The 53,636-nt window shown below is 66.1% G+C and carries 61 protein-coding genes, 1 tRNA gene and 1 pseudogene (1 of these 63 running past the window's edge); 47 read left to right on the top strand and 16 right to left on the bottom strand.

Annotation, left to right across the window (positions count from 1 at the left end; all coding sequences use genetic code 11):
• On the bottom strand, positions 1–64 hold the beginning of the coding sequence (gene rpsF, locus ABWV23_RS11705) for a 30S ribosomal protein S6 (protein ID WP_353347887.1). It extends 290 nt beyond the left edge of the window; 64 of the gene's 354 nt are visible here — the first part of the coding sequence; its start codon is at positions 62–64; the stop codon falls past the left edge of the window.
• A gap of 250 nt (positions 65–314) precedes the next feature.
• On the opposite strand from rpsF, the gene ABWV23_RS11700 reads away from it, so the two are divergent.
• Both ABWV23_RS11700 and ABWV23_RS11695 read left to right on the top strand, forming a co-directional pair.
• On the top strand, positions 315–833 hold the full coding sequence (locus ABWV23_RS11700) for a hypothetical protein (RefSeq protein WP_353347885.1): 519 nt from the start codon (positions 315–317) through the stop codon (positions 831–833).
• A gap of 119 nt (positions 834–952) precedes the next feature.
• The gene (locus ABWV23_RS11695) at positions 953–1,540 is read left to right on the top strand and encodes a YceI family protein (protein ID WP_353347883.1); all 588 of its coding nucleotides are present in this window, start codon (positions 953–955) and stop codon (positions 1,538–1,540) included.
• 81 nt (positions 1,541–1,621) lie between these two features.
• Here ABWV23_RS11695 and ABWV23_RS11690 read toward each other — a convergent pair whose 3' ends face one another.
• On the bottom strand, positions 1,622–2,869 hold the full coding sequence (locus tag ABWV23_RS11690; RefSeq protein WP_353347881.1) for a cytochrome b/b6 domain-containing protein: 1,248 nt from the start codon (positions 2,867–2,869) through the stop codon (positions 1,622–1,624).
• Between the two features lie 142 nt (positions 2,870–3,011).
• Here ABWV23_RS11690 and fabD point away from each other — a divergent pair, with 142 nt between their 5' ends.
• From fabD to ABWV23_RS11575, 24 genes and pseudogenes are all read left to right on the top strand, one after another.
• Entirely contained in the window at positions 3,012–3,947 is a 936-nt protein-coding gene (gene fabD, locus ABWV23_RS11685; RefSeq protein ID WP_353347879.1) for an ACP S-malonyltransferase, read from the top strand.
• 53 nt (positions 3,948–4,000) lie between these two features.
• Positions 4,001–4,738, top strand: a complete 738-nt coding sequence (gene fabG, locus ABWV23_RS11680) for a 3-oxoacyl-ACP reductase FabG (RefSeq protein ID WP_353347877.1) — start codon at positions 4,001–4,003, stop codon at positions 4,736–4,738.
• A 210-nt stretch (positions 4,739–4,948) separates the two neighbouring features.
• A complete protein-coding gene (locus ABWV23_RS11675) occupies positions 4,949–5,182 on the top strand; it encodes an acyl carrier protein (protein ID WP_108788894.1) in 234 nt (77 codons plus the stop codon).
• Positions 5,183–5,417: 235 nt separating this feature from the next.
• Positions 5,418–6,161, top strand: coding sequence for a 1-(5-phosphoribosyl)-5-[(5-phosphoribosylamino)methylideneamino]imidazole-4-carboxamide isomerase (locus ABWV23_RS11670; protein WP_353347875.1), 744 nt, complete (start codon positions 5,418–5,420; stop codon positions 6,159–6,161).
• A gap of 148 nt (positions 6,162–6,309) precedes the next feature.
• Entirely contained in the window at positions 6,310–7,575 is a 1,266-nt protein-coding gene (fabF, locus tag ABWV23_RS11665; RefSeq protein ID WP_353347873.1) for a beta-ketoacyl-ACP synthase II, read from the top strand.
• Positions 7,575–8,735: an endolytic transglycosylase MltG gene (mltG, locus tag ABWV23_RS11660; RefSeq protein ID WP_353347871.1), complete on the top strand. Its 1,161-nt coding sequence runs from the start codon at positions 7,575–7,577 to the stop codon at positions 8,733–8,735. The genes fabF and mltG overlap by 1 nt, the downstream gene beginning before the upstream one ends.
• A gap of 217 nt (positions 8,736–8,952) precedes the next feature.
• The gene (locus ABWV23_RS11655) at positions 8,953–9,297 is read left to right on the top strand and encodes a hypothetical protein (protein WP_353347869.1); all 345 of its coding nucleotides are present in this window, start codon (positions 8,953–8,955) and stop codon (positions 9,295–9,297) included.
• Entirely contained in the window at positions 9,206–10,576 is a 1,371-nt protein-coding gene (locus ABWV23_RS11650; RefSeq protein WP_353347867.1) for a DNA-packaging protein, read from the top strand. The genes ABWV23_RS11655 and ABWV23_RS11650 overlap by 92 nt, the downstream gene beginning before the upstream one ends.
• Positions 10,577–10,970: 394 nt before the next feature.
• The gene (locus tag ABWV23_RS11645; RefSeq protein WP_353347865.1) at positions 10,971–12,164 is read left to right on the top strand and encodes a phage portal protein; all 1,194 of its coding nucleotides are present in this window, start codon (positions 10,971–10,973) and stop codon (positions 12,162–12,164) included.
• Positions 12,161–12,382, top strand: a complete 222-nt coding sequence (locus ABWV23_RS11640; RefSeq protein ID WP_353347863.1) for a GTA head formation protein, RCAP_rcc01685 family — start codon at positions 12,161–12,163, stop codon at positions 12,380–12,382. The genes ABWV23_RS11645 and ABWV23_RS11640 overlap by 4 nt, the downstream gene beginning before the upstream one ends.
• Positions 12,383–12,397: 15 nt before the next feature.
• Positions 12,398–12,982 (top strand): HK97 family phage prohead protease, encoded by a 585-nt coding sequence (locus ABWV23_RS11635; RefSeq protein ID WP_353347861.1) that lies wholly within the window; start codon positions 12,398–12,400, stop codon positions 12,980–12,982.
• Positions 12,979–14,148 (top strand): phage major capsid protein, encoded by a 1,170-nt coding sequence (locus ABWV23_RS11630; RefSeq protein ID WP_353347859.1) that lies wholly within the window; start codon positions 12,979–12,981, stop codon positions 14,146–14,148. The genes ABWV23_RS11635 and ABWV23_RS11630 overlap by 4 nt, the downstream gene beginning before the upstream one ends.
• A 173-nt stretch (positions 14,149–14,321) precedes the next feature.
• Positions 14,322–14,921 carry a head-tail connector protein gene (locus ABWV23_RS11625; RefSeq protein ID WP_353347857.1) on the top strand — a complete coding sequence of 200 codons (600 nt, stop codon included), beginning with the start codon at positions 14,322–14,324 and terminating at the stop codon, positions 14,919–14,921.
• On the top strand, positions 14,918–15,256 hold the full coding sequence (locus ABWV23_RS11620; RefSeq protein WP_353347855.1) for a phage head closure protein: 339 nt from the start codon (positions 14,918–14,920) through the stop codon (positions 15,254–15,256). The genes ABWV23_RS11625 and ABWV23_RS11620 overlap by 4 nt, the downstream gene beginning before the upstream one ends.
• Positions 15,253–15,666, top strand: a complete 414-nt coding sequence (locus tag ABWV23_RS11615; RefSeq protein ID WP_353347853.1) for a DUF3168 domain-containing protein — start codon at positions 15,253–15,255, stop codon at positions 15,664–15,666. Before ABWV23_RS11620 ends, ABWV23_RS11615 begins: the two co-directional genes overlap by 4 nt.
• Before the next feature lie 24 nt (positions 15,667–15,690).
• Positions 15,691–16,104 carry a phage major tail protein, TP901-1 family gene (locus ABWV23_RS11610; protein WP_133359242.1) on the top strand — a complete coding sequence of 138 codons (414 nt, stop codon included), beginning with the start codon at positions 15,691–15,693 and terminating at the stop codon, positions 16,102–16,104.
• A gap of 3 nt (positions 16,105–16,107) precedes the next feature.
• Positions 16,108–16,428, top strand: coding sequence for a gene transfer agent family protein (locus ABWV23_RS11605; RefSeq protein ID WP_353347850.1), 321 nt, complete (start codon positions 16,108–16,110; stop codon positions 16,426–16,428).
• Complete coding sequence (locus tag ABWV23_RS11600) at positions 16,425–16,643, top strand: rcc01693 family protein (RefSeq protein ID WP_353347848.1); 219 nt, start codon at positions 16,425–16,427, stop codon at positions 16,641–16,643. The genes ABWV23_RS11605 and ABWV23_RS11600 overlap by 4 nt, the downstream gene beginning before the upstream one ends.
• Positions 16,621–17,283, top strand: a complete 663-nt coding sequence (locus ABWV23_RS11595) for an RcGTA-type gene transfer agent tail tape measure protein (protein WP_353348103.1) — start codon at positions 16,621–16,623, stop codon at positions 17,281–17,283. Before ABWV23_RS11600 ends, ABWV23_RS11595 begins: the two co-directional genes overlap by 23 nt.
• Positions 17,284–17,298: 15 nt before the next feature.
• The gene (locus ABWV23_RS11590) at positions 17,299–17,931 is read left to right on the top strand and encodes a phage distal tail protein, Rcc01695 family (RefSeq protein WP_353347846.1); all 633 of its coding nucleotides are present in this window, start codon (positions 17,299–17,301) and stop codon (positions 17,929–17,931) included.
• 2 nt (positions 17,932–17,933) lie between these two features.
• Positions 17,934–18,179: pseudogene (locus ABWV23_RS11585) on the top strand (baseplate hub domain-containing protein); the annotation flags it as partial.
• An 18-nt stretch (positions 18,180–18,197) separates the two neighbouring features.
• On the top strand, positions 18,198–18,488 hold the full coding sequence (locus ABWV23_RS22400; RefSeq protein WP_502901652.1) for a DUF7742 family protein: 291 nt from the start codon (positions 18,198–18,200) through the stop codon (positions 18,486–18,488).
• A 279-nt stretch (positions 18,489–18,767) separates the two neighbouring features.
• Positions 18,768–19,946 carry an RsmB/NOP family class I SAM-dependent RNA methyltransferase gene (locus ABWV23_RS11580; RefSeq protein ID WP_353347844.1) on the top strand — a complete coding sequence of 393 codons (1,179 nt, stop codon included), beginning with the start codon at positions 18,768–18,770 and terminating at the stop codon, positions 19,944–19,946.
• A 94-nt stretch (positions 19,947–20,040) separates the two neighbouring features.
• Positions 20,041–22,347, top strand: a complete 2,307-nt coding sequence (locus tag ABWV23_RS11575; RefSeq protein WP_353347842.1) for a hybrid sensor histidine kinase/response regulator — start codon at positions 20,041–20,043, stop codon at positions 22,345–22,347.
• A gap of 28 nt (positions 22,348–22,375) precedes the next feature.
• On the opposite strand, the gene ABWV23_RS11570 is transcribed toward ABWV23_RS11575, so the two are convergent.
• Positions 22,376–22,969: a gamma-glutamyl kinase gene (locus tag ABWV23_RS11570; RefSeq protein ID WP_353347840.1), complete on the bottom strand. Its 594-nt coding sequence runs from the start codon at positions 22,967–22,969 to the stop codon at positions 22,376–22,378.
• Positions 22,970–23,163: 194 nt separating this feature from the next.
• On the opposite strand from ABWV23_RS11570, the gene recA reads away from it, so the two are divergent.
• The 3 genes from recA (at position 23,164) to ABWV23_RS11555 (ending at position 27,399) form a co-directional block, all read left to right on the top strand.
• On the top strand, positions 23,164–24,234 hold the full coding sequence (gene recA, locus ABWV23_RS11565; protein ID WP_353347838.1) for a recombinase RecA: 1,071 nt from the start codon (positions 23,164–23,166) through the stop codon (positions 24,232–24,234).
• Positions 24,235–24,449: 215 nt separating this feature from the next.
• Positions 24,450–27,110 (top strand): alanine--tRNA ligase, encoded by a 2,661-nt coding sequence (gene alaS, locus ABWV23_RS11560; protein WP_353347836.1) that lies wholly within the window; start codon positions 24,450–24,452, stop codon positions 27,108–27,110.
• A gap of 1 nt (position 27,111) precedes the next feature.
• On the top strand, positions 27,112–27,399 hold the full coding sequence (locus ABWV23_RS11555) for a DUF1330 domain-containing protein (RefSeq protein WP_133358483.1): 288 nt from the start codon (positions 27,112–27,114) through the stop codon (positions 27,397–27,399).
• 88 nt (positions 27,400–27,487) lie between these two features.
• Here ABWV23_RS11555 and typA read toward each other — a convergent pair whose 3' ends face one another.
• Positions 27,488–29,305, bottom strand: a complete 1,818-nt coding sequence (gene typA / locus ABWV23_RS11550) for a translational GTPase TypA (RefSeq protein WP_353347834.1) — start codon at positions 29,303–29,305, stop codon at positions 27,488–27,490.
• Between the two features lie 73 nt (positions 29,306–29,378).
• A complete protein-coding gene (locus ABWV23_RS11545; RefSeq protein ID WP_353347832.1) occupies positions 29,379–29,714 on the bottom strand; it encodes a DMT family transporter in 336 nt (111 codons plus the stop codon).
• Positions 29,715–29,936: 222 nt separating this feature from the next.
• On the opposite strand from ABWV23_RS11545, the gene ABWV23_RS11540 reads away from it, so the two are divergent.
• On the top strand, positions 29,937–30,656 hold the full coding sequence (locus tag ABWV23_RS11540) for a sulfotransferase family protein (RefSeq protein WP_353347830.1): 720 nt from the start codon (positions 29,937–29,939) through the stop codon (positions 30,654–30,656).
• A 51-nt stretch (positions 30,657–30,707) separates the two neighbouring features.
• Here the strand turns inward: ABWV23_RS11540 and ABWV23_RS11535 are convergent, their stop codons facing one another.
• The 4 genes from ABWV23_RS11535 to ABWV23_RS11520 form a co-directional block, all read right to left on the bottom strand.
• Positions 30,708–31,922, bottom strand: coding sequence for an NADP-dependent isocitrate dehydrogenase (locus ABWV23_RS11535; protein WP_353347828.1), 1,215 nt, complete (start codon positions 31,920–31,922; stop codon positions 30,708–30,710).
• Between the two features lie 152 nt (positions 31,923–32,074).
• A complete protein-coding gene (locus ABWV23_RS11530) occupies positions 32,075–32,665 on the bottom strand; it encodes an HD domain-containing protein (RefSeq protein ID WP_353347826.1) in 591 nt (196 codons plus the stop codon).
• Positions 32,662–32,916, bottom strand: a complete 255-nt coding sequence (locus ABWV23_RS11525) for a hypothetical protein (RefSeq protein ID WP_353347824.1) — start codon at positions 32,914–32,916, stop codon at positions 32,662–32,664. The genes ABWV23_RS11530 and ABWV23_RS11525 overlap by 4 nt, the downstream gene beginning before the upstream one ends.
• Complete coding sequence (locus ABWV23_RS11520; RefSeq protein WP_353347822.1) at positions 32,916–33,569, bottom strand: alpha/beta hydrolase; 654 nt, start codon at positions 33,567–33,569, stop codon at positions 32,916–32,918. Before ABWV23_RS11520 ends, ABWV23_RS11525 begins: the two co-directional genes overlap by 1 nt.
• A gap of 180 nt (positions 33,570–33,749) precedes the next feature.
• Between ABWV23_RS11520 and iscR the strand changes: the two genes are divergently transcribed.
• The 13 genes from iscR (at position 33,750) to ABWV23_RS11455 (ending at position 44,389) form a co-directional block, all read left to right on the top strand.
• Positions 33,750–34,211, top strand: a complete 462-nt coding sequence (gene iscR, locus ABWV23_RS11515) for a Fe-S cluster assembly transcriptional regulator IscR (protein WP_353347820.1) — start codon at positions 33,750–33,752, stop codon at positions 34,209–34,211.
• Positions 34,208–35,275, top strand: a complete 1,068-nt coding sequence (locus ABWV23_RS11510; RefSeq protein ID WP_353347818.1) for a cysteine desulfurase family protein — start codon at positions 34,208–34,210, stop codon at positions 35,273–35,275. Before iscR ends, ABWV23_RS11510 begins: the two co-directional genes overlap by 4 nt.
• Positions 35,276–35,292: 17 nt before the next feature.
• Entirely contained in the window at positions 35,293–36,816 is a 1,524-nt protein-coding gene (gene sufB, locus ABWV23_RS11505; protein WP_353347816.1) for a Fe-S cluster assembly protein SufB, read from the top strand.
• On the top strand, positions 36,813–37,727 hold the full coding sequence (locus ABWV23_RS11500; protein ID WP_353347814.1) for an FkbM family methyltransferase: 915 nt from the start codon (positions 36,813–36,815) through the stop codon (positions 37,725–37,727). Before sufB ends, ABWV23_RS11500 begins: the two co-directional genes overlap by 4 nt.
• A gap of 39 nt (positions 37,728–37,766) precedes the next feature.
• Positions 37,767–38,078: a heavy metal-binding domain-containing protein gene (locus tag ABWV23_RS11495; protein WP_353347812.1), complete on the top strand. Its 312-nt coding sequence runs from the start codon at positions 37,767–37,769 to the stop codon at positions 38,076–38,078.
• A gap of 2 nt (positions 38,079–38,080) precedes the next feature.
• Entirely contained in the window at positions 38,081–38,683 is a 603-nt protein-coding gene (locus ABWV23_RS11490; RefSeq protein ID WP_353347810.1) for a hypothetical protein, read from the top strand.
• Between the two features lie 66 nt (positions 38,684–38,749).
• Positions 38,750–39,505, top strand: a complete 756-nt coding sequence (sufC, locus tag ABWV23_RS11485) for a Fe-S cluster assembly ATPase SufC (RefSeq protein WP_353347808.1) — start codon at positions 38,750–38,752, stop codon at positions 39,503–39,505.
• Positions 39,505–40,785 carry a Fe-S cluster assembly protein SufD gene (gene sufD, locus ABWV23_RS11480; RefSeq protein ID WP_353347806.1) on the top strand — a complete coding sequence of 427 codons (1,281 nt, stop codon included), beginning with the start codon at positions 39,505–39,507 and terminating at the stop codon, positions 40,783–40,785. Before sufC ends, sufD begins: the two co-directional genes overlap by 1 nt.
• Complete coding sequence (locus ABWV23_RS11475; protein WP_353348101.1) at positions 40,785–41,270, top strand: YIP1 family protein; 486 nt, start codon at positions 40,785–40,787, stop codon at positions 41,268–41,270. Before sufD ends, ABWV23_RS11475 begins: the two co-directional genes overlap by 1 nt.
• The gene (locus tag ABWV23_RS11470; RefSeq protein WP_353347804.1) at positions 41,267–41,857 is read left to right on the top strand and encodes a YIP1 family protein; all 591 of its coding nucleotides are present in this window, start codon (positions 41,267–41,269) and stop codon (positions 41,855–41,857) included. Before ABWV23_RS11475 ends, ABWV23_RS11470 begins: the two co-directional genes overlap by 4 nt.
• Positions 41,850–43,070: a cysteine desulfurase gene (locus ABWV23_RS11465; protein ID WP_353347802.1), complete on the top strand. Its 1,221-nt coding sequence runs from the start codon at positions 41,850–41,852 to the stop codon at positions 43,068–43,070. The genes ABWV23_RS11470 and ABWV23_RS11465 overlap by 8 nt, the downstream gene beginning before the upstream one ends.
• A 109-nt stretch (positions 43,071–43,179) precedes the next feature.
• Positions 43,180–44,193: a methyltransferase gene (locus ABWV23_RS11460; protein WP_353347800.1), complete on the top strand. Its 1,014-nt coding sequence runs from the start codon at positions 43,180–43,182 to the stop codon at positions 44,191–44,193.
• A gap of 119 nt (positions 44,194–44,312) precedes the next feature.
• Positions 44,313–44,389: transfer RNA gene (locus tag ABWV23_RS11455), tRNA-Arg, on the top strand.
• Positions 44,390–44,874: 485 nt separating this feature from the next.
• Here the strand turns inward: ABWV23_RS11455 and ABWV23_RS11450 are convergent.
• Genes ABWV23_RS11450 through ABWV23_RS11440 form a run of 3 tightly spaced genes read right to left on the bottom strand, consistent with a single transcriptional unit; the run spans position 44,875 to position 47,999 of the window.
• A complete protein-coding gene (locus ABWV23_RS11450) occupies positions 44,875–45,927 on the bottom strand; it encodes an HlyD family secretion protein (protein WP_353347798.1) in 1,053 nt (350 codons plus the stop codon).
• 9 nt (positions 45,928–45,936) lie between these two features.
• Positions 45,937–47,562, bottom strand: coding sequence for an MFS transporter (locus ABWV23_RS11445; RefSeq protein WP_353347796.1), 1,626 nt, complete (start codon positions 47,560–47,562; stop codon positions 45,937–45,939).
• Positions 47,562–47,999, bottom strand: a complete 438-nt coding sequence (locus ABWV23_RS11440; RefSeq protein ID WP_353347794.1) for a MarR family winged helix-turn-helix transcriptional regulator — start codon at positions 47,997–47,999, stop codon at positions 47,562–47,564. Before ABWV23_RS11440 ends, ABWV23_RS11445 begins: the two co-directional genes overlap by 1 nt.
• Positions 48,000–48,023: 24 nt before the next feature.
• Here ABWV23_RS11440 and ABWV23_RS11435 point away from each other — a divergent pair, with 24 nt between their 5' ends.
• Entirely contained in the window at positions 48,024–48,455 is a 432-nt protein-coding gene (locus ABWV23_RS11435) for a hypothetical protein (protein WP_353347792.1), read from the top strand.
• A gap of 145 nt (positions 48,456–48,600) precedes the next feature.
• Here the strand turns inward: ABWV23_RS11435 and ABWV23_RS11430 are convergent, their stop codons facing one another.
• The 4 genes from ABWV23_RS11430 to ABWV23_RS11415 are packed head-to-tail and all read right to left on the bottom strand — an operon-like array spanning position 48,601 to position 51,656.
• Entirely contained in the window at positions 48,601–48,837 is a 237-nt protein-coding gene (locus ABWV23_RS11430) for a FeoC-like transcriptional regulator (RefSeq protein WP_353347790.1), read from the bottom strand.
• 11 nt (positions 48,838–48,848) lie between these two features.
• Positions 48,849–51,164, bottom strand: coding sequence for a Fe(2+) transporter permease subunit FeoB (gene feoB / locus ABWV23_RS11425; protein WP_353347788.1), 2,316 nt, complete (start codon positions 51,162–51,164; stop codon positions 48,849–48,851).
• Positions 51,164–51,400: a FeoA family protein gene (locus ABWV23_RS11420; RefSeq protein WP_353347786.1), complete on the bottom strand. Its 237-nt coding sequence runs from the start codon at positions 51,398–51,400 to the stop codon at positions 51,164–51,166. The genes feoB and ABWV23_RS11420 overlap by 1 nt, the downstream gene beginning before the upstream one ends.
• Positions 51,339–51,656 (bottom strand): FeoA family protein, encoded by a 318-nt coding sequence (locus ABWV23_RS11415; protein ID WP_353347784.1) that lies wholly within the window; start codon positions 51,654–51,656, stop codon positions 51,339–51,341. The genes ABWV23_RS11420 and ABWV23_RS11415 overlap by 62 nt, the downstream gene beginning before the upstream one ends.
• A gap of 399 nt (positions 51,657–52,055) precedes the next feature.
• Between ABWV23_RS11415 and ABWV23_RS11410 the strand changes: the two genes are divergently transcribed.
• From ABWV23_RS11410 to ABWV23_RS11400, 3 genes are read left to right on the top strand one after another with little or no spacing between them, the layout of a single operon-like run.
• Positions 52,056–52,340, top strand: coding sequence for a hypothetical protein (locus ABWV23_RS11410; protein ID WP_353347783.1), 285 nt, complete (start codon positions 52,056–52,058; stop codon positions 52,338–52,340).
• The gene (locus tag ABWV23_RS11405) at positions 52,333–53,133 is read left to right on the top strand and encodes a hypothetical protein (RefSeq protein WP_353347781.1); all 801 of its coding nucleotides are present in this window, start codon (positions 52,333–52,335) and stop codon (positions 53,131–53,133) included. The genes ABWV23_RS11410 and ABWV23_RS11405 overlap by 8 nt, the downstream gene beginning before the upstream one ends.
• The gene (locus ABWV23_RS11400; RefSeq protein WP_353347779.1) at positions 53,130–53,522 is read left to right on the top strand and encodes a hypothetical protein; all 393 of its coding nucleotides are present in this window, start codon (positions 53,130–53,132) and stop codon (positions 53,520–53,522) included. The genes ABWV23_RS11405 and ABWV23_RS11400 overlap by 4 nt, the downstream gene beginning before the upstream one ends.
• Positions 53,523–53,636 lie beyond the last annotated feature (114 nt).

The following is a 53,636-nucleotide window of genomic DNA, read 5'->3' as shown; positions in this document are numbered from 1 at the left end:
GGCTTTCGGCTTGCGTGTTGGACAAGTCCTGACGCGCGATCATGACATGCTCGTAAAAAGGCATGTGCTCTCCTGTTTCTGTCAAGGCGCATTTCATAGGTGGGGCCATATCCCTTCGCGGCCCCGCCACGAGAGACTGCGCGGTTAGCTTCGTGGTGCGAAGGATGGCCCCGTATACACGTTTCAGCCCGGCGGGCAAGTGCGCTTGCTCCCGCGCCGGGCTGCCCGGCGAATTTCATCGCCTCGCCGTAATCCTGACGCATTTCGGGCAGGAAATGGGCAATGGGGGCGATACGCCAGGACGAGCTGCTGAGATGGCAAATTTGGATCATGCGGGTTTGGGGTCGCCGGGACCGGCGGCCTATGCGGGTAGCGGTACCCCGGTACATGTGGCGTTCGGGCCACGGTTCGCGGTGGTGCCGGTGTTCTTTCGTTTCATCGGGACCTTTCTGATCCTGGTGGCGGCGGCGATGTGGGGTCTGCCCGGCAGCACCGTGGAGGCGGACCTGGTCCTGATAAAGCTGGGCGCATCGCTTTTCTTTCTGTTCTGCGGCGTCGCGCTGGTGATGTTCCATCACGCCGAAAACGTGCCCGAGGTCTGCTTTGATCCGATCCGGCGAGAGTTGCGGGTGCTGGTCAAATCCGGTGATGGCCAGCCGCATGTGGTGCTGCGCCGTGGCTATGACAGCCTTGGTCGGGCGCAGTTCCGGGGCAACCGGGTGGAGTTGTATGATTTCGACGGGCGATTGCTGATCGGGCTGCGGGTGACGGACCCGGCGCGGCGCACGGCGTTGGAAAGCCAGCTGCGCCAGTTGGTGAATATCTGCAACTGAGGCGGGCGCGGCTGTTCGCCTGATCACAGGGGCTGTTGGATTTTGCGGCCTTGTTCGCGGTCGGCGCAACGGCAATCTGAAGCCCATCTGAAACCGAAAAACAAATCGGAGAGAATGGGATGAAAACCGCCTTGCTTGCCGCCGCCATGGCGACTGCCGTGACCGCAGCAACCACCACCGCGGCCTTTGCCGCGCCCGAGAAATACGTGCTGGACGCCAGCCACAGCCAGATCGTCTTCAGTTACAACCACCTCGGCTTTTCCACCGGCTATGGCATGTTCTCAGGCTTCGAAGGCGAGATCATGTTCGACCAGGAGGATCCGGCCAAGTCCAGCGTTTCGGTCTCGATGCCCGAATCCTCGATGCTGACCGGCTGGCAGGCGCGGTTCGATCACTTCATGTCGCCGGATTTCTTTGGCGCCAACGACGAGGATGTCGTCAGCTTTTCTTCGACCGGGATCGAGGTGACCGGCGACACCACCGCCAGGATCACCGGCGATCTGACCCTGAACGGGGTGACCAAGCCGGTGGTGCTGGACGCGGTGCTGAACCAGGTCGGCGATCACCCGATGGCGGGCAAACCCTGGGCCGGGTTCAGCGCCACCACGACGCTGATGCGCAGCGATTTCAACCTGGGCAAGTTCGCCCCCTACATCAGTGACGAGGTCGCCGTCGAGCTGTCGGTCGAGGCGATGAAGGCCGAGTAACCGCCATCCGATCAGGTGAAAGCGAGCCGCCGGTGCATCGGGCGCCGGCGGCTTTTTCGTGTCGTGAGGTTGCCTGTTGCGTCACGATGACGGCCGGGCCGCGCGCTTTGCCGTCAGGTCAACCGATACCACCACCGCGTGCCCGAGCGACTTGTCGTCGGCCATCCCCTCACCGATGGCAAAAGCCAGCCGATCGAGCGTGAGCGCGCCGCTCATCCGCGCGGTTTCGCCTTCGATCTCCAGCGTGAAGGGCAGCACGATCTCCGTCTCGATCCCTTTCAGGTTCAGCGGGCCGCGTGCCTCATAGCCATCCTTGGTGCGCAGGATCTCGCCACGGAACACGGCGCGGGGAAAGCGTTCGGCGTCGAAGAAATCGGGGCCCATCGCCTGCGCCGTGACCGAGCCGAGCGTGAGCGAGGGGATGGACATCTGCACCTCGACCGATCCGGCGGGGCCAGGGGTGTCGCGCTCGTCAAAGGAAATCGCGGCGGTCCAGTCGGCGAATTGCCCGGTGACCGCGCTGCCCATCTGTTGAACGGTGATCTCCAGCGCGCCCGCTTGCACCTGCCAGTCGGAGGCGACCTGTTCGAGCGCCGCGGTTTGCGGGCCCCTGTCGCGCAAGGCGGCCAAACCGCTCCAGCCGCCAAGGCCAAGCGCGGCGATCCAGATCAGGCCGGCCAGAACCGGCGGCAGGGCGGCATGGCGCGCGACGGGGGGCTGCGGCCCGGCGCCGAACCCAGGCAGCATGCGTTGCAGGGTGTAATCCCGGTCGATCAGGACATGCTTGAGCGCGCCCGCCACATGGGCCAGCAGCGCGGCGCTCAGCACCAGCATGGCGAAGTAATGGAGGGTGCCCGCGACCTCGGCTACCGCCCCGCTTTTCGGCACGAAGGGCAGCGACTGGCCAAAAGGCCAGAGAATCGGTGCGAACCCGGTGGTGGCGGCGTGATGGACCCAGCCCGAGAGCGGTACCAGCACCAGCGCGCCGTATAGAAGCCAGTGCACCAGTTCGGCTGCCGTCGCCTCCAGCCGGTTGTCCCCGTTGAGCAACCCGGGACGCTCTTGCGACACTGTCCAGAGGATACGCGCCAACGCAGTGAAGAACATTGCGACGCCCACCGTCTTGTGCAGCGAGAACAGCAGCGCCGCACGCGCCACCGCGCCGTCGCTGGCGGTGCTGGCCGGGTCGCTGACCTGATGCGCCAGGGTGCTGGCGATCCAGCCCAGCGGCAGCGCGGTGAGGATCAGCAACGCGGTCAGCCAGTGAAACGTCTTGGTGACGGCGCCATAGCTTTTGGCGGTATTGGACAGGTGGTTGATCGGGGGCATCGGGGGCGCTCCAAATTGCAATCGCCCCAGATTATGCGGGGACGCGGTACGGACAACGGGCAGGAGGGCACAGCCCCGGCGCGCCATTGCACAGAGCCGCGCGGCGGTCTATTCCGGACCCGAATGCAAGCAGGAGGACGGCATGAGCAGGGCGTTCGTATTCCCCGGGCAGGGGGCGCAGACCATCGGAATGGGCCAGGCGCTGGCCGAGGCCTATCCGGCCGCGAAAGCGGTCTTTGACGAGGTTGACGCGGCACTGGGCGAGGCGCTCAGCGCGCTGATCTGGGAGGGGGACATCGAAACGCTGACCCTGACCCAGAACGCGCAGCCGGCGTTGATGGCTACCTCGCTGGCCGCGATGCGGGCGCTCGAGGCCCAGGGCGTCTCGATGGATGCCGCCGCCTTTGTCGCCGGCCATTCGCTGGGCGAATACTCTGCGCTTTGCGCCGCCGGCGCGATCAGCCTGACCGACACTGCGCGGCTGCTGCGCACCCGGGGACAGGCGATGCAATCGGCGGTGCCGGTGGGCGAGGGGGCGATGGCCGCCATCCTCGGGCTCGACCTGGACGCGGTGCGTGCCGTGGCCGAGGAGGCCGCCCAGGGCGAGGTTTGCCAGGCCGCCAATGACAACGATCCCACCCAGGTGGTGGTCTCGGGTAGCAAGGCCGCGGTCGAGCGTGCCGCCGTGATCGCCAAGGACAAGGGCGCCAAGCGCGCCATCATGCTGCCGGTGAGCGCACCGTTCCACTGTGCCCTGATGCAGCCCGCCGCCGACGTGATGGCCGAGGCGCTGGCCGGCGTCGAGATCAAGGCCCCCACCGTGCCGCTGGTGGCCAACGTGCGCGCCGAGGCGGTGAGCGATCCCGACATGATCCGCGCGCTGCTGGTCGAACAGGTCACCGGATCGGTGCGCTGGCGCGAAAGCGTGCAGTACATGGCCGCCCAGGGCGTCACCGAAACTTGGGAGATCGGTGCCGGCAAGGCGCTGTCGGGCATGATCCGTAAGATCGACCGTTCGATCGCCGGCAAGGCCGTGGGCACGCCGGATGACGTGAAGGCCGCTGTCGAAAGCATGTGAATCGAGGCGGGGCCTGCGACGGCAGGCTCGCGCAAGCAGAAAGGAACCGAACGATGTTCGATTTGACGGGAAAGACGGCGCTGATCACCGGCGCATCGGGGGGCATCGGCGGTGCCATTGCCAAGGCGCTGCACGCCCGGGGCGCGACCGTGGGGCTTTCGGGCACGCGGGTCGAACCGCTGGAGTCGCTGGCCGCGGAACTGGGCGGGCGTGCCCATGTTCTGCCCTGCAATCTGGGCGACGCGGCGGCGGTCGAGGCGCTGCCGAAACAGGCGATCGAGGCGATGGGCGGGGTTGATATCCTGGTCAACAACGCCGGAATCACCCGTGACAACCTGTTCATGCGGATGTCGGACGACGAATGGCAGAGCGTGCTCGACGTCAACCTCACCGCCACCTTCAAGCTGTGCAAGGGTGTGCTGCGCGGCATGATGAAGGCGCGCTGGGGCCGGATCGTGAACATCAGCTCGGTCGTGGGGGCCACCGGCAACCCGGGCCAGGGCAATTACGCTGCCTCCAAGGCAGGCGTGATCGGGATGTCGAAATCGCTCGCCTACGAGGTGGCCAGCCGGGGAATCACCGTCAATGCGGTGGCGCCCGGGTTCATCGCCACGGCGATGACCGAAAAGCTGACCGACGACCAGAAATCCAAGATCAACGCCCAGATCCCCGCCGGCCGGATGGGCGCGCCCGACGAGATTGCTGCAGCTGTCCTCTATCTTGCCAGCCCGGAGGCCGCATATGTCACCGGTGCGACCTTGCATGTGAACGGCGGGATGGCCATGCTGTAGGCAGGCTTTCGTGACACGGCGAAAGCGTTTGCCATCGCGCCGGACTATGCTATAGGCGGCGCACAATTGAGGCAGCGGCCACGCATGGCCGGCCCCTGCCATTCCCGGGTTTCCGGGATCAAGCCGCCCTGATCGGGCACAACCAAGCCACCCCGAGCGGGCAAGGGCAAAATCTGGGGCCACCGGCCTCGAACGGAATGAGGAAGAGACATGAGCGACGTCGCAGATCGCGTTAAGAAGATCGTTGTGGAGCACCTGGGTGTTGAAGAGGACAAGGTCACCGAGAGCGCCTCGTTCATCGACGATCTCGGGGCCGACAGCCTGGACACCGTCGAGCTGGTCATGGCCTTCGAAGAAGAGTTCGGCATCGAGATCCCGGACGACGCTGCCGAGACCATCCAGACCTTCGGCGACGCGGTGAAGTTCATCACGGAAGCGTCCTGATCCCGGGGCAGGTTTCCCCGACCGATTTTGAAACGGCGTCCCCAAGGGGGCGCCGTTTCGCGTTTCCGGCATGATGTTGTATGATCGGCCCGCCCCGGGGCGAGGCGCGGGAGGGGTCAATGCGGTGCATGGTGCCGCAAACGACCTGCGCGATGCCGAAAGCGTGCGATCGCGGTCGTACGCACCGGCTAAGGTGCGAAAACCGGGGAGCCGGTGTGCGAGAGGGGGGGAACCGATGATCATTTACCCGACGATGGAATTGCAGAACGGGCACTGTGTCACGCTGGACCGGGGGCGTCTGGACGCCCCGATGATCTGGCATGTGGACCCGGTCGAGACCGCGCGCGGCTTTGCCGCAGCGGGGGCCCAATGGATGCATCTGACCGATTTCGACGCGGTCGAGGGCGGTGGTGGCAACGCCGAGCTGGTCGAGGAGATCATCCGCGCCGCGGGTATCCCGGTGCAACTGGGCGGCGGCATGCGCAGCCGCGAGGTGGCCGAACGCTGGATCGACAAGGGCGCGGGGCGGATCGTGATCGGCACCTGGGCCGCTCAGGACCCCGAGGCGGTCAAGGAACTGGCCAAGTATCACCCCGACCAGATCGTGCTGTCGGTCGATGTCTGGCAGGGGCAGGTCATGACCGAAGGCTGGCGCACGGCCAGCGCCCTGACCCCCGAGGGCTATATCGAGGCGTTTGGCGATGCGCCCTTTGCCGGGATCGTGATCACGGATGTGGACAGCGACATGGAGGAGGTCGAGGCGCAGCTCGGCCTGATCGCGGGCTTGGCGGACAAGGCCCGCGCCCCGGTGATCGCCAGCGGCGTCGTGCGCAACGCGGACGACATCGCCCGGTTGAAGTACATTCCGGATATCGCCGGTGTGCTGGTGGGCCGGGCGCTGTTTCGCAAGACGCTGGACCTGGCCGAGGCCCTGGCGGTGGCACAGCCCGGTCCGGAACCGGTGGCCGAGTTCCAGTAACGCAACCGTGCGGCAACCGGCCCCGACGGCCGGGTTAATCCGCCGAGTATCGCCGGGGAGGGGCACAGAGGGCGCCGTTACTCTTGCCCCCATCCCCAAGGGCGCGGTAAGAGCGGTTTTCAAGCGGAAAGAGGCAAGAGGGTTGTTCATGCGCAGAGTCGTTGTAACCGGGCTGGGATTGGTGACGCCGCTGGCCTGCGGAGTCGAGGAAAGCTGGTCGCGGCTTTTGGCGGGACAGAGCGGGGCCGGACCGATCACCCGGTTCGATGCCGTCGCCAGCGGAGTGACCACGACCTACGCCTGCGAGGTCCCTGTCGGGGATGGCAGTGACGGCACGTTCAATCCCGATGACTGGATGGCGCCGAAGGAACGGCGCAAGGTCGACGACTTCATCCTTTACGGCGTCGCAGCAGCCGACATGGCGGTGCATGATGCCGGCTGGCTGCCGGAGGACGAAGAAAGCCGCGAACGCACCGGCGTGATGATCGGATCGGGGATCGGCGGGCTGAACTCCATCGCCGATACCGCTGTGCTGATCAAGGAACGCGGGCCGCGCCGGGTGTCGCCCTTTTTCATTCCCGGGGCGTTGATCAACCTGATCTCGGGCCAGGTCAGCATCCGGTTCGGGTTCAAGGGACCGAACCACGCGGTGGTCACGGCCTGTTCCACCGGGGCGCATGCCATCGGCGACGCCAGCCGCCTGATCCGCTATGGCGACGCCGACGTGATGATCGCCGGCGGCGCCGAGGCGGCCATCAGCGAGATCGGCATCGCCGGGTTCAATGCCTGCAAGGCGCTATCGACGAAATACGGCGACAATCCGCAGGCGGCCAGCCGCCCCTATGACGAGGATCGCGACGGGTTCGTCATGGGCGAGGGCGCCGGTGTCGTGGTGCTCGAGGAATACGAGCACGCCAAGGCGCGCGGCGCCAAGATCTATGCCGAGGTGCTGGGCTATGGGATGTCGGGCGACGCCTATCACATCACCGCGCCGTCGTCGGATGGCGAGGGCGGTGAACGCTCGATGCGGGCGGCGTTGAAGAACGCCGGGTTGCAGCCGGGGGATGTGGATTACATCAACGCGCATGGCACCTCGACCATGGCCGATGCCATCGAGCTGGGCGCGGTGGAGCGGCTGATGGGCAACGCGGCGGCCAAGGTGACGATGTCCTCGACCAAGTCGATGACCGGGCACCTGCTGGGCGCGGCCGGCGCGATCGAGGCGATCTTCTCGATCCTGGCGATCCGCGACCAGGTGGCGCCGCCGACCATCAACCTGGACAAGCCGGCGGTGGATTCGCCGGTGGACCTGGCGCCGAACAAGAAGCGCGAGCGGGAAATCAACGTGGCGCTGTCCAACAGCTTCGGCTTTGGCGGAACCAATGCGAGCGTGTTGTTCGGAAAGCCTGAGTAATGTGGCGAAGCCTTGCCTCCAACATGCTGACAATCCTTGCGATTGTCCTGTTCCTGATGGCGGGTGTGATCCTGTGGGGGCAAGGGCAATACTCGGCCGAGGGGCCCTTGAACGAGGCGGTTTGCCTGCGCGTCGAGCGCGGCAGCACGATGTCCCGGGTGAGCCGCGACCTGGAGGACCAGGGGGCCATCGGCAGCGGCGCGATCTTTCGGATCGGGGCGCGCTACAGCGACAAGACCAAGCATCTGAAGGCCGGTAATTTCCTGTTGCGCGAACATGCGTCGATGGAAGAGATCGTCGATCAGATCACCCGCGGCGGCGCCAGCACCTGCGGCACCGAGATCGTTTATCGGGTCGGCGTGACCCGGACGCAGGTCGAGGTGCGCGAGCTTGATCCGGCGACGCGGAGCTTTGTCGAGCGGGCCGATTTCGACCTGAAAACCGGGGAGTTTCCCGAGGTTTTTGTACAAAAGCGCGAACAGGCGGATACCCGGTTCCGTATCGCGGTGGCCGAGGGGGTGACCAGCTGGCAGATCGTCGACGCGCTGGAGTCGATCAAGATCCTGAACGGCGAGGTGGGCACGCGCCCGGCCGAGGGCATGCTGGCCCCGCATAGCTACGAGGTGACGCGCGGCAGCGACCGCGCCGCACTTCTGGCCGAGATGCAGGCGCTTCAGGAAGCGCGCATCGCCGAGACCTGGGCGGCGCGCAGCGAGGGGCTGCCGTTCGACACGCCCGAGGAAATGCTGGTCCTGGCCTCGATCATCGAAAAGGAAACCGGGGTGCCGGAGGAGCGCGGGCAGGTCGCCAGCGTGTTCATCAACCGGCTGGAGCGCGGTATGCGCCTGCAGACGGACCCGACGGTGATCTATGGCGTCACCAAGGGGGAAGGCGTGCTGGGCCGGGGGTTGCGGCAGAGCGAACTTCGCCGCGCAACACCTTGGAATACCTATGTGATCGAGGGGTTGCCGCCGACCCCCATCGCCAATCCGGGGCTGGCCAGCCTGCAGGCCGCCGTGGCGCCCGAGGAAACCGATTACGTGTTCTTCGTGGCCGATGGCAGCGGCGGCCATGCCTTTGCGGCCACGCTGGAAGAGCATAACCGCAACGTCGCCAAGTGGCGCAAGATCGAGGCGGAGCGGCAGACCTCCGGCGATTGACGGCGGAGCGATCCGGACCGCCGAAATCAAGAAATTGTTAAGGGGACCGTGCGCTTGGCGTGCGGTCCTCATGCGTTGCATCTTGACATAACGCACGGTTTCACGTATAGGTTGTGTCACGCTAGAAGAACTGAACGAACGGCCGCGGGGCATCCCGACGGCCGTTTTTTCGTTCTCTCGTGCGGAGTTCACCCGCGCAAGAGGTCAAAGAGCAGACATGATTTTGATTACCCCGGAGGAACGGATTTCGGATGCGGCCGCGTTGCTGCGGTCGCTGAAGCGGTCGGTTCAGGAGTTGAGGGACATTGCCGAGGCCCTGAAACAGGAGATCGAGATCGGGGGGGACGCCAGCGTGGCGGCGCGCAGCAAGGAATTGGAACGTGCGGGACAGGTGATCCGGTCCTGCCAGAAAGTGGAGGAATGTTTTGTCCAAGAGCAACACCGCAAGGCGGGAATCGCGCAAGGGGGATATGCCCTCGATCTTGAGGCTGCCCGGGCTGAGGTCGGGTGCCGACTGGCTCGCCTCCGGGCCTGCTGCCGTGAGGGAGAGGTTCCTCGATGAGATCGGCGAGGGAGGGCTTTGCGCCCTCCCGTACCTGTTCGAGTTCTGGGCCTTGCCGCACCAGTTGCCCCCGGAGGGGGAGTGGCGCGCCTGGGCGATCCTGGGCGGTCGTGGCGCCGGCAAGACGCGCGCCGGGGCGGAATGGGTGCGGGCGCAGGTCGAGGGCGCGCGGCCGCTGGACCCGGGGCGCTGCCGGCGGGTGGCGCTGCTGGGCGAGACCTATGACCAGGTGCGCGACGTGATGGTGCGCGGCGACAGCGGCATCCTGGCCTGTTCGCCACCGGACCGGCGACCGGTCTGGAAGGCCAGCGAGCGGCGGCTGGTCTGGCCCAACGGGGCCGAGGCGCAGGCGTTCTCGGCGCAGGACCCCGACGGGTTGCGCGGGCCGCAGTTCGATGCCGCCTGGGCCGATGAACTGGCAAAATGGCCCAAGGCGCAGGAGGCCTGGGACATGCTGCAATTCGCGTTGCGGCTGGGGCGGCGGCCGCAGGTCTGCGTGACCACGACGCCGCGCAACCAGGGAGTGCTCAAAACGCTCTTGGCGGCGTCCTCGACGGTGGTGACACAGGCCCCGACCGAGGCCAACCGGGCCAACCTGGCCGCGTCCTTCCTCGAGGAGGTGCGGGCGCGCTATGCGGGGACACGGCTGGGTCGGCAGGAGCTGGACGGGGTTTTGTTGGCGGACGCCGAGGGGGCGCTCTGGACCGGCGAGATGCTGGAGGCGGCCCGGGCCGGGGCGGCGCCGGCGCTGGATCGCGTTGTCGTGGCGCTGGACCCGGCGGTGACCTCGGGGGCGGATGCGGATGCCTGTGGGATCGTGGTGGCCGGGGCGCAATTGCAGGGGCCGCCACAGGACTGGCGGGCCTGGGTTCTGGCGGACCGGACGGTGCGGGGCGTCGGGCCGGCGGGCTGGGCGCGGGCGGCGATCCGGGCGATGGAGGAGTTCGGCGCCGAACGGCTGGTTGCCGAGGTGAACCAGGGCGGTCAACTGGTCGAGGAGGTGTTGCGCCAGGTCGATCCGCTGGTGCCGGTGCGCGCGGTGCGGGCCAGCCGGGGCAAGATCGCGCGGGCCGAGCCGGTGGCGGCGCTCTACGAGCAGGGGCGGGTGCGGCACCTGGCCGGGCTGGACGCGCTGGAGGACCAGATGGCGCTGATGACGGCGCGGGGTTTCGAGGGAACTGGATCGCCCGACCGGGTCGATGCGCTGGTCTGGGCGCTGCACGAATTGATCATCGCGCCGGCGGCGCAACACCGGCGGCCGCGTCTGCGGGTGTTGTGAGGGGCCGCCCGTGCCCATGCGAAAGCGGGGATCAATTTGCGCGGCACTTCGGGCCACGAGATCCCCGCTTGCGCGGGGATGACAGCCCGGATTGGCAGGGCGATGTCTTTGGTCACCCAAGGTCCTCGCTTTCGCGGGGATGACAGCAGAAATGGGCCGCCTCGGGCTGGGGGTGTCTTCGCGGGGATGACAGGCTTTGACGGGGGCCTCGGCGCCTCGGGCCGGGAGATCCCCGCTTGCGCGGGGATGACAGACGACAGACGACAGGCTCTGATGTGCCCTGTTGCGCGGGCTGCGCGCGCCGCGTTTCCGGCTTGTTTCCGACCCGCTGTCATAACCGCCTCGACCAAGCCGGGCGGGGGGCCGCCGGGGTCGGACAGAGGAGCAACGGGACATGGCATTTGATTTCCTGCGGCGGAACACGGCGGGCAAGGCGCCGGAGCGCAAGGCCAGCGCGACCGGGCCGGTGGTGGCCTGGCACAGTGCCGGACGCGTCGCCTGGAGCCCGCGCGACGGGGCCTCTCTGACGCGCAGCGGGTTCATGGGCAACCCGGTGGGCTATCGCGCGGTGAAGATGATCGCCGAGGCCGCCGCCGCGCTGCCGCTGGTGTTGCAGGACCGGGCGCGGCGGTTCGAGACGCATCCGCTGCTGGAGCTGATCGAGCGGCCCAACCCGGCGCAGGGGCGGGCGGAACTGCTCGAGGCGCTTTACGCGCAGCTGTTGCTGACCGGTGATGGTTATGTCGAGGCGGTGGTGGCGGGCGAGGCCCTGCCGCAGGAGCTGCACGTGTTGCGGGCGGACCGGATGCGGGTGGTGCCGGGCGCCGATGGCTGGCCGGCGGCCTATGAATACGCGGTCGGCGCCCGCAAGCACCGGTTCGACGTGACCGGGCCGCTGCCGCCGCTGTGCCATATCCGCAATTACCACCCGCAGGACGATCATTACGGCTTTGCGCCGATGCAGGCGGCAGCGATGGCGGTGGATGTGCACAACAGTGCCTCGCGCTGGTCGAAGTCGTTGCTGGACAACGCGGCGCGGCCCTCGGGGGCGCTGGTCTGGCGCGGTGACGGGCAGGGCGGTTTGGGCGACGAGCAGTTCCGCCGGCTGTCGGCGGAGATCGAGGAGAATTATCGCGGCGCGCGCAATGCCGGGCGGCCGATGGTGCTGGAGGGCGGGCTGGACTGGAAGCCGATGGGATTCTCGCCCAGCGACATGGAGTTCCGGCAGACCAAGGAGGCTGCGGCGCGCGAGATCGCGCTGGCCTTCGGGGTGCCGCCGATGCTGCTGGGGATCCCGGGCGACGCGACCTATGCCAATTACCAGGAGGCGAACCGCGCCTTTTACCGGCTGACGGTCCTGCCGCTGGCGACGCGGGTGGCGGCGGCGCTGGCGGAGTGGCTGGCGCCCCATTGTGGCACGGCGGCGGTGCTGAAGCCCGACCTGGACCAGGTGCCGGCGCTGGCCGCCGAGCGCGAGGCGCAATGGGCCCGGGTGGCAAAGGCGGATTTCCTCAGCGAGGACGAGAAACGGGCGCTGCTGGGGTTGCCGCCGCGACGCGATCCGGGGCGGTCGGGGGCGAATACGTGACCCGGCCCGATCTGCCGCCGTTCGAATGCGTGCCGGGGTTGCGGCTGGCGGCGCATGAGCGGGTGAGCGCGGTGCATCACGAGAACGTCTGCCGCCGGCTGGAACGGCTGGAACAGGCGATGGAGCGGCTGGAGCGGCGGCTGTGGCTCACGGTTTACGGGGTGGTGGCGATGATCCTGGCGCAGGCGTTGCAATCGGTCCTGTCGGCGGGCGGCTGAGAGGGCCGGCGCGGGATGCAATTCGAGGAGATGGGAATGTACCAGGGCATCGAGACCGGGCTGGAGACCAAGTTCGCGCGGTTCGGAGACGGGCTCGCGGTGAGCGGAGAGGCCGAGATCGCGGGCTATGCCAGCCTGTTCGGGCGCCCCGACCAGGGCGGCGACGTGGTGGCCAGCGGTGCCTATGCGGGGGCGCTCAAGGCGTTGGCGGCGCGGGGGCAGACGGTGAAGTTCCTGTGGCAGCATGATCCGGCCCAGCCGATCGGCGTCTGGGAGGAGCTGCGCGAGGATGCGCGTGGGCTCTGGGTCAAGGGACGGCTGCTGCAGGGTACGCAGAAGGGGCGCGAGGCGGCGGCACTGGTGACGGCGGGTGCGCTGGACGGGTTGTCGATCGGCTATCGCACCCGGCGGGCGGAACGGCGGGCCGAGGGCGGTCGGCTGTTGACCGAACTGGAGCTCTGGGAGGTGTCGCTGGTGACCTTCCCGATGCTGAGTGAGGCGCGGGTGGCGGCCAAGCAGGTGGCGACCGAAGCGCCCGTGCAGGAGTTGACGCGACGCGGGGCGACCGATGGCGATCCCGAGAACAGGAGGAGTGAATGAGCGATACGGGCTGTCCGGCCCAGGCCGGAGCGGAGGCGTCACTGATGCGCGAGGTTAAGGGTTTTGTGCGTGAAATCAGTTGTTTTCGCGATGAAATTCAATCGAAACTTCAAAAAACGGAAGAGCGACTGACCATGTTGGATCGGAAATCGCACCCGGCGGTACGGCCGCCCCTGTCCCTGGCGGCTGAGCCCGCCGCCCCCCACCGCAAGGCGTTCAACGCCTACCTGCGCAGCGGCGATGACGATGCGCTGCGCGGGCTGGAGCTGGAGGGCAAGGCGATGTCCACTGCGGTCAACAGCGACGGTGGCTACCTCGTCGATCCGCAGACGGCGGAGGCGGTGCAGTCGGTACTGTTGTCGACCGCGTCGATCCGCTCGATCTCGGCGGTGGTGCATGTGGAGGCGACCTCTTACGACGTGCTGATCGACCACGGCGAGGTCGGCATCGGATGGGCCACCGAGAGCGGCTCGGTCAGTGAGACCGACACGCCGCAGATCGACCGGATTACCATCGCGCTGCACGAGTTGAGCGCGCTGCCCAAGGCGAGCCAGCGGTTGCTGGATGACAGCGCCTTTGACATCGAGGGCTGGCTGGCCGGGCGCATCGCCGAGAAATTCGCCCGCGCCGAGGCTGATGCCTTTGTCAACGGCGACGGCATCGACAAGCCGACCGGTTTTCTGACCCATACCAAGATCGCCAATGCCTCCTGGTCCTGGGGCAAGCTTGGCTATGTGGTCACGGGCGCCGCCGGAAGCCTGCCGGATGCCGATCCGGTGGTCGATCTGGTCTATGCGCTGGGGGCGCAGTACCGGGCCAACGCGCGTTTCGTGATGAACTCCAGGACCGCCGGCGTGTTGCGCAAGATGAAGGATACCGATGGCCGGTTCCTGTGGTCCGACGGGCTGGCAGCGGGCGAGCCGGCGCGGCTGCTGGGGTATCCGGTGCTGATCGCCGAGGACATGCCCGACGTGGCCAGCGATGCCTTTGTGGTGGCCTTCGGCGATTTCCGCGCCGGCTATACCGTGGCCGAGCGGCCCGATTTGCGGGTGCTGCGTGATCCGTTCAGCGCCAAGCCGCATGTGCTGTTCTACGCCACCAAGCGCGTGGGCGGCGACGTGAGCGATTTCGCCGCGATCAAGCTGCTGAAATTCGGCACCGTGTAACGCGGGCCGGATCGCGGCGCCGGGAAACCGGCGTCGTGGCGGGCGCGCACCGGGATAACCCCCGTGTTGTCTAGCTGCTCCCCTCCGTCCGAGCGACACGGGGGCACGGTGCGCGTCCGTGCGGACGATCCGAGCGGGGCCGGTCCATCGGCCCGGAACATCGGAGAAGGCGAATGATGTTGAGCGAAGAGACCATGATCGCGGAGGGCGCGCTGCCGGTGGTGCAGTTCCGGTCGCATCTGCGGCTGGGCAGCGGGTTCGGCGAGGACGGGCTGCAGGACGGGTTGCTGACCGGGTTTCTGCGCGCGGCCATCGCCGCCATCGAGGCGCGCACCGGAAAGATCCTGTTGGCGCGGGATTTCAGCTGGCGGGTGTTCGCCTGGCCGGACCGGGAGGGCGCGCGACTGCCGGTGGTGCCGGTGCAGGCTGTCACCGGGGTGGTTCTTGTCGCCGCGCAGGCGGTGGAAACCCCGGTGGCGGCGGACCGCTATTGGCTGGAGCAGGACATGCAGCGGCCGATGTTGCGGCCCACGGGCGCGCTGTTGCCCGCGATCCCGACCGGGGGCCATGCGCGGATCGCGCTGTACGCCGGGATGGCGGCGGATTGGGGCGGCTTGCCGGCCGATCTGGGCCAGGCGGTGCTGTTGCTGGCGGCGCATTACTACGAGTACCGCGAGGAAACCGCCTTGGCGGCAGGCTGCATGCCGTTCGGCGTCAGCAGCCTGATCGAACGCTACCGCGTGCTGCGGTTGAGCGCGGGGGCGGCCCGATGAGCGCGCCGGTGCTGAGCCGGCGGCTGGTGCTGGAGGCGCCGGTGCGGCTTCCCGATGGCGCCGGCGGCATGATCGAGAGCTGGGCCAGCCTGGGCACGCTCTGGGCCGAGGTGCGGCCGCGCAGCGGACGTGAGCGGTCACAGGCGGGCGAGCCGGTCTCGACCATGGGTTATCGCATCGTGGTGCGTGGCGCGCCGGTCGGATCGGCGCAACGGCCGGCGCCGGAGCAGCGGTTTCGCGACGGGGCGCGGCTCTATCTCATCCGGGCGGTGGCCGAGCAGGAGCCGACGGGGCGCTACCTGACCTGTTTTGCGGACGAGGAGGTGGCGGCATGAGCTATGCGATGGCGGCGCCGTTGCAGGCGGCGGTCTACCAGCTTTTGTCCACGGATGCCGCGCTGACGGCGCTGGTGGGTGGCGCGATCCATGACGGGTTGCCGGCCGGGCCGGTGCCCGAAACCTATGTCAGCCTCGGACCCGAAGTGGTGCGTGACCGCTCGGACCGGGACGGCGCCGGGGCGCTGCACCGGTTCACGGTCTCGGTGATCAGCGAGGCGCAGGGGTTCGCGGCGGCAAAAACGGCGGCGGCGGCGGTGTGCGCGGCGCTGGTGGATGCGACGCCGACGCTGAGCCGGGGCCGCGTGGTGGGGATCTGGTTCGAGCGCGCGCAGGCGCGGCGGACCGGCAGCGCCGGGCAGATCCGGCGCATCGACCTGAAATTTCGTGCCCGCGTCGAAGACGCATAGGCGGACCAGGACAGGAGGCGGAAAATGGGTGCCCAGAACGGCAAGGATCTGTTGATCAAGGTGGACATGACTGGAGACGGGCTGTTCGAGACCATCGCGGGGCTGCGCGCCACGCGGGTGAGCTTCAACGCCGAGAGCGTCGATGTGACCAGTCTGGAAAGCCAGGGCGGCTGGCGCGAGTTGCTGTCCGGCGCCGGGGTGAAATCAGCGGCGATCTCGGGCGCCGGCGTGTTCAAGGACGCCGGCACGGACGAGCGGGCGCGGCAGCTTTTCTTTGACGGGGAGGTGCCGGATTTCCAGGTGATCATCCCCGATTTCGGTATCGTCGAGGGGCCGTTCCAGGTCACCGCGCTGGAATACGCCGGCAGCCATGACGGCGAGGCGACCTACGAGATGTCGATGGAGAGCGCCGGCGTGCTGGTGTTCACGGCGGTCTGAGCGATGGCGAACCCATGGGCAGGTGAGGTGGCGCTGGTGATCGGTGGCGAGCGGCGGGTGCTGAAGCTGACGCTGGGCGCCTTGGCGGAGCTGGAGGAACGCTTGGGCGAGGACACGCTGGTGGCGCTGGTCGAGCGGTTCGAGGGCGGTCGGTTCTCCAGCCGCGACCTGATGGCGTTGATCCTGGCGGGGTTGCGCGGCGGCGGGGCCGAGCTGGGGCCGGAGGACCTGATGCGGGCCGAGATCGAGGGCGGGCCGCTGGCGGCGGCGCGGGCGGCGGCGGAATTGCTGGCGCGGGCCTTTACCGTGCCGGGCCAGGCATGAGCGGGATCGATTGGCCGGTGCTGATGCGGGCGGGGATGCAGGGGTTGCGGCTGGCGCCCGAGGCGTTCTGGCGGCTGACCCCGGCGGAACTGGCGCTGATGCTGGGACAGGGGCAGGGCGCGATGCCGATGACGCGGGCAGGGCTGGCGGCGCTGGAGGCGGCCTGGCCCGATACGAAAGGGGAGGCGGATGATGGCGGACGACGGGGCGATTGACGATCTGGCGGTGGCGGCGGAGGGGCTGGAGGACAGCCTCGGCGGTGCGGTGGGTATGGCGGCGCAGTTCGAGGCCGAGCTGGCCCGGATGCGCACGGCACTGGCGGCGACCGGGCGCGACGTGGCCACTCTGGAGCGCGGGTTCTCGCGCGGGCTGCGGCGGGCCTTTGACGGGGTGGTGTTCGACGGCAAGAGCCTGTCGGAGGCGCTGGACGGGTTGGCGCAGACGATGGTGCAGACCACCTATTCCGCCGCCATCAAGCCGGTGACCGATCAGTTCGGAGAGCTTCTGGGCGACGGGGTGCGCAGCCTGGTCGAGGGGCTGTTGCCGTTCCGGGCCGGCGCCGGGTTCGCGCAGGGCCGGGTGATGCCCTTTGCCAGCGGTGGCGTGGTGCGCGGCGCGACGCTGTTCCCGATGCGCGGGGCGACCGGGCTGATGGGCGAGGCGGGGCCGGAGGCGATCCTGCCGCTGGCGCGGGGGCGTGATGGCAAGCTTGGCGTGCGCGCGGGGGCGGGCGGCAGCGCGGTGAACGTGGTGATGAACGTCACCACCCCCGATGTGACCGGGTTCCAGCGCAGCCGGGGCCAGATCGCGGCGCAGATGCGCCGGGCGTTGGCGCAGGGCGGACGGAATCTCTGAGACGGGGAAAGAGCGATGAATTTTCACGAGGTGCGGTTTCCCGCCTCGCTGAGCTTCGGCTCGGTGGGCGGGCCGGAGCGGCGGACGGATATCGTCACGCTGGCCAACGGGTACGAGGAGCGCAACACGCCCTGGGCGCATGCGCGGCGGCGCTATGACGCGGGCCTGGGAATGCGGTCGCTGGATGACGTGGAGGTGTTGATCGCCTTTTTCGAGGCCCGGCAGGGGCAGATGTACGGCTTTCGCTGGAAGGATTGGTCGGACTACAAATCCGGCCGCGCGCGGGCCGAGGTGCGGTTCGACGACCAGGAAATCGCGCGGGGCGACGGGGCGACCACGGTGTTCGGGTTGCGCAAGATCTATCGCTCGGGCGATCACGGCTATGCCCGCCCGATCACCAAGCCGGTGGCGGGCACGGTGCGGGTGGGCATCGCGCAGGACGAGTTGCAGGAGGCGGTGGATTACACCGTGGACACCGCCACCGGGCTGATCACATTCGCCCATCCGCCGGCAAGGGACGCCGCGGTGATGGCCGGGTTCGAGTTCGACGTGCCGGTGCGGTTCGACACCGACCGGATCCAGACCAGCGTGGCGAGTTTCCAGGCCGGCGACGTGCCCAACGTGCCGGTGGTGGAGGTGCGGGTATGAGCATGGGCATGAGCAAGGCGTTCCGCGCCCATGTCGAAGGCGGGGTCACGACGCTGTGCCGGTGCTGGGCGCTGACCCGGGCCGACGGGGTGCAACTGGGGTTCACCGATCACGACCGGACACTGGCGTTCGACGGCATCACCTTCAAGGCCGAGACCGGGCTGTCGGCGCAGGCGTTGCAGCAGGCGACCGGGCTGGCGGTGGACAATACCGAGGCGATCGGCGCGCTATGGTCCGGGGCTGTTCGCCCGGATCGATCTGCCGGAGTGACCCCGGTGCGGCCGGTTCTGCACGGCGATGTGAGCTGTGCCGCCCGGGCGCTTTTCGCGGTTCCGCCGGGGGCGCGCGCGGCGCTTTGCCAAAGGATGTTGCGCGAGGCGGAGGCGGCGGACCGGTTCCGGCTGCGTCACGGCCGGTTGCATCCGCGCTGGGGCAACGGGTCGCTGATGGCGGCGGCGCGGCGCTATCCGATGGCGGATGAGCCGGGGTTCGACGACGCCGGCTATCGACGGTGCTTTGTCATGGTCCTGCGGTCGCTGGGCACGCGGTGGCCGTGATCCGGGCCATAACCGGCCCCAATCCCGCCCGTTTACCCCGACGACAAACCGGAGTACCTGAGTGCATTCACGACGGTTCCGGGCAAGGCGTGGCCGAGGGCTTCCGAAAGTGCAAGGAAAGCGGGATATCCATATGATGAAGATGTGTCACCAGACCACGGGGCGACGGGCAGCGGTGAGTGCCCTGGCGGACGCCAAGATCACCCGCCCGGGCCTCGACGACAGGACAAGGCGCGTGCCGCGGGATGCGGTCGGGCCAATGCGCGCCGGGGGGCAATCGTGACCCCGGCGGCGCGGATGCAGGCCGCGATCGAGATCCTTGACGCGAACCGGGACGGAACCCCGGCCGAACAGGCCTTGACCGGCTGGGCCCGGCGCAGCCGCTTTGCCGGGCCCAAGGACCGGGCGGCGGTGCGCGACCATGTCTTTGACGTGTTGCGCAGCCGCCGGTCGCTGGCCGCGCTGGGGGGCGGCGAGACGGGCCGGGCGCTGATGCTGGGGCTGTGCCGTCGTGACGGGCTGGACCCCGACGAGATGTTTTCCGGCGCCGGTTATGGCCCGTCACCGCTGACCGAGGAGGAGCGGGCGGCGGGCCGGGCGCCGGAGGAGGGGGCCGAGGCGCTGGACATCCCCGACTGGCTGTGGCCGGCGTTCCGCGACAGCCTGGGCGAGGACACCGAGGCGGCGGCCCGCGCCCTGCAACAGCGCGCGCCGGTCTTTCTGCGCGCCAACTTGCGCAAGGCGGACCGGGAAACCGCCGCCACCGCCCTTGCCGCCGAGGGGATCGAAACCCGCGTCCATCCGGCGGCGGAGACCGCGCTCGAGGTGGTCGTGGGGGCGCGGCGCCTCAAAAACAGCGCGGCGTTTCGCGACGGGCTGGTGGAATTGCAGGACGCCGCGAGCCAGGCGGTGGTCGAGGCGCTACCGCTGGCCTCGGGGCAGCGGGTGCTGGATTATTGCGCCGGGGGCGGCGGCAAGACCCTGGCGATGGGGGCCGGGGCCGAGGTGACGCTGTTTGCCCATGACGCCGCACCGCGCCGGATGCGCGATCTGCCCGAGCGGGCGGCGCGCGCGGGGCTTTCGGTCACGCTGCTGGAGGCGGCGGAGGTGGCCCGCGCGGCGCCCTTCGACCTGGTGCTGTGCGATGTGCCCTGTTCGGGCAGCGGTGCCTGGCGGCGCGCGCCGGAGGGCAAGTGGCGGCTCACCGAGGCGGCGCTGGACGAGGTGGTCGATACGCAGGCTGAAATCCTCGACCGGGCGATGGAGGTGGTGGCCCCCGGCGGCGTTCTGGCCTATGCGACCTGTTCGATGCTGGCGCGCGAGAACGGCGGCCAGATCGAGGCCTTTCTGGCCCGTCACCCGGGCTGGTGCTGTAGTTGGCAGCGGTCCTGGCCGGTCACCGGCGGGGCCGACGGGTTCTTTTCGGCACAGTTGACCCGGGCCGCAGAGGGGGCATAATCGCCTTTAGGTGGAAAATCAGTCTGTTAAGCCGGGTTTAACCGCTGTGCCGCGAAATGGGCGGCAACGAATCCCCTGCGGACGGAGCCAGAATGTGACCAGCCGCCCGATCAACGTCAGGACCCTCTTGCCGCGCGCCGCACCGGATCAGGCCCGTGTTGCGGCCGTCCTCGTGCTGGCCCTGTGCCTGGTGGCAGGGGGGACGTGGCTGGCGCCGCCGGGGTTGGCGGCGCGGGCGTTTGGTGTGGCCGGGGCGACGTTGATCGCGGTCAGCCTGGGCATGGCGCTCCGACGGCTGGTCGCGCGGCGCGGGCTCGACATCGCCAATGACATGCTCGAGGGGTTCATCGAGAACGATGCGGCGGCCAGCTTCGTCACCGACGCCGATGGGGGACTCCTCGCGCGCAACGCGGCCGCCGAGGCGCTGTTTCCCGAAACCGAGAGCGGAACGCTGGCGGCGACCCTGCGCGGGGTGCTTGCGAACCCGTCGGCGGTGCTGTTCCGCTTGCAACGCCACGCCGAGGTGGAGGGCGCCGCACATGAGGACCTGGTGACGCGGCGCGGCCATGTGCGGCTGGCGGTGCACCGGATGGGAAAGCAAGGCTATCTCTGGCGCGTCGAGGACATGACCGAGCGTCCACATGCCGGCGCCAGCATGGCGACCCTGCCGGTGCCGGTGATCTCGCTGGGTCGGTCGGGAACGGTGCTGTTCATGAACGCGGCGGCGCGGGAGTTGACGGGCCAGCGGGTAAAGACGCTGGATCGTCTGTTCCCCTCGCTGCCGCTCCGACCCGGTGCGATCAACGTGATGTCGACCACGAAGGGCTTGCGCGATGTTCTGGTGGCCGAGTTCACCGGCAGCGCCGGGCGGCGGGAGCTGTTCTGCCTGCCCTCGGACGGGCAGGGGGCGGCGACGCGGGCCTCGGGGTTCGAGACCCTGCCGGTGGCGATGCTCAAGGTCGGGCTGGATGGCCGCATCCTGGCGGTGAACCGGCGCGCGGCCCAGTTGCTGGGCGGTCCGCCCGGAGACCATGCCGCGCTGGACAGCGTGATGCAGGGGATCGGGCGGCCGTTGATGGATTGGCTCGGCGAGATCACCCGCGCCGGCGAGGCCGGGAAAAAGTCGGAGTTCCTGCGGCTGACCCGCGAGGACAAGGAGATCTTTGTCCAGGTCACCCTGAGCCAGGTCGTCGAGGACGGCACGCCGATCCTGATCGCGGTGCTGAACGACGCCACCGAGTTGAAGACGCTGGAGGCGCAATTCGTCCAGAGCCAGAAGATGCAGGCCATCGGCCAACTGGCCGGGGGCATCGCGCATGATTTCAACAACCTGCTCACCGCGATCTCGGGGCATTGCGACCTGCTCTTGTTGCGGCACGACCAGGGCGACCAGGACTACGGCGACCTGGAACAGATCCGCCAGAACGCCAACCGGGCCGCGGCACTGGTGGGTCAGCTGCTGGCGTTTTCGCGTAAGCAGACGCTGCGGCCCGAGGTCCTGGACCTGCGCGACACCCTGTCCGACCTGACTCACCTGTTGAACCGGCTGGTCGGCGAAAAGGTGACCCTGACTCTGAGCCATGATCCGGTGCTGCGCCCGATCCGCGCCGACAAGCGGCAGTTGAAACAGGTTCTGATGAACCTCGTGGTGAACGCGCGCGATGCGATGCCGCAGGGCGGCGAGATCCGGATCGAGACCGAGGTGGTGACGCTGGACACGTCGATGCGGCGCGACCGGGCGATGGTACCGGCGGGCGATTACGTGACCGTGAAGGTGCGGGACGAAGGGGTGGGCATCCCGCGCGACGACCTGTCGAAGGTGTTCGAGCCGTTCTTTACCACCAAGCGCCCCGGCGAGGGCACCGGGCTGGGCCTGTCGACCGTCTATGGCATTATCAAGCAGACCGGCGGTTTCATCTTTGTCGACAGTGTCGAGGGCAGCGGCACCGAGTTCACCTTATTCTTCCCCGCCGACGACCGGGTCGCCGAGACGGTGCAGGCGGTCGCGGCCCCGTCCGGCCCCGCCACGCACCAGGGCGACGGCGTGGTCCTGCTGGTCGAGGACGAGGCCCCGGTGCGTGCCTTTGCCGCCCGCGCCCTGCGCCTGCGCGGCTATACCGTGCTCGAGGCCGAATCGGCCGAGGACGCGCTGCAGATGTTGGATGATCCGCAACTTTGGGTGGATGTCTTTGTCACCGATGTGGTGATGCCCGGCATGGATGGGCCGAGCTGGGTGCGCAAGGCGCGCGAACAGCGTCCCGAGGTGCGGGTGGTGTTCGTCTCGGGTTATGCCGAGGGGGCCTTTGGCGAGGCCGAGCCAGAGGTGCCGAACTCGGTGTTCCTGCCCAAGCCGTTCTCGCTCACGCAACTGGCCGAGACCGTCTACGAACAGATGCAGTGATCCCGGCGGCGCCCGTCGGGCCGCCGGATCAGCCGATGCTGTCGTAAAGCGCGAATTCCTCGGCGCATTTGCGGCGCAGGCGCGCCTCGGTCTTGGCCGACAGCTCCAGATCCATCGGCGGCGAGACATTCTCGCGCGCGGTCTCGATCCGCAGACCCAGTCGCTCCTCGAGAAAACGGACCAGCGCCGGCTGATCCTCGTAACGGAACAGGTGGGTGACATGCACGCCGTTGGGGCGCGGTTCGAGGAACTTGGCCTGGCTGCCGACATTGGCGAACCCGGGCTTGTCGCCCTTGAGATAGGCGGCGACGAAGTCGTCGAAACTCACCCCGTGGGTCGAGTTGGGCTTGCCGCGCATGAAGGGGCGGCGACGGTAGCGATACCAGCTTCCCAGCCAGCTGATCGGTTCGCGCATCACCGCCAGCGTCTCCATCTCGGCATGGCAGACCTTGTCGAACATCGGCCGAAAGAACCGGTTGTAGCGATAGACCGGCGCGTGTTTCAGTTCCGGCGGATCCGAGATGACGATATCGGCACGATCCCGCAGGGCGGTTTCATAGGCGGTGGTGCCGGTTTTCGGCACCGAGAGGAAAACGAGACGTTCCTTATGAAAAATAAGCATTTAGCCCTATAACCTTTTGTGCGGATCTGGCCAAAACTGCCGTAAACGCGAATTTAACTCAATTGCGAAACAGTGCTCCGGTGCAAGTTTTCCATTGATATGTTCTCATTTTGTCCGCATAAGGAACAAGAGGTGAACAAACCGACGATTGCCGCCCGGGTCCGGGTGTGACAATAAGAAAGGTGAACGGGAATATGGCGGATCTTCTCACGATGAGCAGCAAGCAGAACGCGGACAAGCAAAAGGCGCTGGACAGCGCCCTGGCCCAGATCGAACGGCAGTTCGGCAAGGGTTCGATCATGAAACTTGGCGGCGAAAACGCACTGCCGGAGATCGAGGCCAGTTCCACCGGCTCGCTCGGGCTGGATATCGCGCTCGGCATCGGCGGGTTGCCGATGGGGCGCATAATCGAGATTTACGGGCCGGAAAGCTCGGGCAAGACCACGCTGACGCTGCATTGCATCGCCGAGCAGCAGAAAAAGGGCGGAGTCTGCGCCTTTGTCGATGCCGAACATGCGCTCGACCCGCAATATGCCCGCAAGCTGGGGGTGGACCTGGACGAGCTTCTGATCTCGCAGCCCGACACCGGCGAACAGGCGCTGGAAATCACCGACACGCTGGTGCGCTCGGGCGCGGTGAACATGGTGGTGGTCGATTCGGTCGCGGCGCTGACCCCGAAGTCCGAGCTCGAGGGCGACATGGGCGACTCCAGCGTCGGCGTGCAGGCCCGGCTGATGAGCCAGGCCATGCGCAAGCTGACCGGTTCGATCAGCCGCTCCAACTGCATGGTGATCTTCATCAACCAGATCCGCATGAAGATCGGCGTGATGTTCGGCAGCCCGGAAACCACCACAGGCGGCAACGCGCTGAAGTTCTATTCCTCGGTGCGGCTGGACATCCGTCGCATCGGCTCGATCAAGGACCGCGACGAGGTGGTTGGCAACGCCACCCGGGTCAAGGTCGTCAAGAACAAGGTGGCGCCGCCCTTCAAGCAGGTGGAATTCGACATCATGTATGGCGAAGGCATCTCGAAAATGGGCGAACTGCTCGATCTCGGGGTCGCCGCCGGGGTCGTCAACAAGTCCGGGTCCTGGTTCAGCTACGGCGACGAGCGGATCGGCCAGGGCCGCGAGAACGCCAAGCAGTTCCTGCGGGATCACGAGGCCATCGCGCTGGAGATCGAGGACAAGATTCGCGCCTCTCACGGGTTGGACTTCGACGGCGGTCCGGCCGGGGATGCGGGCGACGACATCCTCGAGGCCTGAGGCGGGCCGCGGGGGGATGTCCCCAAGGCAATAACGGAATGATAGCGGGGCGTGCCGGGATGGCGCGCCCCGTTTGCCTTGCCCGGTTTTCCCCCGGTTTCCCATCGCGCCTTGACCGTGCGGGTGCACCGGCTGTGGACAGTGCGGGGGCGGGGGGATAAACCTGCGCAAACGGGATTTCCCGGCCACCCATCCAGCCCGCCGAGAGACATGCAATGCCAACGCTGAACGACATCCGATCGACCTTTCTGAACTACTTCGCCAAGCAGGGACACGAGGTCGTGGACAGCAGCCCGCTGGTGCCGCGCAACGACCCCACGCTGATGTTCACCAATGCCGGCATGGTTCAGTTCAAGAACCTGTTCACCGGGGTCGAGCACCGCGACTACACCCGCGCCGCAACGGCGCAGAAATGCGTGCGCGCGGGCGGCAAGCACAACGACCTGGACAACGTCGGCTATACAGCACGGCACCACACGTTCTTCGAGATGCTGGGCAATTTCTCGTTCGGGGATTACTTCAAGGACGACGCGATCCGTTTCGCCTGGGAGTTGATCACCAAGGAATACGGCATCAACCGCGACAAGCTGCTGGTGACCGTCTATCACACCGATGACGAAGCCGCCGAGATCTGGAAAAAGGTCGCCGGGTTCTCCGACGACCGGATCATCCGCATCCCGACCAACGACAATTTCTGGATGATGGGCGCCACCGGCCCCTGTGGCCCCTGCACCGAGATCTTCTACGATCACGGCGAGCAGCATTGGGGCGGCCCTCCGGGCAGCCCGGAGGAGGACGGCGACCGCTTCGTCGAGATCTGGAACCTCGTCTTCATGCAATACGAGCAGTTCGAGGACGGCAGCCGCCGCGAACTGGCGGCGCAGTCGATCGACACCGGCATGGGGATCGAACGGGTCGCCGCGCTGATGCAGGGCACCAATGACAACTATGCCACCGACCTGATGCGCAGCCTGATCGAGGCCAGCGCCGAGGCCACCGGAACCGATCCCGATGGCAAGGGCCGTGTGCATCACCGGGTGATCGCGGACCACCTGCGCTCGACCTCCTTCCTGATTTCGGACGGGGTGATGCCATCGAACGACGGCCGGGGCTACGTGCTGCGCCGGATCATGCGCCGGGCGATGCGGCACGCGCACCTGCTGGGCACCAAGGATCCGCTGATGCACCGTCTGGTGCCGGCGCTGGTGCGGCAGATGGGGGCGGCCTATCCGGAACTGGGCCGCGCGCAGGCGCTGATCGAGGAAACCCTGCAGTTGGAGGAAACCCGGTTCAAGCAGACGCTGGATCGCGGGCTGAAACTGCTGGACGAAGAGCTTGCGGACCTGCCCGAGGATGCGGCCCTGCCGGGCGAAGCGGCGTTCAAACTGTACGATACCTACGGCTTCCCGCTCGACCTGACGCAGGACGCGCTGCGCGAAAAGGGCCGCGTGGTGGATACCGAGGGGTTTGACGAGGCGATGGCCGAGCAGAAGGCCAAGGCGCGCGCCGCCTGGGCTGGCTCGGGCGAATCCGCCGATGCGACGATCTGGTACGATATCGCCGAACACCAGGGCGTGACCGATTTCCTCGGCTATGACACCGAGACCGCCGAAGGCCAGATCGTGGCGCTGGTGCGCGACGGGGCAGAGGTCGAAAGCGCCAAGCCCGGCGAGACCGTGCAGATCGCCCTGAACCAGACCCCGTTCTATGCCGAATCCGGTGGCCAGGTCGGTGACAGCGGGACGATCCGCACCGAAAGCGGCGTGGCCAAGGTGACCGATACCCGGAAAAGCGCCGGTGTCTTCATCCATTTCGCCGAGGTGACCGAGGGCGAGATCGCCAAGGGCGCGCCGGCCGTGCTGGAGGTCGATCATGCGCGCCGGACCGCGATCCGGGCCAATCACTCGGCCACCCACCTGCTGCACGAGGCGCTGCGCCATGCGCTGGGGGATCACGTGGCACAGCGTGGTTCGCTCAATGCCGCCGACCGGCTGCGGTTCGATTTCAGCCATGCCAAGGCGCTGTCGGATGCGGAACTGGAGCGGGTCGAGGCCGAGGTCAACGACTACATCCGCCAGAACGCACCGGTGGAAACCCGGATCATGACGCCGGACGATGCCCGGGGCCTTGGCGCGCAGGCACTGTTCGGCGAGAAATACGGCGACGAGGTGCGCGTGGTCTCGATGGGCGTGCAACCGGGCTCGGGCAAAGGGGCAGACAAGCAGACCTATTCGCTCGAGCTTTGCGGCGGTACCCACGTGCGGCGCACCGGAGATATCGGTGAATTCGTGCTGTTGAGCGACAGCGCCAGCAGCGCCGGCGTGCGCCGGATCGAGGCCCTGACGGGGCAGGGCGCGCAGGCGCACACCGCTCATCTGCGGCAGATCCTGTCCGAGCTTCAGAGTGAATTGAAAACCACGCCCGACCAGCTTGCCGCGCGGGTCCGTGCCGACCAGGCCAAGATCAAGGAGCTCAACAACGAGCTGGCGCAGCTGCGCCGCGATCTGGCAATGGCTGGCGGTGGCGATCAGGCAGCCCCCGAGGCCAAGGAGATCGACGGGGTGAAGTTCCTTGCCCAGGTGCTCTCCGGGGTGACCGGCAAGGATCTGCCGCCGCTGATCGACGAACACAAGGCGCGGCTGGGCAGTGGTGCGGTGCTGCTGATCGCCGATACCGGCGGCAAGGTGGCGGTGGCCGCCGGCGTTACCGAGGATCTGACCGGCACGGTCAAGGCGGTCGATCTGCTGCGCCCGGCGGTCGAAGCTCTGGGCGGCAAGGGCGGCGGCGGTCGCCCCGACATGGCGCAGGGCGGCGGACAGGATATCAGCAAGGCCGACGCGGCGATCCGCGCGGCGGAACAGGTTTTGGAGAATTAAGATGGGTGCACTCTGGATTGCGCATGTGACGGTGACCGATGAAGAGGCCTATGGCAAATATGCCAAGCTGGCCGGTCCGGCGATCGCCAAGCACGGCGGAGAGTTCATTGCCCGTGGCGGCAAGTTCGTTCAGCTCGAGGGCAAGGAACGCCCGCGCAACGTGGTGGCGAAGTTTCCCACCGTCGAGGCCGCGGTCGATTGCTATCACTCGCCGGAATACCAAGAGGCCCTGAGCCACGCGCGCGGCGCCTCGGAACGCGAGTTGATGGTCGTCGAGACCAGCGAGTAGGGGCGCAGCGCCCCTGCCTTTCGCCCGCCGTCGTCGCGCTGGGTGAGGGAGCAAGAAAAAAGGCCGCCCCGGGGGGCGGCCTTTTCGTTTATCCTGCGGTCTTGGAGGCCCGTTTCCGCTCATGCGGGTCAAGGTGCCGCTTGCGCAGCCGGATCGCGTTCGGCGTCACCTCGACCAACTCGTCATTGTTGATATAGGCGATGGCTTCTTCCAGTGACAGCGTGACCGGGGTGGTCAGCTTGACCGCCTCGTCGGTGCCCGAGGCCCGCACGTTGGTCAGCTTCTTGCCCTTGAGCGGGTTGACCTCGAGGTCGTTGTCGCGGCTGTGCTCGCCGATGATCATGCCCTGATAGACCTTGGCCTGCGCCCCGATGAAGAGCTTGCCGCGCTCCTCGAGGTTCCACAGCGCATAGGCAACCGCGTCGCCGTCTTCCATCGAGATCAGCACGCCCTGGCGACGGCCCGGGATCGGCCCCTTGTAAGGAGACCAAGAGTGGAACACGCGGTTCAGCACGCCGGTGCCGCGGGTATCGGTCAGGAATTCGCCGTGATAGCCGATCAGCCCGCGCGAGGGGACATGGGCCACGATCCGGGTCTTGCCGCCGTTCTGGCGCATCTCGACCAGGTCACCCTTGCGCGCACCGGTGATCTTTTCGATCACCGCGCCGGAATACTCGTCATCGACGTCGACGGTAACCTCTTCGATCGGCTCCAGCTTCTTGCCGTCCTCTTCGCGCATGATCACTTGCGGGCGCGAGATCGACAGTTCGAACCCCTCGCGGCGCATGTTCTCGATCAGCACGCCCATCTGCAATTCGCCCCGGCCCGAGACCTCGAAGGCCTCGCCGCCCGGGGTGTCGGCGATCTTGATGGCGACGTTGCTCTCGGCCTCTTTCATCAGGCGTTCGCGGATCACCCGGCTCTGGACCTTCTTGCCGTCACGCCCGGCCAGCGGGCTGTCGTTGATGCCGAAAGTCACGGTGATGGTGGGCGGGTCGATCGGCTGGGCGTCCAGCGGTTCGTCCACCGCCAGCGCGCAGATTGTGTCGGCCACGGTGGCCTTCTGCATCCCCGCCAGCGAGACGATGTCGCCGGCCTCGCCCTCGTCGATGTCGCTTTGGCCAAGCCCGCGGAAGGCCTGAACCCGGGTGACACGGAACTGTTCGATCTTCTGGCCGACCCGCGACAGCGCCTGCACCGTCTGGCCGACCTTGACACGGCCGGTCTCGATCCGCCCGGTCAGGATGCGGCCGACGAAGGGGTCGGCGCCCAGCGTGGTCGCCAGCATCCGGAAATCTTCGTCCTGATGCTTGATCTGTTTCGGTGCCGGGACGTGGTTGACGACCAGGTTGAACAGCGCGTGCAGGTCTTTGCGCGGCCCGTCCAGCTCTGGATCGCACCAGCCGGCGCGGCCCGAGGCGTAAAGATGCGGAAAGTCGAGCTGGTCGTCATCGGCATCGAGCGAGGCGAACAGGTCGAACACCTCGTCCAGCGCGCGGTCGGGCTCGGCGTCCGGCTTGTCGACCTTGTTCAGCACCACGATCGGGCGCAGGCCCAGCGCCAGCGCCTTGGAGGTGACGAACTTGGTCTGCGGCATCGGGCCCTCGGCGGCATCCACCAGCAGCACCACGCCATCGACCATCGACAGGATGCGCTCGACCTCGCCACCGAAGTCGGCGTGGCCGGGGGTGTCGACGATATTGATCCGGGTGCCTTTCCATTCCACGCTTGTCGCTTTGGCGAGGATGGTGATGCCGCGTTCGCGTTCCAGGTCATTGCTGTCCATGGCGCGTTCGGCCACGGCCTGGTTCTCACGGAACGCGCCGGATTGTTTCAGCAACTCGTCCACAAGCGTGGTCTTGCCGTGGTCAACGTGTGCGATGATCGCGATATTGCGAAGGTCCATAAAGTAAGCCTCAAATCGGGGGTTGGGGCCGCATAGCCTGCCGCAGCGCAGAAAGCCAGCGCAAAAGCGCGGCTCAGTGGGTGGTGCTGCCCGAGAACAGGTTGATCACCGCGATCCCGCCGATGATCATCGCCAGCCCGAGCAGCGCGGGCAGGTCCAGCCGCTGACCAAAGGCGACGAATCCGATCAGCGCGATGAACACGATGCCAAGGCCCGACCACATGGCATAGACGATGCCGACCGGCATGATCCTGAGCGTGAGCGCCAGGAAATAGAAGGCGACCGCGTAGCCGGCCACCGCCAGGAGCGAGGGCATCAGCCGGGAAAACTGCTGACTGGCCTGCAGGGCGGTGGTCCCCACGGTTTCGGCCGCGACGGCCAGGATCAGGAACAGGTAATGCGTGGGCATCGGCATCTCCACGGGGTTGCTTTGCCCCGTCTTCGCCGAAATCCGCCCGCCGTGGCAACCAGAATCCCGGGGGCCGTCGAAACGGTTGCTGAAAGGGCGTGCGCCAGCCTGCCCCGTGGCTCCCGATCGCTTGTCATTTCCTCCATATTCGCCGGATATTCTCCCGATTTTCTTGTGCCAGAGGTTCCGGAACAATCTGCAAACGGAACAAGGCCAAAATTGATGACATATCACCTCCTGTCCTATCCGCGCAGCGGCAACCACATGGTGCGAACCTTGCTCGAATACGGATTCGGGCGTCCGACCCTCGGCTGCTTCGAGTCCAGGCGGGATACGCCGATATACCAACGGGAGCCGAACCGCCGAACCGGTCTGATCCAAATCACCAACGAGGCGCCGATCGGCTACAAATCGCATTTCATCCTCGAGACGATCAAAGCCGAGATGGCCTATGGGGAGATTCCCGGCCTGGCGATCATCGTTCGGGACCCGGTCGCCGCGATCGCCTCGCATACCTGTCGCAGCATCAAGGGCCTTACCGCCTTCAAGCCCAAGGAAATCCGCCGCAAGGTCGAACATGGCCTCAATTCCTACATGGCGCTCGTGCATTATTTTCGCTCGCGCCCGGCGGAGCGCAAGCTGGTGGTGGAATTCGAGCGGTTGCTGGACCCGGACACGCAGCTCGACTATGCGAATGGCCTGCTGCGTCGGCTTGACTGCGAAACGCGGCTGGACCGCGACCAATTGGACCGCCTCCTCGTCGTTTCGAAAGATAGCCAGGAGACGCTGCGAAAAAACAGGCCGGCCCTTATGGCGGACATGCGGGCGCAGGTGGCTGCGGCGGTGAGCTATGCCGAGGTCAAGGACCTTCTGTATGATGTGGGGGTGGGCGCGCAGATGGCGTCGTCGGAGACGCGAAGCAAGCTCCGCATGGCCACCTAATCACAAAAGGCGGGGTGCAAGCCCCGCCTTTCCACGCTGACGGTCGAGAGTTCAGCCGGCCAGCGCCAGGTTCAGGTTCTCATCGACCTTTTCGAGGAACCCCATGGTGGTCAGCCATTTTTGATCCGGCCCCACCAGCAGCGCGAGATCCTTGGTCATGAAGCCGGATTCGACGGTTTCGACCACCACCCTTTCCAGCGTCTCGGCGAAATTGTTCAGCGCGGTGTTGCCGTCCAGCTTGGCCCGGTGCTTGAGTCCGCCGGTCCAAGCATAGATCGAGGCGATGGAATTGGTCGAGGTCGCCTTGCCCGCCTGATGCTGGCGATAATGGCGCGTCACGGTGCCATGCGCGGCTTCGGCCTCGACGATCTGGCCGTCCGGCGTCATCAGCTGCGAGGCCATCATGCCCAAGCTGCCGAACCCCTGCGCCACGGTGTCGGACTGCACGTCGCCGTCATAGTTCTTGCAGGCCCAGACATAGCCGCCGGACCATTTCAGTGAACTGGCGACCATGTCGTCGATCAGCCGGTGCTCGTACCAGATGCCCTTTTCCTTGAACTTCTCGGCGAACTCTTCGTCGAAGACCTGCTGGAACAGGTCCTTGAAGCGGCCGTCATAGGCCTTCATGATGGTGTTCTTGGTCGAGAGGTAAACCGGCCAGCCCAGGTTCAGCCCATAGTTCAGCGAGGCGCGGGCAAAGTCGATGATCGACTGGTCGAGGTTGTACATCGCCATGGTCACGCCGGCGGAGGGGGCGTCGTAGACGTCCTTTTCGATCACGGTGCCGTCCTCGCCCTCGAACTTCAGGGTGATCTTGCCGGCCCCGGGAAAGCGGAAATCGGTCGCCTTGTACTGGTCGCCAAAGGCATGGCGGCCCACCACGATGGGCTTGGTCCAGCCCGGCACCAGCCGCGGCACGTTCTGGCAGATGATCGGCTGGCGGAACACCACGCCGCCGAGGATGTTGCGGATGGTGCCGTTGGGGCTGGGATACATGCGCTTGAGGCCGAATTCCTCGACCCGGGCCTCGTCGGGGGTGATGGTGGCGCATTTGACGCCGACGCCGACCTCCTTGATCTTCATCGCGGCATCGACGGTGATCTGGTCGTCGGTGCGGTCGCGTTCCTGGATGCTCAGGTCATAATACAGAAGATCTATATCGAGATAGGGCAGGATCAGTTTCGTCTTGATGAAATCCCAGATGATCCGGGTCATTTCGTCGCCGTCGATATCGACGATCGGGTTGTCCACCTTGATCTTGGTCATCGGTGCGGTCCCTGTGTTGCGGAGGAGGAGGAGTCGGCCGCGATGTAGCGCAAAATTCAGGACGGCGAAACCTTGTATACGGCTGTATACCGAAATGTCGCACGCAAATCGGCTCCGTTTCCAAAGGCTGTCGAAAATTCAGACGAAACAGATCAGGTCGCGTCGCCGCGTCGGGAGAAGAAGTCGGCAAGTTTCGGGCGCAGCCAATCCCACAGTCCCGGGGCGCCGCGCCGGATCGGAACGCCGACTCTTGTGTCAAGCTGGTCCAGCGTGACCTCGTATTCCTGCCAGGTGCCGCCGCCGTTCTCCAGGTTGATCACCGGGACCTGGAAGCGGTCGATCGCCTTGGCGAATTTCGCGTCGGGGGTTTCGGCGGCCTCGAACTCTTCCCACAGGGTGCGGAACGCCTCGGCCTGGTCTTCGGGCAAAAGGCCGAACAGCCGCCGGGCGGCGGCGGCCTCCTTGCGGGCCATCTCTTCGTGATCGGGGTTGCCGTGGATCGGCGCGTCTCCGGCGTCGATTTCGACAATATCGTGCAACAAGAGCATCCGCAGCACCCGGTCGATCCGCACCTCGGGCCCGGCCTGATCGGCCAGGACCAGCGCGTGCAGCATGATGTGCCAGCTGTGCTCGGCCGAGTTTTCCCGCCGCTCGCCGGAAATCAGCTTCGAGGCACGTACCACCGACTTTAGCTTGTCGGCCTCTATCAGGAAATCGATCTGCGCGTCGAGCCGGGCGGTCATCCGTTCGAGGCTCCGCCCGCCGGCGCCTTGGCGCGCAACTGGGCAAGGCGCCGGTTCAGAAAACGGCGCGCCTTGCGTTCGGCCAGCCGGACGCGGATTTCCGTCAGGAAGGCCTCTTCCAGAGATTGTGACGAGGCGGCCAGCACCTCGCCCACCTCGGTGTACAGGCGGTCGTCGCCGCTCTCGTCCATCGCGGCGATCGTGTCGTCGGCCAGTTTCCCGGCCAGCTGCTCCAGCGCTCCGCCAGCCATCAGCGGGTGGTTTCCGTCAGGCGACGCTTGACGTAATCGGTCGTCGTGTCGATCAGCGTGTCCATGTGTGCGCCCTGGAAGAAGTGGTCGGCGCCTTCGACCTCCTCATGGGTGATGGTGATGCCCTTTTGCTCGTGCAGCTTGTTGACCAGCGCGGTGGTGTCCGCCGGCGGTGCGACCCGGTCGGAGGTGCCGTTGATCACCAGGCCCGAAGACGGGCAGGGCGCGAGGAAGGAGAAATCGTACATGTTGGCAGGCGGCGACACGCTGATGAAACCGGTGATCTCGGGGCGGCGCATCAACAGTTGCATGCCGATCCAGGCGCCAAAGGAAAAGCCCGCGACCCAGCAATGCTTGGAGTTGTTGTTCATCGACTGCAGGTAATCGAGTGCGGAGGCCGCATCGGACAGCTCGCCCACGCCCTGGTCGTATTCGCCCTGGCTGCGACCGACGCCACGGAAATTGAACCGCAGCACCGTGAAGCCCATGTTGTAAAAGGCGTAGTGCAGGTTGTAGACGACCTTGTTGTTCATCGTGCCCCCGAATTGCGGGTGCGGATGCAGAACAATGGCGATCGGGGCGTCTTTTTCCTTTTGCGGGTGATAACGGCCTTCAAGGCGGCCTTCAGGTCCGGCGAAAATCACCTCGGGCATATGGGTGTTGATCCTATTATTGGTCGGTGGACGCCCCGGATATTCTTGACGAAATCGCTAAGGCTCCTTAGAACGTTTCTAAACGCGCGCCGGAACGGCACGCTCGGTGTCAAGCCGAGATACGCATTGAAGCGCGCAAGGTCAAGAATCTCGCGCGATTGCTGAATTGGAGGCGTCGATATGAAGCTGTCAACCAAGGGTCGCTACGCGATGGTCGCATTGGTCGATATTGCCCTGCAACCCGAGGGCGCGCTGGTGACGCTGGGCGAGATCTCGCAGCGGCAGAAGATTTCGTTGCCTTACCTCGAACAGCTCTTCGTCAAGTTGCGCCGCGCCGAACTGGTGGCGTCGGTGCGCGGTCCCGGTGGCGGCTACCGCTTGGCGCGCCCGCCGGCTGAGATTCGCGTCGTCGATGTTCTGGCGGCGGTCGACGAGACGGTGGATGCCATGCACAAGGGCGCGGGCGCCTCGGGCGGCTCCTCGGGCAGCCGGGCGCAATCGCTGACCAACCGGCTGTGGGAGGGGCTGAGCGCGCATGTCTACGTGTTCCTGCACCAGACCCGGCTGTCGGACGTGATGCACAACGAACTCGCCCCGTGCCCGGCGGTGCCCAACATCTTTGCCGTGGTCGATTCGGAATGACCGGCCCCGGGCGCGAGACCGGAGGGCGGGTCTATCTCGATCACAACGCCACCGCGCCTCTGCGGGACGCGGCGCGCGAGGCGATGATCGCGGCGATGGACGTGGTCGGCAATCCCTCCAGCGTGCATGCCGAGGGGCGCGCGGCCAAGGCGCTGGTGGAACGGGCGCGGGCACAGGTGGCGGCGGCCTTCGGCGCCGAGGGGGCGGACGTGATCTTTACCTCCGGCGCGACCGAGGCGGCGGCGCTGGCCTGTGCCGGGCGCGGGTTACACGGGGCCGGGGTAGAGCATGACGCGGTTCGCGCCTGGATCGACGAGGACCTGGAAACGGACGCGCAGGGTCGGGTAGGGGTCAGTGATCCGGCCGCAAGCGTGCTGCAGCTGGCCAATTCCGAAACCGGCATCCTGCAGGAGCTGCCCGAGGGGCTGGCGCTGACCGATGCCACCCAGGCCTTTGGCAAGCTGCCGGTCGCCTTCAACTGGTGCGGCGCGCGGATGGCGCTGATCTCGGCGCACAAGCTGGGCGGCCCCAAGGGGATCGGCGCGCTGGTGGTCAAGCGCGGCACCGACATCGCGGCCCGAATCCGGGGCGGCGGACAGGAGATGGGTCGGCGCTCCGGCACCGAGAACGTGATCGGAATAGCCGGTTTCGGCGCCGCCGCCGAGGCCGCCGCGCGGGATCTGGCCGATGGCGTCTGGGATCGGGTCGCGGAACTTAGAAATATTCTAGAATCATCTATTGCGGCTGCCGTCAAACATACTATTTTTGTCGGAAATGAGGTGCCGCGTCTGCCCAACACCTCCTGCCTGGTCACGCCGGGCTGGAAGGGCGAGACCCAGGTGATGCAGATGGACCTCGCCGGATTCGCGATCAGCGCCGGAAGCGCCTGTTCCAGCGGCAAGGTCCGCGCCAGCCGGGTGCTGACGGCGATGGGGTATGACGAGGCCGCGGCGGCCAGCGCGATCCGCGTGTCGCTGGGATCGGACGTGACAGAAGAAGACGTGCTGCGCTTTGCCGAGGCGTGGTGCGACAAGGAAAAGAAACATCGCGCCCGGGCGGCGTGAGTTCAGGAGAATTTCAGATGGCCCCGATGGACCAGACCCAGGTAAAGGAAGGCGTCGACCAGGACACCGTCGACGCGGTACGCGAGGTAGGCGGCGCCTACAAGTATGGCTGGGAAACCGAGATCGAGATGGACTATGCCCCCAAGGGGCTGACCGAGGACATCGTGCGGCTGATCTCGGACAAGAACGGCGAGCCGGAATGGATGACCGAATGGCGTCTGCAGGCCTATGCCCGCTGGCTGAAGATGAAAGAGCCCGACTGGGCGATGGTCGAATACCCCGAGATCGACTTTCAGAACCAGTATTACTATGCCCGCCCGAAAAGCATGGAGGTCAAGCCCAAGTCGCTGGACGACGTCGACCCCAAGCTGCTGGCCACCTATGAAAAGCTCGGCATTCCACTCAAGGAACAGATGATCCTGGCCGGTGTCGAGGGCGCCGAGGCGGCCCCGTCAGAGGGGCGCAAGGTGGCGGTCGACGCGGTCTTCGACTCGGTCAGTGTCGGCACCACCTTCCAGGCGGAACTGCAAAAGGCCGGGGTGATCTTCTGCTCGATCTCCGAGGCGATCAAGGAACATCCCGAACTGGTCAAGAAGTACCTCGGGTCCGTGGTTCCGGTCAGCGACAATTTCTACGCCACGCTGAACGGCGCGGTATTCTCCGACGGCTCCTTTGTCTATGTGCCGCCCGGCGTGCGCTGCCCGATGGAACTGTCGACCTATTTCCGCATCAATGCCGAGAATACCGGCCAGTTCGAGCGGACGCTGATCATCGCCGACAAGGGGTCGTTCGTGTCCTACCTCGAAGGCTGCACCGCGCCGCAGCGCGACGTGGCACAACTGCACGCGGCGGTGGTGGAAATCATCGTCGAGGAAGACGCCGAGGTGAAATACTCCACCGTGCAGAACTGGTACCCGGGCGACGAGAACGGCAAGGGCGGCATCTACAACTTCGTCACCAAGCGGGCCGACTGCCGGGGCGACCGCTCCAAGGTGATGTGGACCCAGGTCGAGACCGGCTCGGCGGTAACGTGGAAATATCCCTCCTGCATCCTGCGCGGCGACGACAGCCAGGGCGAGTTCTATTCGATCGCCATCACCAACAACATGCAGCAGGCCGACACCGGCACCAAGATGGTGCACCTGGGCAAGAACACCCGGTCGCGCATCGTGTCCAAGGGGATCAGCGCGGGGCAGGCGCAGAACACCTATCGCGGCCTTGTTTCGATGCATCCCAAGGCCAAGAACAGCCGCAACTATACCCAGTGCGACAGCCTGCTGATCGGTGACAAATGCGGGGCGCATACGGTTCCCTACATCGAGGTCAAGAACAACTCCTCGCGGGTGGAGCACGAGGCGACCACATCCAAGGTGGATGACGACCAATTGTTCTATTGCCGCTCGCGCGGGATGGACGAGGAGGAATCGGTCGCGCTGGTGGTCAACGGCTTCTGCAAGGACGTGTTGCAGGCGCTGCCGATGGAGTTTGCCATGGAGGCGCAGCAACTGGTCGCCATCTCGCTCGAAGGGTCGGTGGGATGAGTGCCGACGGCGCGCCCGAATCCGCCCCACGGGTGCGGCGCCTGTTGCGCCAGCGGGTTGAGTACCTGCGTGCGGCGCTCGCGCCCGAGCGCCCGTTGCGCATCGTCGACGTGGGCGCCAACCCGATCAACACGCCGGACTATGACGCGCTGCTGGAGATGGGCGGCTGCGAGGTTTGGGGGTTCGAACCCGAGGACAAGGCCTTTGCCGAGCTCGAGGCCAACCCGCGCCCCGGCGCCCATTACATCAACAAGGCGGTCGGCGCGCCGGGCAAGGGCACCTTTCACAATCATCCGCAGAACGGCCTTGGGTCGCTTTACCCGGTGCGAAAGGAATCGGTGGCCTTCCTCGGCCATCCCGGCTGGCACCGCGACGACGTGGAGACCGCCGAGATCGACTTGGTCGCGCTCGACGATCTCGACGACCTGCCACGGCCAGACCTGCTGAAGATCGACATCCAGGGCGGCGAGCTGGACGTGATCCGCAACGCGCGCGAAAAACTTTCGCAGGCGGTCTGCGTGATCCCCGAAGTGCGGTTCTATCGCATGTACGAGGGCGAACCGCTCTGGGGCAAGCTGGACGTCGAATTGCACGATCAGGGCTTTGTTTTGCACAAACTGCTGTTCTCAAAGCCGACGATGATCGCCAATTCGCAGGCCGGTCGGCTCAAGGGCAAGGCGGTGCGCGGTCAGCTGATCGACGGCGACGCGGTCTATATTCGCAACCCGGAGGTGCCGCAGGACTGGAGCGACGAGCAGCTCAAGCAGTTGGCAATCGCCGCCGCCGGGGTGTTTTCCAGCTTCGACCTCGCGGTGTTCTGCCTTGACCGGTTGTCGGACCGGGGCGCGATCGGCCCGGACGTAGCGGCGGGCTTTGTCGACCTGTTGCCAGGTTGGGTGAAGAATACCTGATAACGGATTGATATCAGGCGTGTATTGGAGTGATCTGAGATGATCGTGACCACCACCCCCTCGGTCGAGGGACGCAAGATCACCGATTACAAGGGCATCGTCGTGGGCGAGGCGATCCTTGGCGCGAACATCGTGCGCGACCTGTTCGCCGGGATCACCGATATCCTCGGCGGCCGCTCCGGCGCCTATGAACAGGAGCTGGGCCGCGCCCGCACCACCGCCCTGACCGAGATGGAAGAGCGCGCGGCGGCCCTTGGCGGCAATGCCGTGGTCGGAGTCGACCTGGATTACGAGGTGATCAACAACATGCTCATGGTCAGCGCCTCGGGCACCGCGGTGGTGCTGGGCTGATCATGGACGCGCGCCCCCATATCGAGCGTCCGGTGCTGACCCTGCCAAGGCCCGAGGCCGAGGCCTTGCGCGCGGCCTACGGGGCGGCGGACACGATCCTGGAATACGGATCGGGCGGCTCTACCGTTATGGCGGCCGAGATGCCGGGCAAGCATGTCACCTCGGTGGAAAGCGACCGGGGCTGGGCGCGCATGATGCGCGACTGGTTCCGCGCCAACCCGCCGGCAGAGGGCAGCACGGTGGACGTGGTCTGGGCCGACATCGGCCCGACCCGCGACTGGGGCCATCCGGCGGACGACAGCGCCTGGCGCAACTTTCCCGACTACCCGCTCAAGGTCTGGCGGCGGGGCGGGTTCCGCCACCCCGACGTGGTGCTGGTCGATGGCCGGTTCCGCATCGGCTGCGCGCTGGCCACCGCATTTTCGATCACCCGGCCGGTGACGCTGCTGTTCGACGATTACACCAAGCGGCGCTGGTTCGCGAAGGTCGAGGAGTTCCTGGGCGTGCCCCATATCATCGGTCGCATGGCCGCCTTCGAGGTGGTGCCGCTGGCGGTGCCGCCCGACCGGCTGTTGCAGATCATTCGATTCATGACGCGGCCCTGAGCGGTCCGTCCCCGAAAAATTCCCGCGGCGATCCGCCCGGAGACAGAGACGAGAAAGAGGTAAGACATGTTGGAAATCAAGAACCTGCACGTTCATCTTGAAGAAGAGGACAAGCAGATCCTCAAGGGCGTCGACCTGACGGTCGAGCCGGGCAAGGTGCATGCGATCATGGGGCCGAACGGCTCGGGCAAATCGACGCTCAGCTATGTCCTGTCCGGTCGCGGCGGCTATGCGGTGTCCGAGGGCAGCGCCACGCTGGACGGTGTCGACCTGCTGGCGATGGAGCCGGAAGAGCGCGCAGCGGCGGGCCTGTTCCTGGCGTTCCAGTACCCGGTGGAAATCCCCGGGGTCGGCAACATGACCTTTCTGCGCACCGCCGTGAACGCGCAGCGCAAGGCCCGTGGCGAGGACGAGATGAGCGCGACCGACTTCCTCAAGCTGGTGCGCGAACGTGCCAAGTCGCTCAAGATCGACGCCGACATGCTGAAACGCCCGGTCAACGTCGGGTTCTCGGGCGGCGAGAAAAAGCGCAACGAGATCCTGCAGATGGCCATGCTGGAACCCAAGATGTGTATCCTCGACGAGACTGACAGCGGCCTTGACGTGGACGCGATGAAGCTGGTCGCCGACGGGGTCAACGCGCTGCGCGACGAGGGGCGCGGGTTCCTGGTGATCACCCACTACCAGCGGCTGCTGGACCATATCAAACCGGACGTGGTGCACATCATGGCCGACGGGCGGATCATCAAGACCGGCGGGCCGGACCTGGCGCTGGAGGTGGAAACCAACGGCTATGCAGACATCCTGAACGAGGTGGCGTGATGGCATTGCCCCAACTGAAACAGGACGCGACGGCGGCGCGGCTGGCCGGGCTGACCCTGCCCGAGGGGGGCTGCCTGTTCCCCGCCCGGCAGGAGGCGCTGGCCCGGCTGCAGGCTATGGGCGTGCCGACGCGGCGCGACGAGTACTGGAAATACACCCGCCCCGAGACGCTGACCCAGCCCGAGGTGGTTCCGGCGGCGCTGTTCGCGAACGACGAGGCGCCGGTGTTCGACCGGATCGACCGGCTCAAGATCGTCTTTGTCGACGGGGTGTTCGACCCCGACGCGTCGGATGACCTGGCGCTGGAGGGGGTCCAGATCGACCGGATCGCGGATATCTGCGGCAAGGACATCCACTGGGCCAAGGATCTGTTCGGCGTGCTCGAGGCCCGGGGGCAGACCCCGGTCGCGCGTCCGCTGGCGGCGCTCAACACGGCCTTTGCCGTCGATGGGGTCGCGATACATGTCACCGGCAAGCCGAGCAAGCCGATCAGCCTGGTGTACGTGCATGAATCCGAAACCTCGGATGCGCTGTTGCACCATGTCATCCGGGTCGAGCCGGGGGCCGAGGCGACGATCCTCGAGAACGGGCCGGCCGCGGCGCGGTTCAACAAGGTGATCGAGGCCGATGTCGCCGATGGCGGCGCCCTGCACCACGTGCGCAGCCAGGGGCGCGATCACGAGCGTCGCGCGGTGACCCACATGTTCACCCGGCTCGGCACGCGCTCGGTCTACAAGTCCTTCACGCTGACCGTGAACGGGGTTCTCACCCGGAACGAGCAGGTGGTGGAGCTGACCGGTGACGACGCGGTGACCCATGTGGCCGGCGCCTGTGTGGGCGACGGCGATTTTCACCATGATGACACCGTCTTTGTCACCCATGACGCGGAGAACTGCGAAAGCCGCCAGGTGTTCAAGAAGGTGCTGCGCAACGGCGCCGTGGGCGTGTTCCAGGGCAAGATCCTGGTCAAACCCGGCGCGCAGAAGACCGACGGCTACCAGATCAGCCAGGCGCTTTTGCTGGATGACGACAGCCAGTTCCTCGCCAAGCCGGAGCTGGAGATCTATGCCGATGACGTGGCCTGTTCGCACGGCTCGACCAGCGGCGCGATCGACGAGGACGGGCTGTTCTACCTGCGCTCGCGCGGGGTGCCCGAGAAAGAGGCGACCGACCTGTTGACGCTGGCCTTTCTGGCCGAGGCGCTGGACGAGATCGAGGACAAGACCCTGTCCGAGGATCTGCTCGACCGGCTGCGCGGTTGGCTGACGCGGCGGGGCTGATGGCGGTCACCAGCGACATCGCGGCCTCCTACCGGGGGCCGGGCCGCGTCGTGCGTCGCCTGCTCGAGATGGGTCAGCGCGAGGATCGTGCGCTGGCCTTCCTGATGGCGGGCTGCGTGCTGGTCTTTGTCGCGCAGATGCCGCGACTGGCGCGCGAGGCGCATGAGACCGGGCAGGAGTTGAACATGCTGATGGGCGCCAGCCTGTTGGCCTGGGTGATCTTTGCACCGATCCTGTTCTACGTGATCGCGGCGCTGTCGCACGTTGTGGCGCGCCTCGTCGGGGGCAGGGGCGATTGGTACGGCGCGCGCCTGGCGTTGTTCTGGGCGTTGCTGGCTGCCGCGCCGGTGTTGCTGTTGCATGGGCTGGTGGCGGGGCTCATCGGTCCGGGCCCGGCGCTGGACACGGTTGGCGGTCTTGCGCTGGGGGTGTTCCTGTGGTTCTGGCTGGCTGGATTACGGCAGGCGGAAAGGGCGTTAGAATGACACGCGCGATTTGGAGCGAGATGATCCTTTTGTCGATCAAGGACCCGGCCGAGGCGGCCCGGCGCCTGATCGCCTGGAACCTGTCGCGCGAGGTGTTGTGGACCGGTCTGGCGCTGGCGGCGGTGGTCAATACCCTGTTGTTCAGCCTGTCGGGCCTGTTGATGCCGGGGCCGGCGATGGTGATGCCGCTGTTCCAGTCGCCTTTTTTCTATCTGGCGATGGTGTCGATCGGGCTGGTCCTGACCGTGGTGGCGCTCTACTGGGCCGGGCGCATCCTGGGCGGACGCGGGGCGCTGACCGACGTGCTGGTCGTGGTGCTGTGGCTGCAGGTGCTGCGCGTGCTGGTCCAGGTGGTGACGCTGGTCCTGTCGCTGACCATCCCGATGTTGGCGATGCTCCTGGTGCTGGCCGCGACCGTGCTGGGCATCTACATCCTGCTGCATTTCGTCGATCAGGCGCACCGCTTGAACTCGCTGCCACGGGCGGGCGGGGTGCTGGTCCTTTCGTTCGTCTTGATGGCGGTGGCGCTGTCTGTATTGCTGGCCCTTTTCGGGGGCATGATATCCGGGGACATCTCCCATGTATGACGTGGACACGATCCGGGCCGATTTTCCGATCCTCGCGCGCGAGGTGAACGGGCGGCCGCTGACCTATCTCGACAACGGCGCCTCGGCGCAGAAACCGCAGGTGGTGATCGACGCGGTGACGCAGGCCTACAGCCACGAGTATGCCAACGTGCATCGCGGGCTGCATTACCTGTCGAACCTGGCCACCGACAAGTACGAGGCCGTGCGCGGCACCATCGCGCGGTTCCTGAACGCCCCGAGCGAAGATGAGATCGTCTTCAATTCCGGCACCACCGAGGGGATCAACCTGGTCGCCTATGGCTGGGCGATGCCGCGGATGCAGGCCGGCGACGAGATCGTGCTGAGCGTGATGGAACACCATGCCAATATCGTGCCGTGGCATTTCCTGCGCGAACGGCAGGGGGTGGTTCTGAAGTGGGTGGATACGGCCCCCGACGGCTCGCTTGATCCGCAGGCGGTGATCGACGCCATCGGGCCGAAAACGAAACTGGTGGCCGTCACCCATGCGTCGAACGTGCTGGGCACCGTGGTGGACGTCAAGGCAATCACCCAAGGCGCCCATGCCAAGGGCGTGCCGGTGCTGGTCGACGGCAGCCAGGCGGCGGTGCATATGCCGGTGGACGTGACCGACATCGGTTGTGATTTCTATGCCATCACCGGGCACAAGCTGTATGGGCCCTCCGGCTCGGGCGCGATCTATATCAAGTCTGACCGGATGGCCGAGATGCGCCCCTTCATCGGTGGCGGCGACATGATCAAGGAGGTCTCGAAAGAGGCGGTGATCTACAACGACCCGCCGATGAAATTCGAGGCCGGCACCCCCGGGATCGTGCAGATCATCGGGTTGGGCGTGGCGCTCGACTACATGATGTCTCTGGGCATGGAAGACATCGCGGCGCATGAGGCGGGTCTGCGGGACTACGCGCAGGAGCGGTTGACCGGGCTCAACTGGTTGCAGGTGCAGGGCCACGCGCCGGGCAAGGCGGCGATCTTCAGCTTCACGTTGGAGGGGGCGGCCCATGCCCATGATGTCTCGACCATTCTCGACAAGAAGGGGATTGCGGTGCGCGCCGGCCATCACTGCGCCGGGCCGCTGATGGATCACCTGGGCGTGACGGCGACCTGCCGGGCGTCGTTCGGATTGTACAATACCAAGGCCGAAGTGGACGTTCTGATCGAGGCGCTGGAACTGGCGCATGATCTGTTCGGCTGATCGTTTTTCGGGCACCTTGATGTTCTGAAAGCGACACGGCGTGTCGCGAATGGTAATTCTCCGGTTTTGCGTCTAGGCTCACGCCAGTGCAACAACCGGGGAAGACCGCATGACCGTACTCACCGAAGCCGATCAGATTTCCGAAATCGCTTTCGGGTTCATGGGCTCCAAGGCGCTGTTCGCCGGGCTGGGGGCAGGGGTGTTCACCCACCTCGCCGACGGTCCGATGAGCTGCGCCGACCTGGCCCGGCGCTGTCCTCTGGACGAGATCCGGACCGAAACGCTCATGACCGCGCTCGCGGGGTTAGGGCTGGTCGAGGGTGAGAACGGCAAGTTCCGCAATTCCCCGGCCGCCGAGTCCTTTCTGGTGAAAGGCGCCAAGTACGATTTCGGCGATTACCTGCGGCTGCAGGTCGGCCAGCAGATGTACGGACTTCTGGACCAGATCGACGACGCCCTGCAGGACAAGCTGCCGGAAGAGGCGACCGCCTCTTACGCCGAATGGTTCTCGGACCCGGAGGAGGCCCGGCTCTATTCCGCCAGCCAGCATTCCGGCTCGCTCGGGCCGGCGCGGCAGTTGGCGCGCAAGATCGACCTCTCCGATGCGCGGCGGCTGCTGGACGTGGGCGGCGGCACCGGCGCCTTTGCCATCACCCTGTGCGAGGCGTTCCCGGAGCTGGCCGCGACCATCGTCGATTTCCCCAATGTCGCCGCGCTGGGGCGCGACTATGTCGGAAAGGCGGGGCTGTCGGAGCGGATCTCCTACGTGGAGGGCAACGCGCTGGACACCGACTGGCCGGGGGATCAGGACGTTATCCTGATGTCCTACCTGTTCTCCGGTGTGCCGGGAGAAACCCACGACGGGCTGCTGGCGCGCGCGCGTGACCAACTGGCCCCCGGGGGGCGGCTGTTGCTGCATGATTTCGTGGTGCGCTCGGACCGCAGCGGGCCGAAACTGGCGGCGCTCTGGCAGTTGCAGCACACCGCCTTTACCCCGCGGGCCCGCTCGCTCGACGAGGGTTGGCTGCGCACGGCGCTGGAGACGGCCGGTTTTGTCGATATCGAGGTGGAGGTGATGATCCCCGAGATGACGATGCTGGCCTCGGCGGTCAAACCCGTCTGAACGGGCTGGGGGCAGAGAGGACGTCGCTGCCTCCGACCACGTGTTGAAATCTACCTTGGCCGGGGGCCGTTTTTGCGATTGCGAAGCCTGCGCCTTTGGCCTATACGCCCATTCCACAGGCACCTGTAGCTCAGCTGGATAGAGCGCTGCCCTCCGAAGGCAGAGGCCATAGGTTCGAATCCTATCAGGTGCACCATTTTTTCATAGACTTGTGAGAAACGGGTGGCGCGAGACGCCGGCTGCGCAACGAAATTCATTCGTTCGGTAATCGTTTTTGGCTCCATGTTGGTCACGATGATCTCTCCAGCGCGATCTTGGTTGGAGGTTTCTTTCGTCATCTGGCAGAGACAGGCGGCCGAATTCGGGTTCGGGATTCTGTGTGTTTTCCGAGACGGGGGGAGCGGGTCGTTTGAGATCGCGCGATCCCAGGCTTTTGATCCCATGGTTTGATGCGCGATCCTCTGTCGTGAATGGACGGGATCGTTATGGGACAAGTTTGTAGTGGAAGCGCCACAAACGGTTACCCGGCAGGCGCATACGCGGGCCGGCGAGTGCCCCGCGCTTCAGTTGCATCCGGGAGGCAATGGCGGGTATCTGTGCCCTTACCGCCGGGGATGCACACCACGCGTGGCCCTATTTTCGCCGTCGTTGATACTTGGGACATCCCCGGATTTCTTGCGCTTATCCGCTGGCGTTTTGTCCAACCCGCAACGCGTGCAGAACCACGGACATGCCCGGTGCCAAACGATCCCTGTCCGGCTGGTCCGGATCGATCTCGATCTTGACGGGCAGGCGTTGCGCGATCTTGGTGAAATTCCCGGTTGCCGTCGAATTGCCCAGAACACTGTATTCCGAGGCCGTCGCCGGAGAGAATTGCGTCACGCGGCCGGTAAAGGGTTTGTCGCGCAGCGCGTCAACCGTGAAGCTGACCTGCTGGCCCACTTCCATGTCGGCCAGTTCACGTTCGTTGATATTGGCGATGACCCAGACCTCGGGCTCCACATAGGACATCAGCGAGGTTCCGGCCGTTACGAACTGCCCCGGTTGCACGCCGATCTGGCCAAGCCGCCCCTTGTGAAGGGCACGGACGACGGTGTGCTCAAGGTTGATCTGGGCCAGTTCCACCGATGCCTTTGCGCTGGCCAGCTGCGCGGTGAGCAACTCGATATTGATCCTGAGCGTTTCCAGGTCCTCCTGCGCCACTGCGACATTGCTTTGCGCCGTGATCAGGGCCGTCTCAGCCTGGCGCAGGGACAAGGTGCTGTCCTCGACATCCGAGGTCGAGGCATGGCCCTTTTCCTCCAGCTTTTTCTGACGCTCTGCGTTTGCTTGCGCCTTGTCCAGCGCGGCCTCTGCCGCATCCAGCGCGGCCTTGCGCGATTGCACGACAGCCTCGGCAGAGCGGATGCTTTGCGCGTTCGAGGCCAGCGCGGCCTTGGCGGCGGTCAGGGCGGCCTGGGCTTTCGCCAGCGATTGCCGGGCCGTCCGGTCATCCAGTTTCACAAGGATATCGCCTTGTCTGACCTGCTGGAAATCCTGCACGGGAACCTCGGTCACATAGCCGGAAATCTGCGGCGACAGGGTGATGACCCTGCCGCGCACATAAGCATTGTCGGTGCGAACCTCGGTGCCGGCAAACGGCGGCAACTGCCACGCGAAGAGAACCGCCAGGACGCCTGCAAGGCCGATCAGGAAGACGGCGAAGGTCGGGAAGTGGTGTTTGAACAAAGTCATGTCAGACCCTCATTGTGCCGGAACCGGCGGCGTTCCCGCCATCCGTTTCCGCATTGTCATGTGCAGGATGTGCCCGGCCAGAACCGCCATGGCGAAAAGAGCCAGAAGCGAGATCATGTGGAAAATATCGTTATAGGCGGCGACGGTTGCCTGCTGTGATACGACGATCCCGAGCTGCTTTGCAGTCTGGACCTTGAGAAGCGCGGTGTCGCTGATGCTGTGCGACAGGGTGGTGGCGATCTGGGCCAGGCGCTGATTCACCATCCCGTCTCCGGTGACCAGGTGCTCGTTGAGCCATTGGGCATGGGCCTTGGTCCGCATGAAGATCAGCGTGCGGAAGATGCCGCTCCCGATCGTTGCGCCCAGGACCTGGCTCGACAGGAACACGATAATGAAGCTGAGGATGTACTGCGGCCCGCGCATCAGGGCCGAGACCAGCCCGATGGCCATGGCCGAGGGCAGGAACAGCGCCGCCGCAAAGCCGATGATCGCCTGGCTGAGATACATGCTCGAGGGGGCGATCTGCGAATTTGCCTGGGCATCCAGATGGGCGCCAAATGCGATCAGGGCCAGGGCGGCAAGGTGGATAAGGGGCACGCGCTGCGGCGTCAGCACAAGGCAACAGACCAGCCCGCCGGCCAGTGTCGCCGCGGAGATCACCCAGAACAGCGGTGCCATTTGCGCGGCGGAATAGCCCAGCGCCTGGAACAACCCCGGCGCACCGCTGGTCTGTTCGCTCAGGATGATCCGGAACAGGAACAACGCGGCGGTAAACTGGAGCATCGCAGGCGTCATCAGCCAGCGCACGTCGACCAGTGGCGATTTGCGCTGCAACTCGATCAGGAAGGCGGCGACCAGCGTGCCGATCGCACCCGCCATGGCAACGCCGATCCAGGGCGTGCTGGTCCACCAATAGGTCGCGCCGGTGGTGAAACAGGCGACAAATCCGGCAAATGACGCGGTGATGAGCGAAAAGCTGAGCAGATCCAGCCGTTCGATCACCTTCATCCTTTCGCCCGAGATCAACGGCAGGCGAAAGACGAGCGCGAGGCAGGTCATCGACATGCCCAGCTTGATGAGCAGGAGGTTCTGCCAGTTGCTGTTTTCGAGCAGGATCGGCGACAGCGCCCGCCCCAGCGGTATGCCCAGCGACATGAACGTCAGCGCCAGGGGCAAGCCAAGGCTCAGCTTTTTCTGCGGTGAAAGCGGCTCCAGCATGTACATGAAGGCCAGCGTCGACAGCGGAGCGGCGGCGATGCCCGAGAGCAGTTCCACCAACAACGCCGAGCGCAGATCGGTGGCAAACAGGCTGATTCCCGCGACCACCGCGTAGACGACGATCGACACCTCGGCAAAGCGGCGCAGGCCATATTGGGTCCGCACCTTGATCAGGATCAACGGCAAGGCCGCGCGCGGGGCCATGAAGACCACCATCAGCCAGGTGGTATCACTGACCGTTGCGCCCAGCTCTCCGGCAAGGGTGGTTATGTTGGCGGACAGGAACCCCTGGCCCAGGGCCTGCGACAAGGCAATGAACATGGCCGCGAACAGATAGCCTGCGGTCTGTGCCCTTGTCTTGGCAGGGGGCTGCGCCGGGTCCGCGTGGGGCTGCACCTGTGCGTCCGAGGCAGACATCAGTCCCGCACCCGTTCGAGGTTCCGTTGCAATTGCTTGATGACAGTCAAGGCGTTCTCGAGATCGCCCGGGTCGATGTCGCGATACAGCTCGCGCCGCAGCTCCTCGGTAAAGCCGACGACCTTGTCCGCCTGGGCATGGGCGATGTCCGTCAGGTACAAGGAGCGCACGCGTTTGTCTCCGGCCACGGCGCGCCGTTCGATCAGGCCCTGCTCCTCGAGGTGATCCAACGTGCGGGTCATCGAGGGGGTCCTGATATCCAGATGCTTGGCCAGCTCGGCCTGGGTCATGCCTTCGTTTCCGGCAATGGCCACCAGCGCCTGCGCCCGCGCATAGGTCATATCCAGCGCTGCGGCGCGCAGATTGAACCGTTTGCGGATCTCCCGGATCAGGCCGATGGCCGCCGGCAGGAAGTCCTTGTGGATATCTGAGGGCATGACGCGCCTTTTATTGCCTTGGTAATGATTAGCCAGGTAATGATGTCGTTGCCGGCTTTCAAGCGTTTTCGTTTCGGTGCGGAACGGGTGACGGAGAATGGCGGCTATAGGTCCTGGATCGCCGAAAAAACGATCAGGACTCTACCGCTCGGGAGCGATCTTGCGGTCGACCGTCCAACCCGGGATCGGCGCCGTGCCGCGGGTGGCGCCGGTTATGGCAACCCGCTGCAGCGCGATCCCAAGGCGGTCAGCGATGGTGTCTCCGCTGGCCGCTGTTCGAAGGAGGCCGCCCGCGATGTCTGTGCGGTGGTGATCGATGAGCACACCGCTCTTGCCGACAAGGCGGCGACAGAGGCAAAGCGTGAGACCGTGCGCAAGGCGCGCATGGCACGGGCCAAGCCCTATGAGGCCTTCGTCGCGGAATGGTCCAAGGTCGCCCGCCTGCAGAGATCCTGAAATATTGCGACCCCTGGGACGGGACCACGGCGCCGGAGGGCTGTTCGACGTGTTCCCGGGCTAAAAATACGTGGTGCCCCGGATGCTGGAGACCGGTGATCTCCCGTCGTTCACCCCGCTTGGTGTGTCCTCCGCGCCCGGGGTTTCAGCTTGTCGCCTCATAGATCTCGAGGCTGGCGAGCACGCCGCAACCACCGCATTGTCCGGCCGAGGCGCAGCCGCCGCAGTTGGTCGTGAGAGACTGGCGGGACAGGACACCCTTGCGCACCCAGTGGTCGAGCATGCCGCGCAACGCGTCGGGGGCCACGTGAAAGTGGTTCGACAGGTCGAGGATGCTCACGGCGCCGTTGCGCTCGACATAGGTTCTGAGCTCCTGCAGCATCTGCGCTCCCCCTACTTGGCCGGGGCTATCAACGGGTTTGCGGGTGGTGTGCGGCGACCGAACCAGCGCAGGAGGCCGTAGAACACCACCAAGGCCCCCAGGATCCCGCCGATCCAAAGCGCAGAACTGACCGGGTGCCGGGCAAGGGTCGCGGCCTGATAGAACAGAACCGCCGACCCGTAGCCGAGTGCCAGGGTCCAGCCACCCGCGAACAGGGTCCAGCCCGGAGTGGTTTCGCGCCACACCGCGCCCATGGCGGCGACGCAGGGCATGTAGAGCAGCACCATCAGCAGGTAGGCAAAGGCCCCGACCTGGCCGTCGAACAGCGCCGCCATGGTCCCGAAGGTCCCGGTGGAGACCTCGAGCGCCTTGGCGGCTTGATCCGGGGTGTCGGAGGTCGCGGCACCGATCCCGAGCGGGTCCGTTGCCAGGCCCACCCCATCGCGCAGGTTGGGGCCGATGGTGGCGAAGGCCTCGGCGACGCTGCCCGACAGCGAGAAGGGGGGCTCATCGCCGCCGTCGTCGGCCAGGTCCTGGTAGAGCGTGTTCAGCGTGCCAACCACGGCCTCCTTGGCTAGGATGCCGGTAAAGACGCCAACGGTGGCGGGCCAGTTGTCCTGCTCCAGACCCATCGGCGCAAAGGCCGGCGTCAGGGCGCGGCCGACCTCGGACAGCACCGAGGCCTCGCTGTCCTCGTTGCCGAAACTGCCGTCGGTGCCCCAGGAATTGAGAAAGGCCAGAACGACCACCATCGCGACGATGACCCGGCCGGCATCGACGATGAAGCTCTTGAGCCGGTCCCAGGTCCGCAGCAACAGGCTGCGCAGGGTCGGCAGGTGATAGGGCGGAAGCTCCATCACGAAGGGCGAGGCCTCGCCGCGCAGCAGGGTGGTCTTGAGCATCAGCCCGGTGCCCACCGCCGCTGCCAGGCCGATCAGGTAGAGCCCGAAGACGAGGTTCTGCCCCCCGGCCGGAAAGAACGCGGTGGCAAAGAGCGCATAGATCGGCAGGCGGGCGCCACAGGACATGAAGGGCGCCATCATGATCGTGATGATCCGGTCACGGGCGTTTTCCAGCGTGCGGGTCGCCATGATCGCGGGCACGTTGCAGCCAAAACCGACGATCAGCGGCACGAAGCTTTTTCCGGGCAGGCCGATCATCCGCATGAACCGGTCCATCACGAAGGCGGCGCGCGCCATGTAGCCGGAATCCTCCAGCAGCGACAGGAACAGGAACAGGAAGCCCACGACGGGGATGAAGGTCGCGACGGTCTGGATGCCGCCGCCGACCCCGGTTGTCAGAACGGTGTTGAGCCAGGCGGGCATGCCGATGGCCGCGAACAGGGCCGCCGGGGCATCGACGAAGAGCGCGCCGGCCAGGATGTCGAAGAAGTCGATGAAGGCGCCGCCGATGTTGATGGTGAACATGAACATCAGGTACATCACCAGCAGGAACAGCGGGATGCCGAGGGTCCGGCTGAGGACAAGGCGGTCGAGCCGGTCGGAATGGGTGCGGGTCAGTTCGGTGGTGCGGCGCATGCTGTCCGCCGCCATGCGGGTGACGAAGTCATAGCGCCCGCAGGCGATGGCGGTGTCGGCCTCCATTCCCAGCGTCTCTTCCAGCGGTTCACGGGTATCGGAGGCGGCCTTCTCGATCGCGGGGCTGGTCAGCGCCGGGTTCAACTCGTCGCCCTCGAGATGCTTGATCGCCAGCCAGCGCGCCATGTCACCATGGCCCTCGGCCTCGAGGACCGGGATCAGGCGGGCGATCGCCTGTTCCAGCTCGGGGCCGAATTCGATATCGCCGCGCGGCGCGGCCCCGGCGTGCGCGGCCTCGACCATCCGGTCGCGCAACTGGTCGATCCCGGTCTCGCGGCTGGCGACGATCGGCACCACCGGGCAGCCCAAGTGCTCGGCCAGGCGGGAGAGGTCGATCTCGATGCTGCGGCTGCGGGCCATGTCCATCATGTTGAGCGCCACGATCATCGGCGCGCCCATCTCCAGCAGTTGGACCGTGAGGTAGAGGTTGCGCTCCAGGTTCGAGGCGTCGAGTACGTTGACCACGAGGTCGGGCCGCTCGCCCACCACGTAATCCCGCGCCAGCCGCTCGTCGAGCGAGGTCGTCCCGCCGGCCACGCTGAGCGAATAGACCCCGGGAAGGTCCACCAATTCGACAGTTTCCCCGGCATGGGAAAACCGGCCCACCTTTTTCTCGACGGTGACGCCGGCCCAATTGCCCACCTGTTGATGCGTACCGGTGAGCGCATTGAACAGCGTGGTCTTGCCGCAGTTCGGGTTGCCGGCGATGGCGATCGTCAGGCCGGTCATCAGGCGATTTTCCGCACGTTCAGCGCATCGGCCTCGGCCCGGCGCAGGCTGAGCGCGAACCCACGGACCCGGATTTCGACCGGGTCGCCAAGCGGCGCGACCCGCGTGACCCGGAACTCGGCCCCGGGGGTCAGCCCCATCGACAGCAGTTTCTGGCGGTAGGCCTGTCCGCCGTCAGCGAAACCAGCGACCACGGCATGGTCGCCGACCGCAAGTTCCTTGAGTTTCAAGATCATTGCCTGTGCTTTCCTTGTTCTGCGACGGGGTGACCAGGACGGTGCGCGCCATCGAGGGATCCAGCGCGAAACGGGTGTCACCCAAGGCGATCACCATCGGGCCGGTCCCGGTTTTCTGAACCACTCTCAGTGTCTTTCCGGCGATCACGCCGAGGTCACACAGGCGCCTGCGCATCTCCGGTTTGGCCGCCACGGCGACCACCTCGACCTGCTCTCCCGGAGATGTCAGGGCGAGTGGCAATCCAGCAAGTCCCATGTCGTTAGGCCCACACTCTATTTCATGGCGTCATGATTGTATCGGGTATTTCCGACAAAAACACTTTGACAGCCATAGGCCCCCGACATGAGCACTGTCTTGATCCATGTCAATCGGCCCCAGCGTTTTCGGCGCAAAAGCACGTCGAAGCGTCTTGCTGCCGCGATCCGGGCCCACGCTTCGCAGGGGGCGCCCATCTTGTGCCGCCGGGCCGAGCGCCGGGCCAAAGGGACGTTGGAGACGAACGGGGGGAGATCAGTGACGGGGGAAGGGGGGCCGATATGCCGGAGGGGCATCGCACGGTCCGGCAACTGGTTCTTCATCCTCAAATGCGACGCAGTGCATCCCCGCGCCGTCAGCCGAGCAGCCGATCGCGCGACCAGCCGGAAGGAGACACACATGGCAAAGCATCACGGCACAACCGATTTCCCCCCAGGTGTATGGGTCATGCTGACCACCGAGGATGTGGTGGCGATCCGCGCGCAGAACGTGACCTACAACGACGTCTGGCTGCAGCGCGGCACGACGGTGGAACCCGGCAGCATTGACGGAGCGGTATTGCTCTTGCGTGGGTGGGGGGTGGCGGCCCATTTCACATTGGATGAGTGGTGGCCGGGCGCGGATGGCGGTCGCATCTGGGGCTTTGCTCCGGCGGGCGGAAAGGTGTCCTGCAGCCATGCATGATCTGATATCCGCGTTCTCGGGCCCTATCTCGGGGTTTCCTGTGCCGTTCTGTCGGCGCAGTTCCTGGTCTAGCGCCTCCCTGTTCGCCAGTGGCGAGCAAGGCGCGCTTTACCTCCCCGGCCCGACCACCTGTTTTCAGGACGCGGCGGGGACCACCCCGGCGGGGGATGGCGACCCGGTGGGCTATCTGGCCGACCTGTCCGGCAACGGCAACCACGCCACGCAATCCACCAGTGCGGCCCGCCCGACGCTGGCGCAGGATGCGGGCGGTGGGTGGTATCTGGATTTCGACGGCGTGGATGATTGGCTGGATACCGGGGTTTCCGCAATCGCTGGCCGGGCTGACCGATTCGCCTGCGTTGCGGGCGAGTTTACCACCCACGCAACGACCTGGTATGATCACGTCCTCCACTCTGGATCATCAAGCTCGCTTAAGGCGTGGGGGATGGTGATCCGGGTGCAAGAGGTTGATGGTCTCGGCAACCACTACTGGATGGATAATTTCAATTCCGGTCTGTCGGTGGCGAGTCGGGATGTGTTTTCCATAAACCTGGCGTCCGAGGTCGAGACGTATCGTTCCGCGCGGACGGATACATCCGTTGATCACGCCTTGCCTGCCGGGGCGTCAACCGGGGGCGTCACTGATTTCAGGCTGATGAGCCGCATAAGCGCACCGGCCGAATTTGCGCAGGGGGATGTGTTCGGCGTGGTGATCCTTGATCGGGCCGTCACCGTCACCGAGCGCACCCGCCTTGAAACCTACCTCGCCAACCTGTCGGGGGTGACCCTATGAGCGATTACACGTCCCGCGTGACGATCATCTGCCCCGAGGCGATGGTCGCGGACGCCAACCAGCTTGCGCTGGTGCTTGGCGAGAGTGCCGGGGATGACCGGACGTTCCGCGCGGCGGGCTATGAGGACGCGGGCGGCAACCGCTATGCCGTGGCGTCCTCGCTGGTCAAGCCGGTGTTTTTCACCGCCGCCGGATCGCCCCTGACCGCCCCGGATCACGCCCCCGAGGCGGACCTTGCCGCCGCATCCCGCGCGCAATCCGCCGTGGCGATCCTTGACCCGGCCGCGCCGGTCCAGGCCGCGCCGGGCCGGGTGCTGGCGATCCCCGGTGATGATGCCGCCGCCGCGTTGTCGCTGGCCGGGGTGACGGCGGTTGAGGTTGAAGGGTAGGGGAACACTGTATTGCCCTGATCCCGGCCCGCCCGGTTGACCGGGCGGGATCTTTCATGCCCGGACTGGCCAATCCGCCCGACTCCACCGTTTCACGGGGCGGTATGGCGGTAT

The sequence above is a fragment of the Aquicoccus sp. SU-CL01552 genome (genome assembly GCF_040365005.1).
In the GTDB taxonomy this organism is placed as follows: Bacteria; Pseudomonadota; Alphaproteobacteria; order Rhodobacterales; family Rhodobacteraceae; genus Antarcticimicrobium.
Note: the sequence above shows the minus strand (reverse complement) of the source record. Positions and strands in the feature narration are given on the sequence as shown.

Bases quoted from the DNA above. Each gene is read 5' to 3' on its own strand.
- ABWV23_RS11700 (WP_353347885.1), top strand. From the start codon at position 315: ATGGCAAATTTGGATCATGCGGGTTTGGGGTCGCCGGGACCGGCGGCC.
- ABWV23_RS11695 (WP_353347883.1), top strand. From the start codon at position 953: ATGAAAACCGCCTTGCTTGCCGCCGCCATGGCGACTGCCGTGACCGCA.
- ABWV23_RS11690 (WP_353347881.1), bottom strand. From the start codon at position 2,869: ATGCCCCCGATCAACCACCTGTCCAATACCGCCAAAAGCTATGGCGCC.
- fabD (WP_353347879.1), top strand. From the start codon at position 3,012: ATGAGCAGGGCGTTCGTATTCCCCGGGCAGGGGGCGCAGACCATCGGA.
- fabG (WP_353347877.1), top strand. From the start codon at position 4,001: ATGTTCGATTTGACGGGAAAGACGGCGCTGATCACCGGCGCATCGGGG.
- ABWV23_RS11675 (WP_108788894.1), top strand. From the start codon at position 4,949: ATGAGCGACGTCGCAGATCGCGTTAAGAAGATCGTTGTGGAGCACCTG.
- ABWV23_RS11670 (WP_353347875.1), top strand. From the start codon at position 5,418: ATGATCATTTACCCGACGATGGAATTGCAGAACGGGCACTGTGTCACG.
- fabF (WP_353347873.1), top strand. From the start codon at position 6,310: ATGCGCAGAGTCGTTGTAACCGGGCTGGGATTGGTGACGCCGCTGGCC.
- mltG (WP_353347871.1), top strand. From the start codon at position 7,575: ATGTGGCGAAGCCTTGCCTCCAACATGCTGACAATCCTTGCGATTGTC.
- ABWV23_RS11655 (WP_353347869.1), top strand. From the start codon at position 8,953: ATGATTTTGATTACCCCGGAGGAACGGATTTCGGATGCGGCCGCGTTG.
- ABWV23_RS11650 (WP_353347867.1), top strand. From the start codon at position 9,206: ATGCCCTCGATCTTGAGGCTGCCCGGGCTGAGGTCGGGTGCCGACTGG.
- ABWV23_RS11645 (WP_353347865.1), top strand. From the start codon at position 10,971: ATGGCATTTGATTTCCTGCGGCGGAACACGGCGGGCAAGGCGCCGGAG.
- ABWV23_RS11635 (WP_353347861.1), top strand. From the start codon at position 12,398: ATGCAATTCGAGGAGATGGGAATGTACCAGGGCATCGAGACCGGGCTG.
- ABWV23_RS11630 (WP_353347859.1), top strand. From the start codon at position 12,979: ATGAGCGATACGGGCTGTCCGGCCCAGGCCGGAGCGGAGGCGTCACTG.
- ABWV23_RS11625 (WP_353347857.1), top strand. From the start codon at position 14,322: ATGATGTTGAGCGAAGAGACCATGATCGCGGAGGGCGCGCTGCCGGTG.
- ABWV23_RS11620 (WP_353347855.1), top strand. From the start codon at position 14,918: ATGAGCGCGCCGGTGCTGAGCCGGCGGCTGGTGCTGGAGGCGCCGGTG.
- ABWV23_RS11615 (WP_353347853.1), top strand. From the start codon at position 15,253: ATGAGCTATGCGATGGCGGCGCCGTTGCAGGCGGCGGTCTACCAGCTT.
- ABWV23_RS11610 (WP_133359242.1), top strand. From the start codon at position 15,691: ATGGGTGCCCAGAACGGCAAGGATCTGTTGATCAAGGTGGACATGACT.
- ABWV23_RS11605 (WP_353347850.1), top strand. From the start codon at position 16,108: ATGGCGAACCCATGGGCAGGTGAGGTGGCGCTGGTGATCGGTGGCGAG.
- ABWV23_RS11600 (WP_353347848.1), top strand. From the start codon at position 16,425: ATGAGCGGGATCGATTGGCCGGTGCTGATGCGGGCGGGGATGCAGGGG.
- ABWV23_RS11595 (WP_353348103.1), top strand. From the start codon at position 16,621: ATGGCGGACGACGGGGCGATTGACGATCTGGCGGTGGCGGCGGAGGGG.
- ABWV23_RS11590 (WP_353347846.1), top strand. From the start codon at position 17,299: ATGAATTTTCACGAGGTGCGGTTTCCCGCCTCGCTGAGCTTCGGCTCG.
- ABWV23_RS11570 (WP_353347840.1), bottom strand. From the start codon at position 22,969: ATGCTTATTTTTCATAAGGAACGTCTCGTTTTCCTCTCGGTGCCGAAA.
- recA (WP_353347838.1), top strand. From the start codon at position 23,164: ATGGCGGATCTTCTCACGATGAGCAGCAAGCAGAACGCGGACAAGCAA.
- alaS (WP_353347836.1), top strand. From the start codon at position 24,450: ATGCCAACGCTGAACGACATCCGATCGACCTTTCTGAACTACTTCGCC.
- ABWV23_RS11555 (WP_133358483.1), top strand. From the start codon at position 27,112: ATGGGTGCACTCTGGATTGCGCATGTGACGGTGACCGATGAAGAGGCC.
- typA (WP_353347834.1), bottom strand. From the start codon at position 29,305: ATGGACCTTCGCAATATCGCGATCATCGCACACGTTGACCACGGCAAG.
- ABWV23_RS11545 (WP_353347832.1), bottom strand. From the start codon at position 29,714: ATGCCCACGCATTACCTGTTCCTGATCCTGGCCGTCGCGGCCGAAACC.
- ABWV23_RS11540 (WP_353347830.1), top strand. From the start codon at position 29,937: ATGACATATCACCTCCTGTCCTATCCGCGCAGCGGCAACCACATGGTG.
- ABWV23_RS11535 (WP_353347828.1), bottom strand. From the start codon at position 31,922: ATGACCAAGATCAAGGTGGACAACCCGATCGTCGATATCGACGGCGAC.
- ABWV23_RS11530 (WP_353347826.1), bottom strand. From the start codon at position 32,665: ATGACCGCCCGGCTCGACGCGCAGATCGATTTCCTGATAGAGGCCGAC.
- ABWV23_RS11525 (WP_353347824.1), bottom strand. From the start codon at position 32,916: ATGGCTGGCGGAGCGCTGGAGCAGCTGGCCGGGAAACTGGCCGACGAC.
- ABWV23_RS11520 (WP_353347822.1), bottom strand. From the start codon at position 33,569: ATGCCCGAGGTGATTTTCGCCGGACCTGAAGGCCGCCTTGAAGGCCGT.
- iscR (WP_353347820.1), top strand. From the start codon at position 33,750: ATGAAGCTGTCAACCAAGGGTCGCTACGCGATGGTCGCATTGGTCGAT.
- ABWV23_RS11510 (WP_353347818.1), top strand. From the start codon at position 34,208: ATGACCGGCCCCGGGCGCGAGACCGGAGGGCGGGTCTATCTCGATCAC.
- sufB (WP_353347816.1), top strand. From the start codon at position 35,293: ATGGCCCCGATGGACCAGACCCAGGTAAAGGAAGGCGTCGACCAGGAC.
- ABWV23_RS11500 (WP_353347814.1), top strand. From the start codon at position 36,813: ATGAGTGCCGACGGCGCGCCCGAATCCGCCCCACGGGTGCGGCGCCTG.
- ABWV23_RS11495 (WP_353347812.1), top strand. From the start codon at position 37,767: ATGATCGTGACCACCACCCCCTCGGTCGAGGGACGCAAGATCACCGAT.
- ABWV23_RS11490 (WP_353347810.1), top strand. From the start codon at position 38,081: ATGGACGCGCGCCCCCATATCGAGCGTCCGGTGCTGACCCTGCCAAGG.
- sufC (WP_353347808.1), top strand. From the start codon at position 38,750: ATGTTGGAAATCAAGAACCTGCACGTTCATCTTGAAGAAGAGGACAAG.
- sufD (WP_353347806.1), top strand. From the start codon at position 39,505: ATGGCATTGCCCCAACTGAAACAGGACGCGACGGCGGCGCGGCTGGCC.
- ABWV23_RS11475 (WP_353348101.1), top strand. From the start codon at position 40,785: ATGGCGGTCACCAGCGACATCGCGGCCTCCTACCGGGGGCCGGGCCGC.
- ABWV23_RS11470 (WP_353347804.1), top strand. From the start codon at position 41,267: ATGACACGCGCGATTTGGAGCGAGATGATCCTTTTGTCGATCAAGGAC.
- ABWV23_RS11465 (WP_353347802.1), top strand. From the start codon at position 41,850: ATGTATGACGTGGACACGATCCGGGCCGATTTTCCGATCCTCGCGCGC.
- ABWV23_RS11460 (WP_353347800.1), top strand. From the start codon at position 43,180: ATGACCGTACTCACCGAAGCCGATCAGATTTCCGAAATCGCTTTCGGG.
- ABWV23_RS11450 (WP_353347798.1), bottom strand. From the start codon at position 45,927: ATGACTTTGTTCAAACACCACTTCCCGACCTTCGCCGTCTTCCTGATC.
- ABWV23_RS11445 (WP_353347796.1), bottom strand. From the start codon at position 47,562: ATGTCTGCCTCGGACGCACAGGTGCAGCCCCACGCGGACCCGGCGCAG.
- ABWV23_RS11440 (WP_353347794.1), bottom strand. From the start codon at position 47,999: ATGCCCTCAGATATCCACAAGGACTTCCTGCCGGCGGCCATCGGCCTG.
- ABWV23_RS11435 (WP_353347792.1), top strand. From the start codon at position 48,024: ATGATTAGCCAGGTAATGATGTCGTTGCCGGCTTTCAAGCGTTTTCGT.
- ABWV23_RS11430 (WP_353347790.1), bottom strand. From the start codon at position 48,837: ATGCTGCAGGAGCTCAGAACCTATGTCGAGCGCAACGGCGCCGTGAGC.
- feoB (WP_353347788.1), bottom strand. From the start codon at position 51,164: ATGACCGGCCTGACGATCGCCATCGCCGGCAACCCGAACTGCGGCAAG.
- ABWV23_RS11420 (WP_353347786.1), bottom strand. From the start codon at position 51,400: ATGATCTTGAAACTCAAGGAACTTGCGGTCGGCGACCATGCCGTGGTC.
- ABWV23_RS11415 (WP_353347784.1), bottom strand. From the start codon at position 51,656: ATGGGACTTGCTGGATTGCCACTCGCCCTGACATCTCCGGGAGAGCAG.
- ABWV23_RS11410 (WP_353347783.1), top strand. From the start codon at position 52,056: ATGGCAAAGCATCACGGCACAACCGATTTCCCCCCAGGTGTATGGGTC.
- ABWV23_RS11405 (WP_353347781.1), top strand. From the start codon at position 52,333: ATGCATGATCTGATATCCGCGTTCTCGGGCCCTATCTCGGGGTTTCCT.
- ABWV23_RS11400 (WP_353347779.1), top strand. From the start codon at position 53,130: ATGAGCGATTACACGTCCCGCGTGACGATCATCTGCCCCGAGGCGATG.